The organism is Campylobacter sp. BCW_6466, assembly GCF_001762835.1.
Lineage (GTDB): Bacteria > Campylobacterota > Campylobacteria > Campylobacterales > Campylobacteraceae > Campylobacter_D > Campylobacter_D jejuni.
Map to the genome: position 1 here is coordinate 57,056 of NZ_MJXO01000026.1, position 52,227 is coordinate 109,282.

51 protein-coding genes, 3 tRNA genes and 3 pseudogenes (1 of these 57 running past the window's edge) are annotated in these 52,227 nt (G+C 29.9%); 22 read left to right on the forward strand and 35 right to left on the reverse strand.

Annotation, left to right across the window (positions count from 1 at the left end):
* Together AJ887_RS01970 and flgL are read right to left on the reverse strand one after the other, a co-directional pair.
* Positions 1–1,040, reverse strand: partial view of an FtsK/SpoIIIE family DNA translocase gene (locus AJ887_RS01970; protein WP_070284751.1) — the 5' end (the start) only. Its footprint begins 1,801 nt before the window's first position; 1,040 of the gene's 2,841 nt are visible here — the first part of the coding sequence; its start codon is at positions 1,038–1,040; its stop codon lies beyond the left edge, outside the window.
* A 107-nt stretch (positions 1,041–1,147) separates the two neighbouring features.
* Positions 1,148–3,397, reverse strand: a complete 2,250-nt coding sequence (gene flgL / locus AJ887_RS01975; protein WP_044779240.1) for a flagellar hook-associated protein FlgL — start codon at positions 3,395–3,397, stop codon at positions 1,148–1,150.
* A gap of 180 nt (positions 3,398–3,577) precedes the next feature.
* On the opposite strand from flgL, the gene AJ887_RS01980 reads away from it, so the two are divergent.
* Together AJ887_RS01980 and AJ887_RS01985 are read left to right on the forward strand one after the other, a co-directional pair.
* Positions 3,578–3,664 (forward strand) — tRNA-Leu (locus AJ887_RS01980).
* 10 nt (positions 3,665–3,674) lie between these two features.
* Positions 3,675–3,749 (forward strand) — tRNA-Gly (locus tag AJ887_RS01985).
* A gap of 30 nt (positions 3,750–3,779) precedes the next feature.
* On the opposite strand, the gene abc-f is transcribed toward AJ887_RS01985, so the two are convergent.
* The 10 genes from abc-f to pheS all read right to left on the reverse strand — a co-directional run bounded on the left by abc-f (position 3,780) and on the right by pheS (position 16,934).
* Entirely contained in the window at positions 3,780–5,711 is a 1,932-nt protein-coding gene (gene abc-f / locus AJ887_RS01990; protein ID WP_070239653.1) for a ribosomal protection-like ABC-F family protein, read from the reverse strand.
* 3 nt (positions 5,712–5,714) lie between these two features.
* The gene (locus AJ887_RS01995; protein ID WP_012006695.1) at positions 5,715–7,004 is read right to left on the reverse strand and encodes a sensor histidine kinase; all 1,290 of its coding nucleotides are present in this window, start codon (positions 7,002–7,004) and stop codon (positions 5,715–5,717) included.
* Complete coding sequence (locus tag AJ887_RS02000) at positions 6,998–7,660, reverse strand: response regulator transcription factor (RefSeq protein ID WP_004305935.1); 663 nt, start codon at positions 7,658–7,660, stop codon at positions 6,998–7,000. Before AJ887_RS02000 ends, AJ887_RS01995 begins: the two co-directional genes overlap by 7 nt.
* Positions 7,647–9,230: a phosphoglycerate dehydrogenase gene (gene serA, locus AJ887_RS02005; protein ID WP_070239655.1), complete on the reverse strand. Its 1,584-nt coding sequence runs from the start codon at positions 9,228–9,230 to the stop codon at positions 7,647–7,649. The genes AJ887_RS02000 and serA overlap by 14 nt, the downstream gene beginning before the upstream one ends.
* Positions 9,227–9,715, reverse strand: coding sequence for a hypothetical protein (locus AJ887_RS02010; RefSeq protein ID WP_044779236.1), 489 nt, complete (start codon positions 9,713–9,715; stop codon positions 9,227–9,229). The genes serA and AJ887_RS02010 overlap by 4 nt, the downstream gene beginning before the upstream one ends.
* Positions 9,715–11,385 (reverse strand): 30S ribosomal protein S1, encoded by a 1,671-nt coding sequence (locus tag AJ887_RS02015; protein WP_052858649.1) that lies wholly within the window; start codon positions 11,383–11,385, stop codon positions 9,715–9,717. The genes AJ887_RS02010 and AJ887_RS02015 overlap by 1 nt, the downstream gene beginning before the upstream one ends.
* Positions 11,386–11,517: 132 nt before the next feature.
* Complete coding sequence (locus tag AJ887_RS02020) at positions 11,518–12,351, reverse strand: 4-hydroxy-3-methylbut-2-enyl diphosphate reductase (protein ID WP_002861592.1); 834 nt, start codon at positions 12,349–12,351, stop codon at positions 11,518–11,520.
* On the reverse strand, positions 12,341–13,627 hold the full coding sequence (gene aroA, locus AJ887_RS02025) for a 3-phosphoshikimate 1-carboxyvinyltransferase (protein WP_070284753.1): 1,287 nt from the start codon (positions 13,625–13,627) through the stop codon (positions 12,341–12,343). Before aroA ends, AJ887_RS02020 begins: the two co-directional genes overlap by 11 nt.
* Positions 13,624–15,945 (reverse strand): phenylalanine--tRNA ligase subunit beta, encoded by a 2,322-nt coding sequence (gene pheT, locus AJ887_RS02030; RefSeq protein WP_044779233.1) that lies wholly within the window; start codon positions 15,943–15,945, stop codon positions 13,624–13,626. Before pheT ends, aroA begins: the two co-directional genes overlap by 4 nt.
* A complete protein-coding gene (gene pheS / locus AJ887_RS02035; RefSeq protein WP_070239661.1) occupies positions 15,942–16,934 on the reverse strand; it encodes a phenylalanine--tRNA ligase subunit alpha in 993 nt (330 codons plus the stop codon). The genes pheT and pheS overlap by 4 nt, the downstream gene beginning before the upstream one ends.
* Positions 16,935–17,057: 123 nt before the next feature.
* Between pheS and AJ887_RS02040 the strand changes: the two genes are divergently transcribed.
* Positions 17,058–17,423 (forward strand): histidine triad nucleotide-binding protein, encoded by a 366-nt coding sequence (locus AJ887_RS02040; protein WP_002857192.1) that lies wholly within the window; start codon positions 17,058–17,060, stop codon positions 17,421–17,423.
* Positions 17,424–17,452: 29 nt separating this feature from the next.
* Here AJ887_RS02040 and AJ887_RS02045 read toward each other — a convergent pair whose 3' ends face one another.
* Both AJ887_RS02045 and AJ887_RS02050 read right to left on the reverse strand, forming a co-directional pair.
* Entirely contained in the window at positions 17,453–18,022 is a 570-nt protein-coding gene (locus tag AJ887_RS02045) for a DJ-1 family glyoxalase III (RefSeq protein ID WP_004305949.1), read from the reverse strand.
* A complete protein-coding gene (locus AJ887_RS02050) occupies positions 18,015–18,194 on the reverse strand; it encodes a hypothetical protein (RefSeq protein ID WP_010891894.1) in 180 nt (59 codons plus the stop codon). Before AJ887_RS02050 ends, AJ887_RS02045 begins: the two co-directional genes overlap by 8 nt.
* An 82-nt stretch (positions 18,195–18,276) precedes the next feature.
* Here AJ887_RS02050 and AJ887_RS02055 point away from each other — a divergent pair, with 82 nt between their 5' ends.
* Positions 18,277–19,020, forward strand: a complete 744-nt coding sequence (locus tag AJ887_RS02055; protein WP_002861598.1) for an amino acid ABC transporter permease — start codon at positions 18,277–18,279, stop codon at positions 19,018–19,020.
* On the forward strand, positions 19,013–19,741 hold the full coding sequence (locus tag AJ887_RS02060) for an amino acid ABC transporter ATP-binding protein (protein WP_070239663.1): 729 nt from the start codon (positions 19,013–19,015) through the stop codon (positions 19,739–19,741). The genes AJ887_RS02055 and AJ887_RS02060 overlap by 8 nt, the downstream gene beginning before the upstream one ends.
* 27 nt (positions 19,742–19,768) lie before the next feature.
* Here the strand turns inward: AJ887_RS02060 and AJ887_RS02065 are convergent, their stop codons facing one another.
* The 4 genes from AJ887_RS02065 to AJ887_RS02080 all read right to left on the reverse strand — a co-directional run bounded on the left by AJ887_RS02065 (position 19,769) and on the right by AJ887_RS02080 (position 23,773).
* On the reverse strand, positions 19,769–21,235 hold the full coding sequence (locus AJ887_RS02065; protein ID WP_070239665.1) for an alanine/glycine:cation symporter family protein: 1,467 nt from the start codon (positions 21,233–21,235) through the stop codon (positions 19,769–19,771).
* 103 nt (positions 21,236–21,338) lie between these two features.
* On the reverse strand, positions 21,339–21,806 hold the full coding sequence (locus tag AJ887_RS02070) for a tRNA (cytidine(34)-2'-O)-methyltransferase (RefSeq protein WP_002883252.1): 468 nt from the start codon (positions 21,804–21,806) through the stop codon (positions 21,339–21,341).
* A gap of 2 nt (positions 21,807–21,808) precedes the next feature.
* Positions 21,809–22,795 carry an alanine racemase gene (locus AJ887_RS02075; protein WP_002861602.1) on the reverse strand — a complete coding sequence of 329 codons (987 nt, stop codon included), beginning with the start codon at positions 22,793–22,795 and terminating at the stop codon, positions 21,809–21,811.
* Entirely contained in the window at positions 22,796–23,773 is a 978-nt protein-coding gene (locus AJ887_RS02080) for a murein L,D-transpeptidase family protein (protein ID WP_004305957.1), read from the reverse strand.
* Positions 23,774–23,929: 156 nt separating this feature from the next.
* Between AJ887_RS02080 and AJ887_RS02085 the strand changes: the two are divergent.
* The 4 genes and pseudogenes from AJ887_RS02085 (at position 23,930) to AJ887_RS02100 (ending at position 25,914) form a co-directional block, all read left to right on the forward strand.
* Positions 23,930–24,396 (forward strand): annotated as a pseudogene (locus AJ887_RS02085) (hypothetical protein).
* 85 nt (positions 24,397–24,481) lie between these two features.
* Positions 24,482–24,901, forward strand: a complete 420-nt coding sequence (locus AJ887_RS02090; RefSeq protein ID WP_070239667.1) for a copper chaperone PCu(A)C — start codon at positions 24,482–24,484, stop codon at positions 24,899–24,901.
* A 3-nt stretch (positions 24,902–24,904) separates the two neighbouring features.
* Positions 24,905–25,357 (forward strand): hypothetical protein, encoded by a 453-nt coding sequence (locus AJ887_RS02095; RefSeq protein ID WP_070239669.1) that lies wholly within the window; start codon positions 24,905–24,907, stop codon positions 25,355–25,357.
* A complete protein-coding gene (locus AJ887_RS02100; RefSeq protein WP_070239670.1) occupies positions 25,354–25,914 on the forward strand; it encodes an SCO family protein in 561 nt (186 codons plus the stop codon). The genes AJ887_RS02095 and AJ887_RS02100 overlap by 4 nt, the downstream gene beginning before the upstream one ends.
* Positions 25,915–25,920: 6 nt before the next feature.
* Here the strand turns inward: AJ887_RS02100 and cysM are convergent, their stop codons facing one another.
* The 3 genes from cysM to ciaB form a co-directional block, all read right to left on the reverse strand.
* Positions 25,921–26,820 carry a cysteine synthase B gene (gene cysM, locus AJ887_RS02105; protein ID WP_070239672.1) on the reverse strand — a complete coding sequence of 300 codons (900 nt, stop codon included), beginning with the start codon at positions 26,818–26,820 and terminating at the stop codon, positions 25,921–25,923.
* A gap of 126 nt (positions 26,821–26,946) precedes the next feature.
* Entirely contained in the window at positions 26,947–27,243 is a 297-nt protein-coding gene (locus tag AJ887_RS02110; protein WP_002861608.1) for an HU family DNA-binding protein, read from the reverse strand.
* A 101-nt stretch (positions 27,244–27,344) separates the two neighbouring features.
* A complete protein-coding gene (ciaB, locus tag AJ887_RS02115; protein ID WP_070239673.1) occupies positions 27,345–29,177 on the reverse strand; it encodes an invasion protein CiaB in 1,833 nt (610 codons plus the stop codon).
* A gap of 61 nt (positions 29,178–29,238) precedes the next feature.
* Between ciaB and AJ887_RS02120 the strand changes: the two genes are divergently transcribed.
* Positions 29,239–29,652 carry an acyl-CoA thioesterase gene (locus tag AJ887_RS02120; RefSeq protein ID WP_002853544.1) on the forward strand — a complete coding sequence of 138 codons (414 nt, stop codon included), beginning with the start codon at positions 29,239–29,241 and terminating at the stop codon, positions 29,650–29,652.
* Between the two features lie 40 nt (positions 29,653–29,692).
* On the opposite strand, the gene kcuS is transcribed toward AJ887_RS02120, so the two are convergent.
* From kcuS to AJ887_RS02165, 9 genes and pseudogenes are all read right to left on the reverse strand, one after another.
* Positions 29,693–29,890, reverse strand: coding sequence for a KCU-star family selenoprotein (kcuS, locus tag AJ887_RS02125; protein ID WP_002867452.1), 198 nt, complete (start codon positions 29,888–29,890; stop codon positions 29,693–29,695).
* Positions 29,871–31,980 (reverse strand): annotated as a pseudogene (locus AJ887_RS02130) (carbon starvation CstA family protein). Before AJ887_RS02130 ends, kcuS begins: the two are co-directional and overlap by 20 nt.
* A 167-nt stretch (positions 31,981–32,147) precedes the next feature.
* Positions 32,148–33,077, reverse strand: a complete 930-nt coding sequence (locus tag AJ887_RS02135) for a ribose-phosphate pyrophosphokinase (RefSeq protein ID WP_002861611.1) — start codon at positions 33,075–33,077, stop codon at positions 32,148–32,150.
* A gap of 107 nt (positions 33,078–33,184) precedes the next feature.
* The gene (locus tag AJ887_RS02140) at positions 33,185–33,844 is read right to left on the reverse strand and encodes an amino acid ABC transporter permease (RefSeq protein ID WP_070239675.1); all 660 of its coding nucleotides are present in this window, start codon (positions 33,842–33,844) and stop codon (positions 33,185–33,187) included.
* 10 nt (positions 33,845–33,854) lie between these two features.
* Positions 33,855–34,607, reverse strand: a complete 753-nt coding sequence (locus AJ887_RS02145) for an amino acid ABC transporter permease (RefSeq protein ID WP_070239676.1) — start codon at positions 34,605–34,607, stop codon at positions 33,855–33,857.
* 1 nt (position 34,608) lies between these two features.
* Positions 34,609–35,388, reverse strand: a complete 780-nt coding sequence (peb1A, locus tag AJ887_RS02150) for a bifunctional adhesin/ABC transporter aspartate/glutamate-binding protein PEB1a (RefSeq protein ID WP_044780510.1) — start codon at positions 35,386–35,388, stop codon at positions 34,609–34,611.
* Positions 35,389–35,409: 21 nt separating this feature from the next.
* The gene (locus tag AJ887_RS02155) at positions 35,410–36,138 is read right to left on the reverse strand and encodes an amino acid ABC transporter ATP-binding protein (RefSeq protein WP_070239678.1); all 729 of its coding nucleotides are present in this window, start codon (positions 36,136–36,138) and stop codon (positions 35,410–35,412) included.
* A gap of 135 nt (positions 36,139–36,273) precedes the next feature.
* Positions 36,274–37,062, reverse strand: a complete 789-nt coding sequence (locus AJ887_RS02160; RefSeq protein ID WP_070284755.1) for a CheR family methyltransferase — start codon at positions 37,060–37,062, stop codon at positions 36,274–36,276.
* Positions 37,063–37,077: 15 nt separating this feature from the next.
* Positions 37,078–37,632, reverse strand: a complete 555-nt coding sequence (locus AJ887_RS02165) for a CheB methylesterase domain-containing protein (protein ID WP_002861616.1) — start codon at positions 37,630–37,632, stop codon at positions 37,078–37,080.
* Between the two features lie 163 nt (positions 37,633–37,795).
* Here AJ887_RS02165 and rpiB point away from each other — a divergent pair, with 163 nt between their 5' ends.
* Genes rpiB through ychF form a run of 6 tightly spaced genes read left to right on the forward strand, consistent with a single transcriptional unit; the run spans position 37,796 to position 42,273 of the window.
* Positions 37,796–38,233 carry a ribose 5-phosphate isomerase B gene (rpiB, locus tag AJ887_RS02170; RefSeq protein ID WP_002861617.1) on the forward strand — a complete coding sequence of 146 codons (438 nt, stop codon included), beginning with the start codon at positions 37,796–37,798 and terminating at the stop codon, positions 38,231–38,233.
* Entirely contained in the window at positions 38,233–38,565 is a 333-nt protein-coding gene (locus tag AJ887_RS02175; RefSeq protein ID WP_002853247.1) for a membrane protein, read from the forward strand. Before rpiB ends, AJ887_RS02175 begins: the two co-directional genes overlap by 1 nt.
* Positions 38,562–39,110 (forward strand): adenine phosphoribosyltransferase, encoded by a 549-nt coding sequence (apt, locus tag AJ887_RS02180; RefSeq protein ID WP_002861618.1) that lies wholly within the window; start codon positions 38,562–38,564, stop codon positions 39,108–39,110. Before AJ887_RS02175 ends, apt begins: the two co-directional genes overlap by 4 nt.
* Before the next feature lie 18 nt (positions 39,111–39,128).
* Positions 39,129–39,725, forward strand: a complete 597-nt coding sequence (locus AJ887_RS02185) for a DedA family protein (RefSeq protein ID WP_070239681.1) — start codon at positions 39,129–39,131, stop codon at positions 39,723–39,725.
* Positions 39,722–41,173 carry a leucyl aminopeptidase gene (locus AJ887_RS02190; protein ID WP_070239683.1) on the forward strand — a complete coding sequence of 484 codons (1,452 nt, stop codon included), beginning with the start codon at positions 39,722–39,724 and terminating at the stop codon, positions 41,171–41,173. The genes AJ887_RS02185 and AJ887_RS02190 overlap by 4 nt, the downstream gene beginning before the upstream one ends.
* Positions 41,170–42,273, forward strand: a complete 1,104-nt coding sequence (gene ychF / locus AJ887_RS02195; RefSeq protein WP_004305979.1) for a redox-regulated ATPase YchF — start codon at positions 41,170–41,172, stop codon at positions 42,271–42,273. Before AJ887_RS02190 ends, ychF begins: the two co-directional genes overlap by 4 nt.
* A gap of 21 nt (positions 42,274–42,294) precedes the next feature.
* On the opposite strand, the gene argH is transcribed toward ychF, so the two are convergent.
* The 5 genes from argH to AJ887_RS02220 are packed head-to-tail and all read right to left on the reverse strand — an operon-like array spanning position 42,295 to position 49,791.
* Positions 42,295–43,677: an argininosuccinate lyase gene (gene argH / locus AJ887_RS02200; RefSeq protein ID WP_002861622.1), complete on the reverse strand. Its 1,383-nt coding sequence runs from the start codon at positions 43,675–43,677 to the stop codon at positions 42,295–42,297.
* Between the two features lie 9 nt (positions 43,678–43,686).
* The gene (gene pckA / locus AJ887_RS02205) at positions 43,687–45,261 is read right to left on the reverse strand and encodes a phosphoenolpyruvate carboxykinase (ATP) (protein WP_004305981.1); all 1,575 of its coding nucleotides are present in this window, start codon (positions 45,259–45,261) and stop codon (positions 43,687–43,689) included.
* Between the two features lie 12 nt (positions 45,262–45,273).
* Positions 45,274–47,073: a biotin/lipoyl-containing protein gene (locus tag AJ887_RS02210; RefSeq protein ID WP_002861624.1), complete on the reverse strand. Its 1,800-nt coding sequence runs from the start codon at positions 47,071–47,073 to the stop codon at positions 45,274–45,276.
* A 30-nt stretch (positions 47,074–47,103) separates the two neighbouring features.
* The gene (locus AJ887_RS02215; RefSeq protein ID WP_044779224.1) at positions 47,104–48,444 is read right to left on the reverse strand and encodes a sodium-dependent transporter; all 1,341 of its coding nucleotides are present in this window, start codon (positions 48,442–48,444) and stop codon (positions 47,104–47,106) included.
* Between the two features lie 12 nt (positions 48,445–48,456).
* Positions 48,457–49,791, reverse strand: coding sequence for a sodium-dependent transporter (locus AJ887_RS02220; protein ID WP_044779223.1), 1,335 nt, complete (start codon positions 49,789–49,791; stop codon positions 48,457–48,459).
* Between the two features lie 231 nt (positions 49,792–50,022).
* On the opposite strand from AJ887_RS02220, the gene AJ887_RS02225 reads away from it, so the two are divergent.
* The 6 genes and pseudogenes from AJ887_RS02225 to AJ887_RS10605 form a co-directional block, all read left to right on the forward strand.
* Entirely contained in the window at positions 50,023–50,361 is a 339-nt protein-coding gene (locus AJ887_RS02225; RefSeq protein WP_002861627.1) for a F0F1 ATP synthase subunit C, read from the forward strand.
* 33 nt (positions 50,362–50,394) lie between these two features.
* A tRNA-Leu gene (locus AJ887_RS02230) sits at positions 50,395–50,480 on the forward strand.
* A gap of 194 nt (positions 50,481–50,674) precedes the next feature.
* A complete protein-coding gene (locus AJ887_RS10150) occupies positions 50,675–51,160 on the forward strand; it encodes a tyrosine-type recombinase/integrase (protein ID WP_172399487.1) in 486 nt (161 codons plus the stop codon).
* Between the two features lie 117 nt (positions 51,161–51,277).
* Positions 51,278–51,574, forward strand: coding sequence for a tyrosine-type recombinase/integrase (locus AJ887_RS10155; protein WP_261659484.1), 297 nt, complete (start codon positions 51,278–51,280; stop codon positions 51,572–51,574).
* A gap of 8 nt (positions 51,575–51,582) precedes the next feature.
* Positions 51,583–51,882: a tyrosine-type recombinase/integrase gene (locus tag AJ887_RS10160; protein WP_002881695.1), complete on the forward strand. Its 300-nt coding sequence runs from the start codon at positions 51,583–51,585 to the stop codon at positions 51,880–51,882.
* Positions 51,883–51,893: 11 nt separating this feature from the next.
* A pseudogene (locus AJ887_RS10605) lies at positions 51,894–52,227 on the forward strand (hypothetical protein); the annotation flags it as partial.

A 52,227-nucleotide genomic window follows, 5' to 3' on the forward strand; every position in this document is an offset into this window, starting at 1 on the left:
TCTTGTTTTACTTTATTTTCTAAAATTTCATTTTGATAGGCTTTGTATTCTTGTTCTAGTTTTTCTTTTTTTATCAAATTCTCTCTAAGTTCAAGCTCTTTTGTGAAAATTTTTGGTTTAACTTCCTGTTTAGAAACTGGAATTTCAATATTTTTACGCTTATAACTTGGCTCATCTAAATTTTTATTTGTATCTATTTGCTTTATATCTTCAAGTTTTTTAGGTTTTAAAAAACGTTCAGGAATCATATCTACCCCTTCTTCTGAAATAAAATTAAAATCTTCATCAAGGCTAATGCTCATTTTGCTAGCCTTTTGTGCGAAATTTCGCACTTGTTGAGAATGCTCATAAACAAAACTTCTTGATTCTTTTAAGCTTTGTGTATCAATCTCTATGGTTTCATCTAAAATTTGATTTTTTAGTTTTTCAAAGTTTTCCTTAGCTGTGGTAATTGAATTTTTACTTGCATTGATATTGCAATCTTTGATTATCTGTTCTAAGTTATTGGTTTTTTCTTTTTTATTTATTTGCAAATTCTCATAAATACTATCTTGCAAAATATTTAATTTTGGAGCCATAGGTTCTGATTTACCTACATCTTCTTTCTCATTTTCTCCGCCAAATACACGCATAAGTAAAGATTTAAAAGCTTGCTCTACTTTTAATAAAAAAGTAAAATCTAATTCTATTTTTAAAATTTCTTTTGCAAATTTCGGAAACAATAAGATCAAAGAAAATAGCAAAAGCAAAAGAGCAAAAATTCCACTCCCTGTATGTCCTAAGATTATAGAAAAAAATCCATATACAATTTCTAAAATATACCCAAACTCTCTATAAAAGACAGAAAATAAAAGCAAAGTAGAAAAAAAGGCCAAAGAAAAACCAAAAAGCTCTCTACGCTTAAAATTTTCTATTTTATAATTTTTTCTATAGTAAAGATAATTTAACACAAGTAAAAAAAATGGATAATAATACCCAAATTCTCCAAATAAAAATAAATTAGCCTTGTAAACCCATTCTCCCATGCTAGGTGCTAGCATACAAAGACAAATATAAAAAATAACAAGTGTAGAGCTGGTAAAAATGGCTTCTTTTTTAATATTCTTTCCTTAAAAATAAAATCAAAGCCAAATTATACCATAAATTTTTACATATAATTTAATAAGCTAAGTTGAGAAATTGTTGTACTAGCCTTAAGAGAAGCTTGATATGCAAGTTGAACTTGCATTAAATTCATCATAGCTTCACCATAATCTACATCAATAACATTTGACTTAATGCTTTGCACATTTACGCTTAAGAAATTTACTCGAGTATTGACACCATCTATAGTATTATGATAAGCTCCCATGGTTGTATTAAGCTTGCTGATATGATCTGCTAAATGATCGAGTCTTTCTAAAGCTCCTTGCATTCCGGTATTTCTTGGATCGGCCGAATTTCCATCGGCTCTCATATTACCACTTAAAACCGCATCTATCATAGTATCTAAATCTTTTATAAGATCAACATTTGGTTCATCTATAACTAAAGCATTATTGGCACTAAAACTAAAATTTGGACCATTCTCTACTTGCGCAGTTGTAGTATAAGGTGGTTGCGGAAAATGTCCACTTTGAGAATCACTTAAAGAAATTCCTATGTTGGTTCCTGAGGATAGCTTATCGGTAACGCTAATGCGACCTTTATAATCCATGCTTACATCAACAGTAGCTTGAGAATCTTTCATGAGTTGTTGTAAACTATTATAACCATTTGCATCAACTTTTCCATTTGTAGCTGTTATGCTTTGGGTTGGAATTTTATCTGCGGCAAACATACCTATAATATCATTGATTTGACCATAAGTAATATCATTTGATCCTGTAACAACTCCACTATTTCCAGTTGCAGGATCAGTATGGGTTATAGGAAAACTTATGGTTTGACCTGGATTATTAGGATCAGGATAGCTTACAGTTGAAGTTTGTAAATTTATAGTAACATCGTAAGAATTTCCACCTTTGGAATTGACTTTTAAATTTAAAGTAGTACCATTTAGACTATTTCCTGCCATTACCTCGCTAAGTTTGGTTGAATCAGTTGCATAAGCATTACTTCCTTTAATAACTTGAGAAACATTACCATAAACAGTATTTCCATCTTTTTCAAAATAAACATTATCATAATCTGCACCATTGGCTTTGTTGCCAGCTGAATCAGTCATATTGCTTTTAATAAAATCAGTTTGAGCTAAACTAAAGGTAAACTCTTGCTCTTTTCCATCTTTTCCTGTTAATTTAATAGTAACTGGACTAGTTGGATTGGTAATATCACCATTTTTCATAGCCTCTTGCATAACAGCATTGGTAACATTATCCATGTTAAGATCATTATCCTTAACAAATTTTTCCATTGCTTTGAAACTTTCTGTTTTGTCCATTTGTGGAGTATAGGCTACGGCATGAAAGTCTAATTTATTATTGCCTTGTTTTAAATCTGTGATTTGAATTTGACCACTATTATTGATGCTTACTTCTACAACTTTATTATTAGCAGTGTTGCCATAAAGTGCGCCAATTTGCTCTAATACATCTTCTATTTTATCATCTGGTTTTACTAAAACTGCACTTTTAAAGCTTGTTCCATCTGGTTTTGTTCCTTGAACATAGAGTGTTGAAGGTGGAAAATTAAGTTTTCGGTCTTTATCTTCAAAATCTATATCCGGATCTAATTTTCCATCTTTTACATAATTTTGCCCGATAAGCTGTTTCCAAGCAGAATCCCCGTTTAAATATTCTTGTTTATCTTTATCTGTATAACGATTATCTGTAAAACTGATATTAGTAGTAATTTGTTTTTTATAGTCTCCATCTGCTTTGAAAAATAAATCCCATCCAGGTATATTATAAGGACTTTCAGTTCCAGCTCCAGTTACTACATTGATATTATTTTTATCTCCATAATAATTACCATTGGAATCAAAAGGTTTATTTGCAACTTGTGAGCCTGCAAAAAGATACTGACCATTAACGCTAGTATTTGCAAGCTGAACTATACTCTCTTTTATGCGTTCTAATTCTTTTGCTATAGCCTCCCTTGAAGTTTGAGAGTTCCCATCACTTGCAGCTTGAGTTACTTTAACTTTAAAATCTTCAAGAAGTTTTACCATATCTTGCAAAGCTTTCATGCTGTTTTGAGTCATTTCTTTTGCACTGTTTGTTGCTTGTTTTACTTGTTCTAATGTTTTAATTTCATATTCAAGACGCGTATTATCTATATAAATGCTTGCATCTTCATATGAATTTTGTATTTTTAAACCTGAAGCAAGTTGTTGAGATATCTGATATAAAGCACTTTGACCGCCCATAGAATTATTCACACTATTTGTGAAATTAAGTTTATTTGTAATTCTCATTTTTTTCCTCTAAAGTATTAAAGTTAAAATCTTTTCAAACATTGCTAATAAACAAAAGCAATAACTGTTCCAAAAATTTAAATTACATAATTTTATATAATCTTTTTGAAAATACTTTTTATTTTTAAAGTATTTTTTAGTCTAAAAAAGTATAATTTCAACTTTAAATCTTAAAAATGAGCCCGAGTGGTGAAACTGGTAGACGCGCCAGACTCAAAATCTGGTAAGGGCAACCTTGTGTCGGTTCGAGTCCGACCTCGGGCACCACTTATTTTTTGCGGGAATAGCTCAGGGGTAGAGCACAACCTTGCCAAGGTTGGGGTCGCGAGTTCGAATCTCGTTTCCCGCTCCATAGAGTAAAAAAATATAAAATCTTTATTAATTATAAATTCTCACTTTTCTCTAATACTAAAAAATACTCATTTTCTAGAATTTCAAGTTCTTTTTGCATTACTTCAAGCTCTTGATAAAGCTTGTTAATACCTATTTCTTGATATACATTTGGATCGGATAAATCTTGATTTAATTTAGCTATCTTTTGCTCTAAAAAATCTATTTTTTCAGGATGGTTTTTTAATATCTCATTTTCTTTGTAGCTTAATTTTTTAGAGCTTTTTTCTTTTTGGTTATTATTTTGCTCTTGGGTTTGAAGCTCTAAAGCAAAATTATCCAATTCTTCAATTTCTTTTTCATTTTCAAGATATTCAGTATAAAGAGTGTGTAAAATATTTATATATCCATTTCTCTCAAAAGCATAAAGTTTTGTTGCGATTTTATCAACAAAATATCTATCGTGTGATACTAGCAAAATAGCCCCTTCAAAACTAAGTAAGTATTCTTCTAGTATATTAATCGTAGCTATATCAAGATCATTAGTTGGCTCATCTAAAATCAAAACATCATATTCTTTAGTAAAAAGCAAGGCTAAAGCAACGCGATTTTTCTCTCCACCACTTAAAAGAGCCACACTTTTATCTAAAAATTCCTTAGGAAATAAAAAATTTTTCAAATATCCATAAACATGCATATTTTTACCACGAACTTCAACCCTATCTCCACCATTGGGACAAAAAATTTCAAGCAAGCTTTTATCAGAATTTACCAAGCTTCTAGCTTGATCAAAATATCCTATCTTAAGCTCTCCGCGTTTTATTTCACCGCTATCTTGTTTTATTTGCCCTAGAAGAATTTTTAACAATGTCGATTTTCCACAACCATTTCTTCCTATGATAGCTATGCGTTCACCTTGTAAAATACGCGTTGAAAAATCTTTAAAAAGATTTTTATTGTTTATATTTTTGCTTATATTTTTAAGCTCAAAAAGCATTTTTTTACGATTGATCGTTTTTTCTCCATTAAAATTTAAAGCCGCTCTTGAAATTTCAAGTTTTAAGCGTTTGATTGCTCCGGGATTTTTTTTCGCTTCTTCACGCATTTTAAAAATGCGTTCTTTTCGTCCTTCATTTCTTTTAAGTCTTGCCTTAACCCCTCTTCTAAGCCATTCTTCTTCGCTTTTTAATTGCTTTAAAAGAGTTTCATGGCTCTTAGCAAGGCTTTGCAAAATTTGTGTTTTTTTCTCTAAATAGTTTGCATATCCGCCTTTAAAAATACTAAGTTTACCCTGTTCCACTTCTATGCACTTGTGTGCTATAGCGTCAATAAAATATCTATCATGGGAAATAAAAATCACACACATCTTTGAATTTTTTAGCAATTCTTCTAAAAAGCTTGTCATATATACGTCTAAATGATTAGTTGGCTCATCAAGCAATAAAATATCAGGATTTTTTAGTAAAAGTATGCAAAGACCAACGCGGCGTATTTCTCCACCACTTAAAGTAGATATAATACGATTTTCATACTCAAGCAAACTAAATTCTTTTAAAACGCGTATTATTTTAGATTCTATATTCCAAGCATCTTTACTATCAATCAAAGTCATAAGCGTATCTATTTTTTTAAGATGATCTTTATTACTAGGATCTTCTTCTAATTTTTTATGCAGTATTTCATATTCTTCTAAGGCATTGTAAATTTCTGCAAGCTCTTGCTTGATGGCTTCTTTTACACTTAAATTTGCGTTAAAATCAACGGTTTGTGAAAGCATGGCTATGCTTTTTCCATTTTGTCTTATTACTCTACCGCTATCTAAAGGAAGTGTGCCTAAAAGCGTTTTTAAAAAAGTAGATTTTCCTTCTCCATTTTTGCCTATAATGGCAATCTTTTCTCCCTCATTTGCACTAAAATTTGCTTCATTTAAAACTATTTTGTCTCCAAATTTTTTTGAAGCTTCGATTAAATCTATAAGAGCCATTTTTTATCCTTGACTGAGTTTAAAGCTAAAACTAGAACCATAACCTAAAGTGCTAGAAATTTCAAGATAACTTTTATGTATATTTAAAATTTTCTTTACTAAAAAAAGTCCTAAACCAAAAGAATTATCACTTTTTACATCAATTTTATAAAATTTTTTTGTAATCAATTTTATTTTATCTTCTTCTATGCCTTTTCCAAAATCTTGCACTATTATTTTTTGATCTCTTGCTGTTAAAATGACTTCTTTTTGACTATATTTTAAAGCATTAGAAAGCAAATTTATAATCACTTGCTCGATTAAAAATTCATCAGCCTTAACTTTCGTGCTTTTACCTTGCAATACAACTCTTTCAAAGCCTGGGTTTTTAGTGATTTTTTCACATAGAAAAAAAAGATCAAATTCTTGCATTTGCAAGGCTTCACTATTAAGATTAAAAACAAAATTAAGCTTATGGGTCAAAGCATTAAGCTTAATGCTTTGACGCGAAATTTTTTCTAGTAATTCCTTTTTTAATTTTTTATCTTCCAATTTCTCGTCTTTTAGCATCTCTAAGCTAAGATCAATCACGCTTAATGGATTTTTAAGCTCATGAGAAATAGCAGAAATCACACTAGCAAGCTGAGTATTTTTTAAAGTAATTTTATCGCTTTGTTTTTTATTTTTTTGGGTATTCTTTAGAATTTTATCCTTAGTTTTTAAAAGTTTCTCATTTAGTAAATTAAATTCTTTAAACATTCCTTTTTCTAATATAACAACTTTATGATCCCCTATAGAATCTAAAAAATCCAAAATTTTATTAAAATTTTTCTCTATTCTTCTACCTAGCAACAACATTAAAATAAAAACAAACAGCAAGCACACTCCAAAACCGATTGCTATTTTTGTCCAAAAAAGTTCTAAATCTAAAAAACGAGGATAAACAATAATAATATATTTATATCCTTTGTAAATAAAGCTTTTAGTAAGAATTTTTTTTGAATTGAAATTTAAAATTTCTCCTTCTTTAAGATTAGAAAAAAAATCAGGATTTTTTACAGAACTTATTTTCATATCATTGTTTAGGATAATAAAATCAGCCCTAGTATCTTTAGCAAAATCCTTAATATTAGCATCATTTAAATGCTCTAAGAGAGAAAATTTTAAAACATCATCAAGGCTTTTGATTTTTTGTTCATATTGTTTTATAAGCAAGAAATTAAGATAAGAGTTAGTAAAAGTATAAAAAATAAACCCAAAAATTAAAGCCAATACAACAAAAAAAACTATAAAAATATTTTTAGTTTTTAGCATAATTTATAGCCAACACCCCTAACACTTATAATATGATCTTTTAGTTTTGGAAATTTATTTCTAAGTCTTGTTAGAGCTATATTGATTGTTTTATCACTTGTAGTATCATCTTTCCAAACGCTTTCGCTTAAAAATTGTCTAGTAAGTAAGGTATTTGGATTTTCAAAAAAATATTTTAAAAGCTCATAGTCAAGATTTGAGATTTCTAATTTTTGATTTTTGTAAAAGAATTCATAATTAGCCAAATCTAAAATAAAATCACCAAAAGATAGTTTTTCTTCTTCTTTTTTATGGCGTTTTAAAATTGCTTTAATGCGAAGCAAAAGCTCATTAAAATCAAAAGGTTTACAAACATAATCATCACAACCACTTTCAAAGCCTTCGAGCAAATCTTGATGCAAAGCCTTGGCTGTAAGAAAAATAACTGCTTCTTTATATCCTTGCTCTCTTAAATCTTGAATTTTTTCTAAAGAATCTCCACTGGGCAAATTTCTATCAACTATTAAAAGATCGATTTGCTCATTATCGAGCAAATCTTCAACTCCAAAAAAATCCACTAAAGATATAACTTCATAACCACTAGATTTTAACTTTAAAACAAGCAGTTCGTTTAAATCTATATCATCTTCTATAATTAAAATTTTAAATTTCAACATATTGGACAAATACACACGCCTCTAATTGTTTTAGTTCATCTAATACTTCTTTCTGAACTTTTTCATCAATCAAAACAACAGCCAAAGCATACCCAAAACCATCTCTACCAAGCCTAAAATCAGCTATATTGATATTTTTAGCTGCTAAAACGGAGCTGATTTTAGCTATAACTCCTGGTATGTCTTTGTTTTTAAAAATAATCATTTTCCCTTTTGGCTTAAAATCAGTTTTAAAGCCATTTAATCCAACTATGCGTTGTTCATTTTCATTAAACACTGTTCCTGAAACACTGATATTTGAATTTTCGGTGATAATTTTAACGCTAAGTTTATTATTATAACCACTATTTGGAAGAGTTTCGCAAGATAATTCAACTCCTTTTTCTTTGGCAACAAATTCTGCATTAACATAATTAATTTTCTCTCCTAAAATTCCACCCAAAGCACCAACAGCTGCAAAGGTTAGCATAGAATTTGCATACTCGCCAATAATTCCTTCAGCCTCTAATTTAATACTTTTTATAGGATTTTTATCAATTTGAACAGCTAAAAAAGCCATTTTAGAAACAAGTTCTATATAAGGAGCTACAAAAGGTGGTAAATCTTCGGTTTTAATTGGCAAATTTAAGGCATTAGGATAAGCCACGCCTCGTGCTGCACTTAGTGCTTGCTCACAAGCTTCTCTTGCGATATTGTCTTGACTTTCTAAAGTATTTGCTCCTAGGTGAGAAGTAACTGAAATATTTTCAAAGTCTAAAAGAGGATGATTAGTCGCGGGCTCCTTATCGAATACATCTATACCAAGCCATGCTATTTTACCACTTTTTAAACCTTCATATAAAGCTTCTTCTGTGTACAATCCTCCGCGAGCACAATTTATTAATCTTATTCCATCTTTCATTTTTGCAATTTCTTGCTTTCCTATCATACCATTGGTTTCTTTGGTTTTTGGTGTGTGAATGGTAATAAAATCACTTTTTTCTAAAATTTCATCCAAATTTTTTGCTTGCTCCATATCTAAATCTGTAATCTTAGAAGCAGAAATATACGGATCGTAGGCTAAAATTTTCATACCAAATGCTTTAGCACGGATAGCTACTCTTGAACCTATATTTCCAAAACCTATAACCCCTAGCGTTTTGTTCATCAGTTCAATGCCATACCATTTTTCTCTTTTCCATTTTCTTTCAATTTTTAAAAAATTATGAGCATTAACAAAGCTTCTAGCTGATGTTAAAAGATGTGCCATTGTTAGTTCAACTGCGGCAATAGTATTTGCAGTTGGGACATTCATCACAATCACTCCTCTTTTAGAACACTCTGGAATATCAACATTATCTACGCCCACCCCAGCACGCACAAGCACTTTTAATTTTTTGGCATGATTTAAGAAATTTATATCTACATCTGTAGAACTTCTAGTAATAGCAACTTCAACATCACCTAGCATTTGCATAAGTTCATCTTTTGGAACTTTTGCAGCTTCTATAAGCTCAATATCTTCAGCCTTTCTTAGGATATCGACACCTTTATCCAAAATAGCATCACATACTATAATCTTTTTTTTCATAGCCAAATTTCCTTTACTTCTGTATTTATTTTATATTTTTTTAATTCTTTGATAATATCATCTATAAGTTTTTCATTACCTGTATCCAAAAAGATTTCTGGACTATCGCCTGATTTAAGAAGAAAATACTTCACATTAAAAGAATTTAAAGTCTGTCTTAAGCAAAACATAGAGTAAATATCATATTTTCCAACTATAAGTTGATAATATTTATTTTTCTCCTTAAGCTCGCTAGTATCCACATTAAAATATAAGGTAAATTTTTCTGCTGCTGGGGTAAAATCTCTTGTAGGCCATTTTGCTAATTCTTCTTGCCATGAAAGATCTTGATTTTGAGCTTGAATGCTTGGCTGCGTATTTGTATCTTTAGCAAATTGTGGAATGAAATTTACATTAGCTTTAAATTGCCAAAGTAATGTAAAAACAACAGCAAGCAAAATGAGTAATAAAATACTCAAAATGCTTATTGTAAAGTATTTTTTCATTAAGTTAGTTGATCTTTAATGATATCACCTAAGGTTACTTTATCATCATTATTGATTTCATTAAGAACTTCTCTTTCTTTCATTCTAATAAGATTTTTAACACTTAGGCGAATTCTATTTTTCTTTTCATCAATAAAAACTATAGCAGCTTCAATATCGTTGCCAATTTTTAAATTTTCAAGCATAGAAGTGCTTATATCTTCTTTATGAATTAAAGCATCAACATTTTTACTTAGCTCTACAAAAACGCCAAAATCTTTAATATCACGGATAGTGCCTTTTACAATATCGCCGACTTTATGAATTTTGGCATATTCTTGAACTGGAGAGCTACTTAATTCTTTTGTGCTTAATGATATTTTTTGGTTTTCTTCATCTATTTTGATAATTTTTACTTTGATTTTATCCCCTTGAGAGAATTTGTCTTTGCATTTATCATTTCTATCCCAAGAAGCATCTTCATTATGCAACAAACCTTCAATACCGCCAAGTCTAACAAACGCACCAAAAGAAGTTACTGAGGTAATTTCTCCCTCAACCACATCTGCAATTTTGTAAGATTTCATAAATTCATCAAAAGGTCTAGAAAGTAAATTTCTTAAAGAAACTCTTAAGCGTCTTTCATTTGGATTGATTTCAATTACTTCAACATCAATTTCTTGGCCTTTGTTGATATAATCTTTTGGATTTTTAATATTTTTATCCCAAGAAATTTCACTGATATGTAAAAATCCTTCTATATCATTTCCTAAATCCACAAAAGCACCGTAAGGCTCTATATTTGATACTATTACTTTAATGGTATCACCTACATCAAGAGTATCTTTTATCTCACTCCATGGATCAGGTAAAGCCGCTTTTATAGATAAGGATAAATGCTTGCGTTCTTTATCATACTTTATAACTTTAACTGGAACTTTATCACCCTCTTTATAAAGTGTTCCAGGATTTACAGGTCCTTTGTAAGAAATTTCGCTGTAATGAACAAGGCCATCAACACCTCCTACATCTACAAACATACCATAGGTGGTAATTTTTTTCACAATACCTTCAATTAAATCTTCTTGTTGTGCTACATTATTGATCAATTCTTTGCGTTTTCTTCTCTCCTCATCTAAAGTTTTTTTACGAGAAACAATGATACTTTGCTCATCTTTGTCGATTTTAATAATTTTAACTTTAAACGTTTTGCCTATAATGTTATTTGTTTCTTTGAAGCCATATTGAGATTTTGGCAAGAAAAATTCAACATCATTTTCATCAACAACTATCAATCCGCCTTTATTTTTTCCAACTACTTTTACGGTAAAAATATCATCTTGATTTTCTTGATAGTTTTTAATAAATTCAATAACTTTTTCTTTTCTCAAAGCTTTTTTATGAGAAAGTAAAGATCTGCCACCACGAGAACCCATAACAGCAACTTTAATACTATCGCCTACATTAAATAATAGCTTAGAATTATCATCTTGTATTTCACTAAGAGCTAAAATACCTTCAGATTTTTTGCCTATATCTACATAAACTTCATCATTTTTAATCTCTACAATCACACCCTCTGTTGTAGTCTCTTCTCTTGATTTATCGAAAGCCTCTAAAAGCAGTCCAAAATCTTCTTCCTCAAGATAATCATCTACGCCGCCTTGAACTTTTTTGTTCACCTCGCTCATTATGGTCCTTTAAAATAATTTTTAGAAATTGATTGATTTTACCTTATTTTTCTTTAATTAGTGTTAAGTTTTTTTATTTTTATTAATTTTTTTTAAATTTTTGACTTTTTTATTCTATATTGAAAACATTTTTTAATTAATTTTAAAATTTTCTATTTTGGCGATAACTTTTTGTATGATCCAATCAGGAGTACTAGCGCCTGCGCTAATACCACAATGTTTTTTATCTAAAAACCATTCTTTTTTTAACTCTTCTTCGGTTTCAATTAGATAACTATCTTCACAATTAGTTTTTGCAATCAAAAAAAGTTGTTTTGTATTGGCTGAGTTTTTACCCCCTACAACAACCATAACATCACTTTTAAGCGAGAGTTCTTTAATAGCATCTTGATTTTTAAAAGTTGCATCACATATAGTATTAAAAACTCTTACTTCTTTGGTTTTAAGTATTAAAAAATTTACTATCTCCATAAAATGTTCAGGCTTCTTAGTTGTTTGGCTTACTACAGCTATTTTATTAGGAAGTTTTATATGTTGAAGCTCTTTTTTATCCAAAACTACATAAGCTTTTGTGCTTACATAACTTTTTACTCCTTTAACTTCGGGATGATTTTCATCTCCAAAAATAACAACTTCATAACCCTCCTTGCTCATTTGCTCGCAAATTTGTTGTGGCTTTGTAACAAAAGGACAAGTGGCATCAAAAATTTCTATATCTTTTTTTCTCAATTCTTCTAAATCTTGCTTTGTAATACCATGAGTTCTTATAATAGCCTTTTTTTCATTGCTTAAAGCTTTTATATTTTCCAAAGTTTTGACATTAAAATTTTTTTGTAAACGAGAAATTTCTTCGTTATTATGAATAAGAGGACCTATAGTTGCGGCATCTTTTATTTGTTCTGCTTTTTTAATAGCTCTTTTAACACCAAAACAAAAACCATAGTTTTTTGCTAATTCAATAATCAATCCTAGCTCCTAAATTTGATAAAATCTCTATAAAATTTGGAAAAGAAGTTTTTATACAATCACTATCATCAATTTCAACTCCACAAAGCAAACCTAAAATAGCAAAACTCATAGCAATACGGTGATCTCCATAGCTTTTAATTTTTGAAGATTTTAGTTCGCATCCACCTTCTATTTCAAAACCATCATCAAGTTCTCTAGCTTCAACACCACAAAGCTTTAGATTTTCAACCATCGCAGTAATTCTATCGCTTTCTTTAACGCGTAATTCTTTAGCATTTATTAAACTAGATTTACCCTTAGCCAAAGCAAAAGCTATAGCCAAAGCAGGCGCTTCATCTATCAACCAAGCGATATTATCTTTAACTTCTATGCCATTAAGCTTGCTAGACTCCACCCTGATCTCACCAATAGTTTCAAAATCATTTTGAGTTATTGTCATTTCAAGTTTGGCACCCATTTTTTGCAAAATTTTATACGCCTCTATACGAGTAGGATTAAGTAAAATATTTTTTAAAATAATTTGAGATTTAGGCAAAATAATAGCTGCTAAAACAAAATAAAAAGCCGAAGAAGGATCATTAGGAATGATTATATTTTGAGCTTTTAAAGGTTTTTTTAAAGGACTTATTTCAAGACTTAAGCCATCATTACTAACCCTTATTGGAGCTTTCATAGCCTTTAGTATGTTTTCACTATGATTTCGACTAAGAGAAATTTCACTAAAAGTGCATATATTATCAGCTCTAAAAGCAGATAAAATCATAGCTGTTTTAACTTGAGCCGAAGAAATTTCGCTTTTATAGTTAAAAGCTTTTAATTTTTGACCTTCTATACAAAGTGGAGCTAAATTTGCCTCATTTCTTCCATAAATTCTAGCGCCTATTTGAGTAAGTGGTTTGCTTATCCTTCTCATAGGACGATTGTTTAAATACTTATCTCCACTTAAAATAAAAAAACCAGAAATTCCTGCTAAAAATCCTATCATCAAACGCATAGCAGTTCCTGAATTTCCACAGTCTAAAATACAATTTGGAGATAAAATTTCTTTAGGGGGTATAATTTTGACGCAAGAATCTTTTTGTTCAATTTTAGCTCCAAGATTTTTTATAATTTCAAGAGTGTTTAAAGTATCTTGAGCTAAGAGATAATTTTGAGCCTTATTTTCTTCTTGTGTTAAAAGCGAAAATATAGCAAAACGATGAGATATGCTTTTATCTGCTGCTATATTTTCAAGTATAGCATTTATAGAGGTTTGCAATTTGTAAATTTTCATCTTAAATCAAGACCTAAATTTTTAAGAGTATTTAAAATTTTATCCATGCATTCATTTACTTGATTATCTTCTAGAGTTTTATTTATATCTCTAAAAGAAAAACTCATAGTAATGCTATAAAATTCTTTAAGGTTTTCATCACTATAAATATCAACTAAACGAAAATTTTCAAGTATTTCTAAATTCAATTCTTCGATACAATTTTTAATCTGATTGTATTCAAAACCTTTAGGTATTAACACGCTAAGATCTCTAGTGATAGCTGGGAATTTGGAGTAAGGCTTAGCTATTTTAAAATCTTGCTTAATTAAATCTAAATCAAGTTCGCAAATATATGTTTTTGGCAAATCCCTCTCATTTTCTATTTTTAAATGCAAACGGCCTATAAAACCTACTTTAATATCCGATAGATAAATATCTGCTTGTTCATAAGGGCTTAAAATATTATATTTTGATGATTTTAGTTTAAAATCGCCTATAATATTTTTAATGTCTAAAAGAAAATCATAAAATTGCACCGATTCAGGTTTTGCCTTATTAGAAATTTTAGCTTCTTCTTTTAAGCCAGAATGGATAAATGCGATACGATTTAATTCTTGATTATTGACATTGAAAACAACCCCTAGTTCAAAAAGTTTAATAATTTTTTTAGAATTTTTTGCATTTAAACTTGCTGCATTCAATAAATGATTTAAAAGGGTTGTTCTTAAAGTATTAAGTTCTGCTGTAATTGGATTGATTAGTTTTAATTTAACAGAGTCAAAACCCAATCTTTTAAGTTCTTCTTCATTGTCTAAAACATAATGTAAGCTTTCAAAATAACCACTAGCTACTGCTCTTTTCCTTAAATTTAAAAACTCAATATAATTTTTATATGCAGAATTTAAACGATTTTTTTCTACAAATTCTAAATCCTTGGAAGCAATATTATCAATACCTATAATTCTTACAACTTCCTCGCAAATATCTGATAAATTTTTAATATCAGGACGATGTAAAGGTGCTTTAACATTTATAAGCCCTTCGCCTGAAAGTATGAGTTCAAAACCTAATTTTTTCAATATTTTTAATACTTCATCTTTATCAACATTTTGCCCTATTATATCGCCAATACTTTCAATACTTATTGGTATGATTGGTAATTCTTTGTCGGTTAAAATTTGTTGAGAAGAACTATAAATAACAAGATTTGGAATCTGCTCAAAAATACTAAGTAAAAAATCCATTCCTAAATTTAATTTAGGCTCACTTCCCCTAAAACTTCTATAAAGCATTTTTTCATCTTGATCTTTATGATATATTTTAGCATCTGCAATTACCAATGGATCGGTATAATTAGCCTCAATAATAATTATTTTAGAATCATCTTTACATCTACTTTCATTATTTTGAAAAATTCCGCTAAAGCTTAAAAGTTTATCTTTATAAGATACTTTTGTTTCTCCATGCATTTGCTTGCTTAAATTGATGGTAAATTCTTCATCTTTTTCAGAAAAACTACTTAAATCATAAGCATTAAAAAGAACACCAGTTGAATGCGTTGCATAATTTAATAAATTTTCTATGGAATTTTTTCCCAAACCTTCAATTTGAGCAAGTCTTAAACTAAGCAATAAATTTGTTTGAATTTCTTCTTTTAGCTCTATAGCTCGATAATTATAAAGTCCATTAAGTTCTTTCTCAGCTGCTAAGCGCAAAATCCTACCGATACCTAAAACATTTTCACTTTCTTTGAATGGTTTTGGTTCTTTTAAATTTAAATTTAAAGCTGTAGCCAAATCACGAGCTATACCATAAATACTTAAACAATCACCCCTATTAGGAGTAAGTTCTACTTCTATTAGCTCATCATTAAAAATTTCATAAGTATTTAAAGTTCTCCCAAGTTCTAATTTCCCTATACTCTCATCTAAAAGCATAATTCCTTCATTGATTTTTTCAAAACCCAGTTCTAAACTAGAACAAAGCATACCACAAGAATCCACTCCTCGTAATTTTGCTTCTTTTATTTCCATACCGTTTGGCATGATAGCGCCTTTAGTTGCAACAGCTACAAATTGTCCTGCATCAACATTCGCAGCACCGCAGACAATTTGCAAGGTTTCACTTCCGATATCAACTTGACAAATGCTTAATTTATCTGAATTTTCATGTTTAATTTTTTCCTTAACATAGCCTACAACAACTTTATCTGGAGCCTTTAAAACGCCAACCCTATCAACTTCTATACCTATAGAATTTAAAGTTTTAGCTATTTTATCTGAACTTATTTCTTCAAGTTCTAACCAATCATTCAACCAACTTTTAGTAATTATCATCTAAACTGCTCCAATAATCTTAAATCACCTTCAAATAAAGATCTTAAATCTGGAATTTGATGCAAAAGCATTGCAAAACGCTCTACTCCTAATCCAAAAGCATAGCCACTTACATTTTCATAACCAACAAAATTATAAACATTAGGATCAACTATTCCACATCCTAAAACTTCGAGCCAACCTGTATGTTTGCAAACTCTACAACCCTTTCCTTTGCAAAATACACAAGAAATATCAACTTCAGCAGAAGGTTCTGTAAATGGGAAAAAACTTGGACGAAAACGAACTTTCACATCTCCAAACATATAACGCAAAAAATCTTCCAATACACTTTTTAAATTTGCAAAGCTAACCTTTTGCCCTTCTTCCACTACAAGGCCTTCAACTTGATGAAACATAGGAGTATGCGTAATATCAAAATCTCTTCTAAATACAGCACCAGGGGCTATCATCCTAATAGGAGGTTTTTGTGCAAGCATTGTCCGTATTTGCACTGGCGAAGTTTGTGTTCTTAAAAGCCTTTTATCATCAAAATAAAAGGTATCTTGCATATCTCTTGCAGGGTGAGATTTAGGTAAATTCAACGCTTCAAAATTATGAAAGTCATCTTCTATTAAAGGCCCTTTTTCTATGCTAAAATTCAAAGCTATAAAATACTCTATGATTTTATCCATGGTGCTCATAACAGGATGCAAGGCACCTGTTGTAATACTTTCATCAAAATAGTTAAAATTTAAAGCATCTTGTTTCATTCTTTCTTCTAAAGCAAGATTTTCCAAATCTTTAAATTTAGCTAAATAAACCTCATTAAATATTTCTTTTTGTGCATTTAGTTTAGCAGCAAATTCTTTTTTCGCCTCATCTTCTAACTCTTTAAGCTTTGTAAAGCCTTCTGTTAAAATACCTTTTTTTCCAAGAACGGAAATCCTAATGGCTTCCAAATCATTTAAATTCTCACATTTTTGAATCTGTTCTATAAAATTTTGCAATTTTCTTACCTTAAAATAAAATATTTCAAGTTCTAATTCTATTAAAAACTATTTTAAATTCAGCATAAAAACCAAACTTTAAAGATATAATTGTATCAAACCAACAATAAAAAAGGATAAATAATGCAAGAAAAAACAATTTTTGAACTCATAGTTGAAGGTAAACTTCCATGCAATAAAGTGCTTGAAAGTGACGATTTTCTAGCATTTCATGATATTGCACCCAAAGCACCCATACATATACTTATAATCCCTAAAAAACATTTTAAAGACTTTCAAGAATTTGATCCTGAACTTATGGCCAAAATGACAAGTTTCATACAAGAACTAGCTGTTCTTTTAGGCGTAGATAAAAGTGGATATCGCTTGGTAACAAACTGTGGAAAAAATAGCGGACAAGAAGTTTTTCATTTGCATTTTCATATGCTTGGAGGTTTTGAACTGCCTAAGGAAAAAACAAAAAAAGAAAATCCTCAAGCTTTATTTTAATTTAAATGGTAGAAAAACTACCATTTAAATTATTTTGTCAGAGGTAGCAACATTCCCTCGTATAATTTTTGATAAATTTCATCACCGCATAACTTTTTAGCTAGTTCTAAACCAAAAAGAATTGCCGTAGCTGGACCTGCTGAAGTTATAACATTTTTATTTACAACTACAGCCTTATTAACACGATTTCCATTAAGTCCAACTTCACAACTAGGATAGCAAGCAAACTCGCCCTCTAAAACACCTGCTTCATTTAAGACTATAGGAGAAGCACAGATTGCGGCAACAATTTTATTGTTGCTATGAAGTTGTTTAATGATATTTAAAATAATATTTGAATTCTTAAGATTCATCATACCTTCAAAGCCACCCGCCAAAGCAATGGCATCTAAATTTTCTATATCAACATCCTCTATAGAACAATCTGCTTTTATACTAATGCCATTAGCACCCTTTACTAATAACTCACTATTTAGCGAAGCTATAACAACTTCCAAATCCGGATTTAATTCTCTTGCTCGTTTTAAAACATCTGCAATTCCTATAAATTCAGCTTCTTCAAAACCTTGAGCCAATGGAATTAATACTTTTTTACTCATTTTGTTCTCCTTTTTTATATTTTTTAAATCTTTCTTCTCTTTCTTTGTTTTTTTGCATCATTTGATGATTGAATCCTATGACCAAAACAATCATTAAAAACACAAAAATAACTATTAGAATGAAATCTAAAATTTCCATAAATACAACCTTATTTTTGGGAAATTCTAACACATTTTTTTAAATCTTTAGAGAAAATTCAAAGATATTTCTATAAAATCTTTTTTTAAATAATTTCTCTGAAAAGGTTTACAAATTGAATCAGAAAAATATAAGAATTTTTGTTTTTTTTGTTATTATTATTTTATGGGGCTATTTTTCTTTCCCGATAGAAATATTAAAAATTCAAGATCCTAGTGGAGTTGTAAGCTATGGCTATACAGAAAATGCAAAAGCTTATTTAAAAAGTTATCTTATTACGCTTTTATTAACTGCTTGTGCTGTTATTATCGGAGTGATTATTGGTTTTAGCTTAGCTATTTTACGCTTCTCTAAATTTAAAACACTTAATTTTATTATAGATGAATATATAGACATTATACGAGGAACACCAGTAATTTTACAATTGATGATTTTTGCTTTTGTAATTTTTACTTTTATAGATAACCTTTATGCAGCCATTCTTGCACTAGGACTTAATAGCTCGGCTTATATAGCAGAAATTGTAAGAAGTGGCATTAATAGTGTGGATAAAGGACAAATGGAAGCTGCAAGAGCAATGGGACTTGATTACAAAACTTCAATGAAAGAAATTATTCTTCCTCAGGCTACTAAAAACATTCTACCTGCATTAGCCAATGAATTTATTTCTTTATTTAAGGAAACTTCTGTTGTAGGATTTATTAGTGTTGTTGATATTACCATGCAAAGTCAAAGCTTGCAAGCCGTACTTTACAATCCAAAACCTATTATTTTCACTGGACTTGTTTATTACGTAAGTGTAAAAATTTTTAGTTATTTTGCAAAAAAACTTGAACTTAGGATGAATAAAAATGATTGAAATTAAAAATTTACAAAAAAAATATGGAGAATTAGAAGTTTTAAAAAATATTAAGACTACAATCTCAAAAGGCGATGTAATAGCTATCATAGGTCCAAGTGGAGGCGGAAAAAGTACATTTTTACGCTGCATCAATCGCTTAGAATTAGCTGATAGTGGGGAAATTTTAATCAATAAGCAAAACATACTTGATAAAGAAATTGATATTAATAAGATCAGGCAAAAAGTTAGCATGGTATTTCAGCATTTTAATCTTTTTGCTAATAAAAATGTTATGGAAAATTTATGTTTAACACCCATTAAAACAGGAATTTTAAGTCAAGAAGAAGCCATAAAAAAAGCAAAAATACTTCTTACTAAGGTGGGTTTAGCAGACAAAGAAAATATAATGCCCCATAAGCTCTCTGGTGGACAAAAACAACGCATAGCTATTGCTAGAAGCTTGATGATGAATCCTGATGTTATTTTATTTGATGAACCTACTTCAGCTCTAGATCCTGAAATGATAGGCGAGGTTCTAAGCATTATGAAAGATGTTGCAAAAGAAGGTTTAACTATGCTTGTGGTAACCCATGAAATGGGTTTTGCTAGAAATGTTGCCAATCGTATATTTTTTATGGATAAAGGAAAAATTGCTGTTGATTCAAGCCCTAAAGAAGTATTTGAAAATCCTAACAATGAAAGATTGAGAGAATTTTTAAACAAAGTTTTAAATCATTAATTCATAAGCCACTAAGGCTTATGAATTTTAATCCCAACATTCAGCGTTTTTAATTCCAAGTTTGCTAGCGTTAAATTTAGGATCTATACCAGATTTTTGTTGTGTATTAAAATCTTTTAAAACTTTATTTACTATACCACCTAAAAGCAATAAAGATATAATATTTGTCGTTGCCATGAAGGCCATAGTCAAATCAGCCAAATTCCAAGCAAGTTTTAAATTCATTTGAGAACCTATAAAAATCATAGCCACAGCTGTAATTCTAAACAAATTCATTGCAAATTTGGAATTTGTTAAATATTTAACATTAGCTTGAGCATAATAATAATTTCCTATTAAAGAAGTTATTGCAAAAAGAACAATAGCTATAGTAATAAAATGAATTCCAAAGCTACCATAATACTCACGCATAGCTTCTTGAACTAAAGGCATTCCACCATCAATTTTACTTTCTCCAAGCCCTAAATATGCCATAGAAAAAAGAACTAAAAATCCAGAACTTGTACAAACAACAACATCAATTAGAACCGAAAAGGCTTGTATAACACCTTGTTTGGCTGGATGACTTGTCAAAGCTGCTGCAGCTGCATTAGGTGCTGAGCCCATACCCGCTTCATTTGAAAAAAGTCCTCTTTTAATCCCTATAACTAAAGCAGAACCAGCAAAACCACCAAAAATCGCTTTAAAATCAAAAGCACTTTGTAAAATCATATGAACCACAGAAGGAATTTTATCAAAATTCATTAAAACAGCAATCACAGCAAGTAAAACATAAGCTAAAGCCATAAAAGGAACAATTAAAGAACTAATTTTGCCTATTTTAGTATGGTGAGAAAAAAACATCCATGCACCAAAAATAGTTAAAACAATACCAATAATCACTGGCCAAGAACTTGATGCAAAATCTACAGCAGCATTTGGATTAAACATATCATAATAAACTTTAAAAGACGAAGTCATTGTTTGACTTTGAAGTCCGTTAAATCCATAAGCATAAGTAATAATAAGAATAAAAGCAAAAAAAGCTCCAAAAAAATGTGAGCCTAAGGCTTTTTTTATATAATAAGCTGGACCACCTTTAAAACCACCTGTATCATCTTTTGATTTGTAAACTTGAGCTAAGGTACTTTCAGCAAATGCTGAGGCACCACCAAAAAATGCCATAACCCACATCCAAAATAAAGCACCAGCTCCACCTGTGGCCAATGCCAAAGAAATCCCAGCAATATTTCCTATACCAACTCTAGAAGCAGTTGAGATCATCAATGCTTGAAAAGGTGAAATATGTTCTTTAGTGTGTCCTTCGTTTTTTTCTGTAAGAATTTTAAATACAGAACTCAACATACGAAACTGAACAAAGCGAGTTAAAAAACTATAATAAAGCCCACAAACAATAAGTAAAACTACCATAATAATGTCTGTATTTGGGACAATCTTATTAGCTATAATATCAGACGCTTTATTGGCAAAATCTAGCATAATATCTAAATTCATCCAAACTCCTCAAAAAATAATCTAAATTTTACTTTAACATAATTTTTATAAAAAGGACTTTATGATTTTATTTGTTTTAAGTTATTGTGTAAATTTGAAACTTTTAAGAAACAAAATTGCTAAAATTTTGTCTTAAAGCTTCATAAGAGATTATACCAACGCTTGTAGCTAAATTTAAACTTCTTCCATAAGATTTCATAGGTATAGTTATAGCATTTTCCCAATTTAATTGCATTAATTCCATAGGTAAGCCATAACTCTCACTTCCAAAGAATAAGAAATCATTTTTTTGAAATTCTGCATCAAAATAAGCTTTTTGACTCTTAGTTGTTGCGAAAAAAAAGCGATTTTTATAAATAATATTTTCATTTAAAAATTCTTCAAGATTCTCCCAAATAATAGGCTCTAATTTATCCCAATAATCAAGCCCTGCTCTTCTAACAGCCTTTTGAGAAATATCAAAAACAGTTGGTTTAACAATATGAAGTTTAAAACCAGCATTAAAACACATTCTACCTATACTACCTGTATTTTGCGGTATTCTAGGGTGAACTAAAACTATATTAAACATGTTTATACTAGAACTCTTTGAATGTTAGGGTTTAATTTTACTAAAATTTCATAGTTAATAGTATGAAAAAAATCAGCCCAAATATCAGCATCTTTAAACACGCAAATTTCCTCACCAGAATTTTCACAAGAAAAACTATCCATTGACATCTTTCCAAGTATTACTTTTCCATTTCCAAGCACTAACTCCCCTTTTCCATTGTAACGGAAAAGACCATCAGCATAACCCAAATCATAAGTTGCTACTTCCATATCCTTTGCAGCAGTAAAAATGCCTCCATATCCTATACTCTGTCCTTTTTGTAAAATCCTTTGACTTAATCTATGAGCATACAAACTTAAAACTCTTTTTAAATTTGATTCCCCATATCCAAATTGAACAAGCCCAACTCTACAATATTCATCTTCAGGAATTTTCCCTCTAAATAATGCTGCAGAATTATGCGAATGAAATAATAAATTTGAAAAATATTTTTTTACTATCTTTTTAGCTTTTTGAAAATTTTCTTTTTGAACAAAAAAACTTCCATCCATTTCATCTGCACTAGCAAAATGTGTAAACATTCCAGTAAGTTTTAAATCACTACTTCGAATAAGATTTATAGCATGCTCTAAATTTTCTACACAAATTCCGTTGCGATGCATGCCTGTATCTATTTTTAGATGTATTTTTATATCTTGCTTGTATTTTTTTACTTGGGAAATATCATTTAAAGCATAAATAAATCGAGAATTTTCATTACCATGAGGACGATGTGATAGTATTAATATATTCTCAAAAAATTCTTCGATTTCTTGAGCTTCTTCTTCACTCTTAACAGCAACAAAAGAAACTCCTAAATTTTTGGCTAATGGAGCTAAAAGCTTAGCTCCATGTCCATATGCATTATCTTTAAAAACGCAAATTAATCTTTGAAAACTCCCTATTTTTTTAGCAATATGTCTTAAATTATATTCATAAGCTTTTTGATCAATTTTTATTAAAGACATTTATTGCTCTGCTAAAATTTTCATTTTACCTTTACTATCTATCTTAACGTATAAAATTTTATCGCCTCTAAACTGATAGTTTTTAGTGTAATAATCCTCATAAAATGAAATTCTATACATAGTTTCATTTTCTAAATTCGGATAAGGGCTGATATTAATATCTGAAAATTTAATCTTTTTATCTTCTTTACGAGAAAAAATAGATTTTTTCATGGAAGCAAACTGTTCAAATTTCATTTTATCAAAACGTTTAAATTCTTGCTCATCATAAAAACTTAAATAGGTATTAGTATCACTATTTGTCCAAGCTAGTTTCCATGTAAAAAGATCAGCCAATAAACTAGCTATTTGATCCTTTTTAGCTCTAATTTTTTCTTTTTCTTCTGTCATAACAAAAACTTTTTTGTCTTGCACAACTTGTGCAAATTTCTCCAAATTGTTATTAAATAAAGCAATACACCCTCTTGTTTTAAATTCATCAAGTCTAGAACCATCTAAAGGATAGCCATGGATCCAAATACCACCACCTGTTTTTCCTTGTACTTTATCAAGTAAATTTGGATAAGTTGTAGCAAAAGCAAAGGGACCATAATAAGGATCACCTGGATTAAACTTACGACCTAGCTCATAAAAACCTACTGGCGTTTTCAAATCTCCTTCTATTTTTTTATCGCCCATTAATCCAGTTATTATTTCTTTTTGTTCAAAATCTTTTCTTATTTTTCCATCCTCGTAAGAATAAACACGGAGAATTTTATCTGTTTTATTTGCAAGCACGATAGCAACATTATCATCATAATATCCGAGTGAAATATTTTTATCTCCTATTTCACTTAACCAAAAATCCTTTTGAGTTAATTCTTTTTCAATCGCTACGCCAACAGCATCTAACCCTTGATTAAGATAAATTTTAACAAGATCTGAGGCATGCAACATCAATGAAGAAAGTGTAATTAATAAAGTAAGTCGTTTTAACAATGTTTTTCCTTAGGTATTTCAAAATTTTTTAAGTCAAAAATGTTTGTGATTATAATATTTTTTTTCTTAAAAAATATTAATTATATTAATAATGCGACCTTATTTATGATATAATTTTTATAAATCATAAAGGCTTGTTTTAAAAGGTTGTCTATAGTGATAAGAAATTTTTTTATAGAAATGTCTTTTTTAGGCATTTTGTTTTTGGCTTTTTATGCATTATATGATAAAAAGAAAGTATATTTAGCTTAAATACATGCCAAGATCTAGCTTGTGACTTAAATTCACAAGATTGTGTTTTTTCTTTTAATAAAAAAATATTGAAGTTTCAGCCTACCCAAAACCTATAAAAATTTTCAATAAAACTACTATAAAAATTAAAAATTCTCCTCATTATTCTAATTTAAAGATTAAAATTTATAGTTTAAATTCCTAAATATAGGCGATATCATTCCTAAATTTATATAGTTAATGGTGATATTCTTATAAATTTTTATAGATAAAAGTATTACCGATGATTCTAGATTTAGGGTTGAATTTTTAGACAATAATACTCCAACTGGTTTTTTCTTTGATTGTGATGTTACTATGCAAAAAATTTTCAAACAGGTAACACACATTGAAAGATTTTAAAAAATTTATATTCAAATACAAATATTTTTTGATATAATGAACAAATGTTTAATGTTATAAAAATAAGGATGCAATATGAAAAAAATTCTTCTCTTAGGCGCTCTTTTTGCTGTAAATCTTTGGGCTGTTAATGATATAGAGGTAAAAAATGCCTTTGTAAAACAAACTCCACCTCATGCGCAAAATAGTGCTATTTTTCTTACCATTTTTAATAATACTGATAAAGATATTGCTTTAATAGGTGTCAAAAGCGATATCAGTGAAGCAAGTGAACTGCATACACATATATATAAAGATGGAAAAATGATGATGCAAAAAATTCCTGAAATTATTATAAAAGCTCATTCAAGCACAGAGCTTAAATCAGGAAGTTACCATATAATGCTTTTAAAACTAAAAAAACCTATTATTAAAGATACGAAGGTAAATTTAGATTTAAAATTTAATAATCACAAAACCATAGAGTTAAAAAATATTGATTCTAAAGAATTTTAATTAATGAGAAAAATTATTTTTATCCTAGCTTTTGCTTTTGTTATTGCTACTTTATATATTATTTTTGATTTTTATATAATAAAAGATTCTCAAAAAATAACAAAAGCTGATTTTTCCACCCCATTAGCTTGCGATCTTAATGTTAAAGACTGCACATATAGTTTTAATAATAAAGAAGTCTTAATTTCCCTAAATCCCAAACCCTTACAATCTTTAGATGTTACAAATCTAAAGATTGTAAATCTAGGAAATTATAACAACTTAGGAATTAAAATTTATGGATTAAATATGTATATGGGTGAAATTAAGCCTAAAATACATCGATTAAATTTAACAGACTATGAAAGCAAAATAGTTCTTGCTACTTGTGTTTTAGATACTATGCGTTTTAGGGTAGAATTTATGGATAATAATAAACCCATAGGGTTTTATTTTGATTTTGAGCTAAAAAAATGAAAAAAAATATTATTTTGTTTATAGTTATAGTTGCCATTATTTTAGGTGTAATATTTTTTATTAAAAATCATCAAAATTCTTATGATTTTATCTTGAAATCAGATTTAAAAGAGGAAACCACCCTAAAAGATTTTAAAGGAGATAAGCTTATTATCTATTTTGGATACACTTATTGCCCTGATGTTTGTCCGGCAACTCTTAGTTTAGTAAGCAAAGCCTTAAAGCAAATCAATAATCCTAGAACTCACCTTCTTTTTATTTCTTTAGATCTAAATAGAGATAATAACTTAAGTAATGCAAACGAATGGTTACGATACTTTTACCCAAAAGCAGATGCTTTAATTGCAAAAGATGAAAAAACTCTTCAAAAAATAACAAAACAATATAATGTTCAATATCAAAAAATAGATCTAAATGATTCTTTTATGGGTTATTCTATAGCACATAGCAATATGCTTTATCTTATTGATGAAAAAGGTCATTTTTATAAAGAAATTAGCGATTTAAATCCACAAGAAATTTTAAGAGAACTTAGAATTTTTCTAAATTCTCAATAATTATACTTAAGCAAAAAGATCAGTTGAGAGGTATCTTTCAGCCGTATCGTTTAGCATAGTTAAAATTCTTTTATTTGGAAATTTCTTTGCTAGCATACTTGCGACAAATACATTTGCTCCACTTGATATACCTACCATTAAACCACTTTTGGCAAGTTCTTTGGCTGTATTTATAGCATCTTCATTACTTACCGTGATCACTTCATCTATAACTTCTTTATTTAAAATAGCAGGTATAAAATTCGCCCCTATTCCTTGTATTTTATGGCTTCCTGCTTCACCTTTGCTAAGCAATGGAGAATTTAGAGGCTCGACTCCAACAATATGCACTTTTTCTAATTTTTCTTTTAGTATTTCCCCAACTCCACTAATAGTACCGCCAGTTCCAAAACCAGCTACAAAAATATCAAGTTTATTATCCAAATCTCTTAAAATTTCTAAAGCCGTATTCTTACGATGCGCATTTTTATTTGAAATATTTTCAAATTGAGAAATCATAAAAGAATTTGGAGTATTTAACAATATTTCATTTGCTTTATCAACCGCTCCTTTCATTCCTAAATTTGCAGGAGTTAATTCTAACCTAGCGCCAAAGAGTGTTATCATTTTTCTTCTTTCTAAACTCATAGATTCAGGCATTACAGCAATAAATTTAAGTCCCAAATCTGCACAAATCATAGCCAAAGAAATTCCAGTATTTCCACTAGTTGCTTCAACTATTGTAGTATCTTGATTAATTTTTTTACTATCTAAAGCATCTTTAATCATTTCAAAAGCTGCTCTATCTTTTATAGAATGACTAGGATTTAAAAATTCACATTTAGCAAAAACATTGATACCAAATTTTTTTAAATGCATAATGGGAGTATTTCCTATAAGCTCACTTACTTTTTCATGTACTTTCATAATTTTAATATCCTTTTTTATTTAATAATGATAGTTTTATAAAAGTTTAAAAAAATAAAGTAAATAAAAGATGCAAAATATCCGAATCAATCAAGAAAGAAGGCTAGAATTTATCTAGCCGAAGTTTTATTTTTTCTTTTTGTTGCTTGCTTTTGCAACAGCTTCTTTAAGGTTTTTACCTACCTTAAATTTTGCAACTCTTGTAGCAGGAACTTTAATTGTTTTTCCTGTGCTTGGTACTCTAGCTTCTCTAGCAGCTCTTTCTTGAGTTGAAAAAGTACCAAAACCAATAAAACTGATGCTATCACCTTTAGCTAAAACATCAGTAATAGTAGAAATAACTGCATCAGTAGCAGTAGTAGCGTCTTTTTTTGTTAGCCCAGCTGTTTGAGCAACTAATGAAATGAAATCTGCTTTAGTCATAAAAGCTCCTTTGTTTTAATTGAAACGCCTAATTTTAGCATATTTAAAAAACAATATCAAGTAAAAAACAGCTTTTTTTAAGTTTTTTTCAAAAAACTTTATTATTTTTTCTTATATCTTTCAAATTCTCCGCTATTATCAATTTCATTACCAATTTTCTCGTATAAATCATAATAAAATTTAACAAATTCTTTACACTTAGGCATAATGGGAAGAAAAATATCATCTTCAATTTCACAAAATCTACTTAAAAACTCTTTTGCATCAAGTCTTAAAGCATAGTGTTTTGCCAATTCATGATAATTTTTTAAAGTTAGTTCTTTAAATTTTTCATAATGCCCTAAATCAAAATTTATCTTCAAATTATTATTTTCAAAAATCAATACTTCACTTTCAAAAAGCAAACTAAGATGAATAAGTCCTTCTGTATAATAAGGTCTAACTTCATCAACCCTTTGCCAAGAAATAAGTCCAATAGCCCTTTTTATAAGTTCATGAAAAACAGGCATTATCAAGTCATCTTGTTCGTGATAAAAGAAATTTATAAGTCCACCTGTAGTAGCTTTATATTCTTCTATATTTTTAAAAAAACCACTCTGATTCATTGTTTTTTCAGTATCATTAGCAATAAAAAATATATGACCAAATTCATGGCCTATAGTTGATACTTCATAAACCCTTTTCCAAATTTTTTCCTGATAAAATAAAATATTTCTTCCAAAATCCAAAAATTCTTTATCAAAAATCTCGCTAGAAATTTTCATAAAAGGCTTTGTTTTAGCATTTTCATATACAAAATTTATAAAGGCAAATATTTTTTTGCCCGCCTTAGAACTTACAAACTCATCATTTGGAACGACTTGAGCTGAGAATAAACCTTTAAGTTCAGCACCATAAAATATCATCGGAGTGCAAATATAAAGTTGAGTTTTTTCTATATTAGATAAAACTTCTTTTTCTAATTCACAATCTTCAAGTCCTATATTTTTATAAACATGTTCAAAACTTTCCTTAATTTCACTACCAAATTTCCAAACATCAAAATCATTCTCATCTTCTATTCTTATATCCCATTCTAATGCCACCGCATGAGTATAATTATCTTCATAATATTCTAAAGGATGTCCCACTTGTAAAGGTGATTTTACTTTCATCCAAGCAAATTCAGCTTCTTGCCAAGCTTTTATAACTCTATCTTCATCTTTTTCGCAAAACGCTAATTTTAATTTTTCAAAATATTCTATATAAGCTTTTTCCTCTTCGTTGCTAGCAAATATTTTTAGCTGATCAATCATATTTTCAAAAGCAAATTCTAATTTTAAAATTTCATTCTCGAAAAATCTCGCATAAGGAACAAATTTCCATAAATTTCCTATTCTAACTAAAACACCATAGCTTCGCTCACAAATTTCTCCTTCTGAAGTTTTTTGATATAAACGATTTTTACGCAAAAATTCCATTGCATCATCTAAATTTGGAAATTGAGTAGATAAAATTTTATTATTTTTTTCTATAATTTCTTTAGTCCAAGAAATTTCAAAAATATTCATAATTAAACCTATATTATGCACTCCTTGTATTAAGGACTGATAAAAATTATTTAAAAGCTTTTTCTCTTTTATTTCATTAATTAAATTTTGATGTTCTTTTTCATAAAACTTTCTAATCTCTTCATAGAACTTATGTTTTAACTCTATAATCTTATCTTCCTTAAAGTTGTTTTTTTTCCATTCTTGAACTAAATTTTCTTCTTTTAAATCAACCAAACGCCTAAGTATGGCTAGCATAGTTGTTTTATCTTGTTTTAATTCGCTTAAAGAAATCAAAGATCTAAAATACTCGCCCACATCTTCTTTGTCTAAAAACTCATATAACGCATTATTTCTTTCTTTGTATTTTCTAACCAATTTAGCTATTTCTTTAAAATTATTCATACTTTTATTCTCCTTTTTAACTTTTTTAATTATAATTCATTTTTTAAAATAAGGAGTAAAAATGAGAGATATGGGAGAACCAAAATTAAAAATTGTAGCCATGCCAAGTGACACAAATCCAGCGGGAAATATTTTTGGCGGATGGATACTTTCACAAATCGATTTAGCAGGAGCTATCGCAGCAAGAGAACTTTCTCCTGAACGCGTTGTAACCATCTCTATGGATAAAGTAGTTTTTAAAGAACCTGTTTTTATAGGCGATATAATTTCTTGTTACTCTAAAGTTGTAAATGTGGGCAACACTTCAATCAGCGTTGAAGTAGAAGTCACAGCTCAAAGAGTGGATTCTCAAGGTTGTACTTCTTGTATTAATGTAACTTCGGCTTTAGTAACTTATGTAAGTGTTACAAGAGATGGAAAGAAAAAGCCTATTAGTGAAGAACTTAAAAGAATTCATGGCTTTTTAAATGCTTAAAGCTTATTTTGTATGATAAAAACTTTATCCTTTAAGCTTATCAGCATTTATTTAAACCGCCACTATTATATTTTTTATCTAGACATTCTTTGAAAAATTCCCCTCTGGTTTTTGGAATTTTTCCTGGATGTTTTTGTTTCATGTGTTCTAAATACTTATCATAACTAGAAAGTCCCACCAAGGGATGAAAAAACCTTTCGGCTTTTTCATAATAATACTTAAATTTTTTGAAATTCATCAATCTTAATATACTTAGTTTCTTTAAGAGGAATTTTAATTTTACCTAAACAAATTCCTATACAAGAAATTATAACAAGCAAGGTGGCTATCATAAAGAACACACAAAGAATTGCATTAAGTAAATTTCCAACTTTACTTTGAGTGGCTATTAAAATTTCTTTTTTAATTGTAGAAATTTCTTTTTCATCTTTAGTATTATTTAATTTAAATTCTAAATCTTTAATTTTTTGACTTTGTATGCTAACGGCGGCTACATGACTTACCGCATTTGCTACTTTATTGCCTTCTTTATAAGGCATAATTTTTTGAATTCCTCCATACAGAGTTGCCACTAAGACAAATACCGCAGGTATTAAAGTAACCCAAGTATATCTTGCCTTGCCCATTTTTACAAGTATAGTTGTAGCAAGAAGCAAAGCCATACCCGCAAGCATTTGATTGCTCACGCCAAAAAGAGGCCAAAGCGTATAAATTCCCCCCTTAGGATCAATGGCGCCTTGATAAAGAAAATATCCCCAACCTGCAACACTTAAAGCCGTAGCCAAAAGTCCAGCTAGATAATTATGAATATCTCCTAAAGGTTTATAAACATTACCCAGTATATCTTGCACCATAAAACGACAAGCCCTTGTTCCAGCATCTACCGCTGTTAAAATAAATAAAGCTTCAAACAATATAGCAAAATGATACCAAAAAGCCATCAAATCCAAGCCGCCAAAAAGTTCATGCAAGATCAAAGCTACACCTATAGCAAAAGTTGGAGCTCCACCTGTTCTTGAAAGTATAGTATGCTCTCCTATATTTGTAGTCAAAGCAGTAATTTCTTCAGGAGTAATGCTAAATCCCCAACTTAAAATAGTTTGTGCTACATTTACAACATCTGTTCCTATCAAAGCAGAGCTTGAATTTATAGCAAAATAAAGACCTGGATGTAAAATACAAGCACAAATTAAAGCCATAATCGCCACAGCACTTTCAGCAAGCATAGAGCCATATCCAACAGCTAAAGCATGAGTTTCGTTTTCAAGCATTTTAGGAGTAGTTCCACTAGAAATCAAAGCATGAAAACCACTAATGGCACCACAAGCAATAGTAATAAATAAAAATGGAAACACTCCACCTGCAAATACTGGACCTGTTCCATCAAAATACTGAGTATTTGCTTTTGGCATTTGCAAATCAGGAGCAACCAAAACAATAGCTACAGCCATTACCACAATAACACCGATTTTCAAAAAAGTTGAAAGATAATCTCTTGAAGCAAGTAAAAACCACACAGGTAAAACAGAAGCAATAAAACCATAAGCCATCATAACAATTGCTAAAGTTGGAGCTTCTAAAGTAAATATTTTAGCCCAATAAAGATCAGCAGCTATAACGCTACCATAATGAATAGCCAAAATTAAAAGCACAAAACCTATTATAGAAGCCTCCCCTACTCTACCTTGACGGATAAAACGCATATAAATTCCCATAAATATTGCTATAGGAATAGTCATTGCGATAGTAAATAAACCCCATGGAGATTCTGCTAAAGCTTTTACAACCACCATAGCTAAAATGGCAATAATAATAAGCATAATACCAAAAATCGCCACCATAGCAACTCCACCTGTAAATTTACCCATCTCATCCTTAATCATCTCGCCCAGACTTCTACCTTTTCTACGAGTAGATATAAAAAGAACAACAAAATCATGCACAGCACCCGCTAAAACTCCTCCTACTAAAATCCAAAGCATAGAAGGCAAATATCCCATTTGAGCAGCCAAGATAGGTCCTACTAATGGACCTGCTCTGCAATAGCAGCAAAATGATGTCCAAATAATACAGCCTTATTTGTAGGCACAAAATCACGCCCATCATTTTCTACAAGTGCTGGTGTTGCGCGATTTTTATCAAGTTCTAAAACCTTATAAGCTACAAAACGCCCATAAAATCTATATCCTATCATATAAACACATACAGCAGCAGCCACCAAATAAATTGCTGATACACTTTCGCCATTTTGTAAAGCTAAATAACCAAAACAAATAGCGCCTAAAGTTACAACAAGCAACCATAAAATTTAGTACTCAACTGAGTCATATTTCTCCTAAGAAAATAAAATATTTTCAAAGAATAGCAGATTTATAGATTAAATTGTATAGAAAGATGTTTAGTTTTTTCACATTTTAAAAAAAAATATATGTTTTTTGTTTCTTTAAGTAGCATAAAAATGAAAAGCTTAAAAACAATCTTTAAGCTTTTTTAATCTAAATAAAGAGAGAATTTACACTTTCGTTATGATAAACACGACGTATTACTTCAGCAAAAACAGATGTAACACTTAATACTTTAATATTTGGTAATTGCTCTTTTAAAGGTATGGTATCTGTTACTACAAGCTCATCTAAAGCTCCACTTGCTATTCTCTCATAGGCTTTTCCACTTAAAACTGCATGAGTACAGCAAGCCATAACAGATTTTGCACCTTTTTCTTTTAAAGCTTCTGCAGCTTTAACTATAGTGCCAGCAGTATCAATAATATCATCTACTAGGATAACTTCTTTATCTTTTACATCTCCAATGATGTTCATTACTTCACTTTCATTGGCTTTTTCGCGACGCTTATCAACTATAACTATATCAAGTCCTAAATGCTTTGCAACACTCCTAGCTCTTGCAACACCGCCTATATCTGGACTTCCTATAATAGCATTTTTAAAATGTTTGGCTTTAATATAATCATTAAAAACTATACTTCCATAAAGATTATCTACTGGAATATCAAAAAAACCCTGAATTTGTCCTGCATGCAAATCTATCGTAGCTACGCGATCAATCCCAGCTGCCTGAATCAAATTAGCCACAAGTTTAGCAGTAATTGGCACTCTAGGATTTGCTTTTCTATCTTGTCTCGCATAGCCAAAATATGGGATAATAGCCGTAATCGAATTTGCACTTGAGCGACGCAAAGCATCTGTAAGAATTAAAAGTTCCATTAAATTATCGTTTGTAGGAGCACAAGTACTTTGAATAATAAAAACATCCTTTCCGCGTACGCTCTCATCAATTTGAACACTAATCTCCCCATCACTAAACCGTTTTACTCCAGCATCGCTTAAAGGCAGGGAAAGATATTTAGAAACTTGTCTTGCAAATTCCACATTAGCTGAGCCTGAAAAAATTTTATAACCTCGCATAAAAAACCTTAATCAATAAAATTATGAATTAATACAAAGGATTTTAATAAAAAAAATGTTAAAAACTGCTGTAAATTTAAAAAGCTTATATAAAAATATAAGCTTTTTTAAGAAATGTAAGCTGTCTTTTTGGCATAATATCTTACCAACATAGAAAGTGAAAAACATATTATAAAATAGATTCCCGCAACAACACCTATCATCACTAAAATTTCTTCAAAACTTGTTAGTTTTGCCAATATGGTTTTTGAGTTATAAGTAAGCTCAGCTATACCTAAACCCGCTAAATAAGCTGTATCCTTTACAGTGGTTACAATTTGAGATAATAAAGCAGGTACTATTTTTCTAAAAGTTTGTGGTAAAATAATATAAAAAAGAGTAAAAAATTTACCAAAACCTTGAGAATAAGCTGCTTCAAACTGACCTTTTGGTATAGAATTTAATCCACCTCTAATAATTTCAGCCATAACCGAACTCGTATAAAGTGAAAATCCTATAGTACCCCAAAAAGCTTGAGGAAATTGTCCAAAAAATACAGGTAGAACAAAACAAGCTGCAAGCATCCATAATAATAAAGGAGTATTTCTAAAAATATCTATATAGCAAGCTGCTAAAAATTTACTTAATCTATCCCCATAATTTTTAGTTATAGCTAAAAAAGTTCCAAAAACAATCGAAATAATACAAGTTGCTAAGGCTATTTTTAATGTCAGAAATAAACCTTGCATTAAAAATTCAATATTTTGTGCATTAAAAACATTTTCCATTAACAACCCTTTATCTCGTTAAATGTGCTTTTTTTAATTTATTTTCATAAGCCTTTGCAAAATAAGCCAAAGGATAACAAATTATAAAATATAAAACCGCTGCAAATATATAAGCTGGCGCATAATTTCCATAATCAGCTGCATAACTATCAGCAGAATGCATTAACTCAGCTCCACCTACAATAAGCAATACAGAGGTATTTTTGATTAAATTTACCATTTGATTTGTCATCGGTGGTAAAATAATTCTAATGGTTTGAGGTACTATGATATAACGCATTTGCTGAATATAAGTAAACCCTTGAGAAGCAGAAGCTTCAAACTGACCTCTTGGCACAGCCAAAATTCCACTTCTAACCACCTCGCTTACATAAGCTCCGTGATAAGCCCCAACACCCAATACACCAATAGTAAATATATCAAGTCTTATACCTAAAACAGGCAAGGCATAAAACAAAAAGAAAATTTGTATTACCAAAGGAACATTTTGAAAAAGCTCTACGTAAATTCTAGTGTAGGCTCTGATAATTTTAAATCTACTTATAGCCATAACTCCGCCTATAGTTCCAAAAATTGTAGCTATAAGCAAAGCAAGAATGCTTACTTCTAAAGTATAAATAAAACCATTAATAAAAGCATCTTTATTATCCAAAGCATCTAAAAATTTCCATACCGCAAAAGGGCTTATACTATTTTCATCATATAAACCCCAAGAAGTAAGAATTTGTCTTAAATGTTCAACAAAACCTACACTTTCATTCATATTATAAACCCCATTTTTTCGCTAAAGCATCAATTTCACTTTTATGTTCTTTTACAAAATCATCAACATATTTTGCAAAAGCTGGATCATCTTTTTTGGTTACAATACCATAACTTTGTGGTTCAAAACTATCTGGTAAAATTTCACTTTTATCATCCACATAACCTAACAATATTGATTTGTCTACAGAAAACGCATCAACTCTTTTAGCATCTAAAGCAGCTTTTATACTTGGATAATCAGGAAATTCACTAAATTTAACATCGACACCAATTTTTTTAGCAGCTTCACCTATAGCTTTTTTTGTAGTTGCAGCTTGAGCTACTCCAATATTTGCACCTTTCATATCAGCTAAAGATTTATAATTTTTTTCTTTTAAAACTAAAAGCCCTATAGCATCTTGATAATAAGGCTCTGAGAAATTATAAATTCTTTTTCTCTCTGGAGTAATAGTAAAAGTTGCTATCACTGCATCTACACTACCATTATCAAGCAAAGGGCCTCTTGTTTTAGCATTAACTGCGACTAGTTTTATTTTTTTATCATCACCTAATATACTTTTAGCTAGCAATTTGGCAACATCTACTTCAAAACCTTTAATTTCACCTGTTGCTTGATCAAGTAAAGCATAATGTGGAACATCATTTTTAACACCAACTATTAATTGTCCCTTAGATTTAATAGACTCAAGTTTACCTTCTGCTGCATTAGCATTACTGAATGCAACACAAGCACCTAGAGCAAAAACTGCCAACTTTAATAAAGATTTTCTAAAAACCATTTTTTCTCCTTTCAATTTTGGTTAATTTTTAAGAATTTTCCCTAAAAAGAGTCGCGCTCTTTCGGTTTTTGGATTTGAGAAAAATTCACTAGGAATATTTTCTTCCACAATAGCGCCATCTTCCATAAAAACAATCCTATCTGCTACTTCTTTTGCAAAACCCATTTCATGTGTAACAACCACCATAGTAGTATTGCTTTGGTGTGAAATTTCTTTCATTACATCTAAAACCTCTTGTATGGTTTCTGGATCAAGGGCTGAAGTAGGTTCATCAAATAAAATATAGGGTTTTTTAGTACAAAGTGATCTTGCTATAGCAACGCGTTGTTGTTGTCCGCCTGAAAGGGTTGCTGGATAAACATTTGCTTTATCCACTAAACCTACGACTTTTAAATACTTAAAAGCTGTTTCTTCAGCTTCTTTTTTAGATTTTTTTTGAAGTTTCATTGGAGCTAAGGTTAAATTTTGCAAAACCGTCATATGTGGATATAAATTAAAATGCTGAAAAACCATTGCGCAATATTTTCGACAAATTTCAATTTTATTTTTATGATTTAAAACAAGATTGTTAACTACTACCTCGCCTGAACTAACTTCTTCAAGCCCATTCATGCAACGGATAGTTGTACTTTTTCCACTTCCACTTGGACCTATAATAACAAGCTTCTCACCTTCTTTAACAGAAAGATTAATATTCTTTAGAACATGATGAGTTCCGTAGTATTTGTTTACATTTTTTAATTCAATCAAGTTTTTTCCTTTATTTTTAACTAAATATAAAATTAATTAAAATTATTTTATCATTAAATAAAGAAAACTACTTCAAAATGTAACTTATTTTTACTAATAAATTTCTAAAGTGTAACTTTTAGTAATTTTTAGAATTTATACTTTTTCATAGTAAACACCTCTTGGAGAGAAAATCTTTTTAAAATAAATAGTCTCTGGAATTAAATCAGCATTGCCAACATAAAGCCTTCCTTTATCATTTAAAATTCTATGAAATTTCTCCATAAGTTTTAGTTTTGATTCATGATCAAAATAAATAATCATATTTCTAGAAGCTATAATATCAAATTTTCCCAATCTTGAAAATTTTTCTTCAAAAACATTGCAAAGTTCAAATTTACAAGTACAAAGCTCATTTTTATTAATAGTATAAAATTTATCTTCGCTTTCTAAAAAAAACCTTCTTTTTTCACTCTCGCTCAATCGCTGTAAAGTTCTTCCTTGATATTTTCCAAGTTTTGCTTTTTCGATCACGCTTGAATTGATATCAATGCCTAAAATATACATATCTTTAATAAAATTCTGTGTAGCCAATAATGCCAAAGAATATACTTCTTCTCCACTTGAACAAGGGGCGCTTAGGATATTTACTCTCTTTTCTAAGCTTTTGGCATAATAAATTATTTCTTTCAATTGAGCCAATTCTCTTAAAAAATAAGTTTCACCTATGGTTACAAAATCTAAAGTTTCTTGTTTAAGTTGTCTATTACTTTTTAATTTTCCCAAAAATTCGGAAAAATTTTTAGTATTAGTTCCTTCAAGAAATTTATTCAACTTTAAAGCTAATATATTTTTTTTATCGGTTAAATCAATACCGCTTATTTCGTTGATAATTTTTATAAATTCATTAAGTTCTAATTCGCTAGGAGTTATTTTTTTTTCCATGTAATTTTCCTTTTATTAATCCTGATCAATAAAATTTATAATTTCTTTTTTAATTTCTTTTAAGCTCATAGGTTTTAAATGTGGATTCATATCTTTTGCTCTTTTTGGCATACCATAAACGACGCTATCTGCCTCATTCTCACATAAACATCTAACCCCTGTTTTATAAAGCTCAAATAAACCTTTTGCGCCATCATCTCCCATACCCGTTAAAATAATAGCAAGTATTTTATTTGTTTTTGCCAAAGAAACAGCGGAATGAAAAAGCAAATCTACACTTGGCTTAAAACTTGATACCACATCTTGCCAAGAGGCTACAATATTTAAATTTCCAGATAAAATAGTATTTTTAGGGCAAATATAAATTTTATTGCTTAATATCTCTTTATCGTTCAATAAGCACACTTCACTAAAAGCCTCCTTATTAAATTGCCCCACAAAAGATGGAATAAAACTAACACTCATGTGTTGAGCTATAACTACGCAAGTATTTTTTATATCAATATCCTTTAAAAGAAATTTAAGCTGATTAGGACCACCTGTTGAAGATCCTATGAGTATGAGCTTCATTTTCTTCTCCCCTTAATTTATTGAAATTTTATTTTTCTTGTCGCAAATTCTAACATATATAAAGAAAAATAAAGCTTATTTTTAAAAAAAGAAAAGCTGTTTTTATGATTTAATATGATAAGATTAGATTTTTATCTTATTTTATATAGTAATTAGGAAACCAATGCTTAGGGAAAAAATTTATATTGCTAGTGATCATGCTGGTTTTGAATTAAAAGAAAAAATTTGCGTATTTTTAAAAGAAAAAAATATAATTTTTAACGATTTAGGAACAAACACTTGCGCAAGCTGTGATTATCCTGATTATGCACATTTACTTGCCGAAAAAATAGACAAACGAAGCTTTGGCATTCTTATTTGTGGAAGTGGAATTGGAATTTCTATTGCAGCAAATCGTCATAAAAACATTCGCTGCGCATTATGCCATGAAAGCTTAAGTGCAGAACTTGCAAGAAGACATAATGATGCCAATGTTTTGGCATTAGGTGGAAGATTAATCGGGATTGAATTAGCTACAGATATTATAGAAAAATTCATTCAAACTCCTTTTGAAGAAGGGAGACATATGCAAAGAATTCAAAAAATTGAGGTAAAAATATAATGTTTACAAACTGGCTTGTTTTAACTATATTGATTTGTGCAACTATCTATCTGATTGTAATGTTGTTTTACTATAAAACTCTACTTAATAAAGAAAAAACATCAAAAGATTTTATCAAAAACAATCTTGATGATACTGAGATTGTTATTAGAAAACTACAAATCCAACTTCAAAGAAGTCTTGGAAATATAGATATACTCACAGAAGAGCTTAATAAAATCAAAGCAGACCTTACATCTTTAAGAACTAGAAATTCTCAATATCGTTTAGAAAATGACAAACTAAGACAAAGAATTAAAGAATTAGAAGCAAAAATCGAGGCATTATTATGATAAAACTAACACAAGAAGAACAAAAATACCTGCTTGATAGCATTAGAATTATTCCTGATTTTCCAAAAAAAGGAATTATTTTTAGAGATATTACCACTCTACTAAATAACAAAGAGGCTCTAAATTTTCTACTTAAACATTTAAAAGAACGCTACAAAGATTACAATCTAGATTTCATAGCAGGAACAGAAAGCAGAGGATTTATCTTTGCATCTATGATTTGTGCAAAACTTAATCTTCCTTTTGTGCCTATTAGAAAACCTGGAAAACTCCCTTTTGAAACCTTTAGCTGTGAATATGATCTTGAATATGGCAGCGATAAAGTAGAACTTCATAAAGATGCATTTAAAAATATTCAAAATGCAAAGGTTTTACTTGTAGATGATTTAATAGCAACTGGCGGAACAGCTATAGCTTCGTATGAACTCATTCAAAAAGCTGGAGCAAAATGCGTTGAAGCTTGTTTTTTAATGAATCTTAAAGATTTAAATGGAGCAAATAAACTTGAAAAGCTTACTTCAGTTTATAGTGTTTTAGAAATTTAAAACTATAGAAAGGCACAAATGGAAGAATTTTTAAAAAATTTACTTTACCAATACAAAGATCTAGCATATATTATTATTTTTTTATGGTGTATTTTAGAAGGGGAGTTGGCTTTAATTTTGGCAGGTATTTTTGCCCATCAAGGACATGTAAATTTAGGCTTTATTATATTTATAGCAGGACTTGGTGGTTTTGTAGGCGACCAAATTTATTTCTATATAGGAAGATATAATAAACGCTACATACAAAAAAAATTAAAAACCCAAAGGCGTAAATTTGCAGTAGCGCACTTACTTTTACAACGTTTTGGTTGGCCTATTATTTTTATACAACGTTATATGTATGGCTTTAGAACCATTATACCTATGAGTATAGGAGTCACGCGTTATAGTGCAAAAAAATTTGCTATTATCAATCTTTTTAGTGCTTGGGTTTGGGCATCAATCACTATACTTTTAGCTTGGTATTTTGGAGAACAAATTTGGAAGATGGTGACTTGGGCTGAAGAACATTGGTATTATGCAGCCATTATTATTATAGCTTTTTTATCCCTTTTATTATTTGGTTTTAAACAAATGGAAAAAGCTATACTTAAAGATAAAAGGAAAAAATCATGAAATTTGAATTAAACGATAAAAAACTAGATGCTATAAAAGCAGACTTTGAACTTATTTTTATACAGGATAAAAATTTAAAAAATTTTAACAAAGAAAAAGATTTTTTTAAACTTAATAATTACAAAGGCGAAGGTGTATTACTAGACTTAAACAATAAAAAGCTTTATTTAGAGCTTAAAAGCCTTGCTTATGAGGATATAAGATTAAGTCTTTGCACAGCATATAAAACTCTTGAAAAGCTTAATATAAAAAGCGTAAAACTTCCTAGCATAATAGGAGATTGTGTAGTTAGAAGTTTTACATCTTTAGTTGAAGGCGTACTTTTTGGAGCTTATAAATTTGATAAATATAAAAGCGAGAAAAAAACAAGCACTTTGGAAAAATTTATTATTTCAAGCGAAGAATTAAATGGTAAGAAATTTAATAAAGATGAAGCTAAGATAGGCTTGGAGCGTGGAGAAATTTTAGCTAATGCCACAAATTTTACTAAAAATATAGTCAATGAAATTCCTGAAATTTACACCCCTTTAAAAATGGCAGAAGATGCGCAAAATTTAGCTAAAGAAAATAAAAACATTATTTGTAAAATTTATGATGAAAAATTTTTGGCCAAAGAAAAAATGAATGCTTTTTTGGCAGTCAATCGTGCCTCGGTACATCCACCACGCCTCATTCATCTAAGCTATAAAGCCAAAAATGCAAAAAAACGTGTTGTATTTGTTGGAAAAGGCTTAACTTACGATAGCGGTGGATTAAGCTTAAAACCAGCTGATTTTATGCTTACAATGAAAGCTGATAAAAGCGGTGCAGCAGCAGCAATGGGGATCATAAAAGCCGTAGCCGAGCTTGCTTTAGATTTAGAAGTGCATTGTATTTTAGGTGCAACTGAAAATATGATAGGCGGCAATGCTTATAAGCCTGATGATGTGTTAATCAGTCGCGAAGGCGTAAGTATAGAAGTAAGAAATACAGATGCAGAAGGACGCTTGGTTTTAGCTGATTGTCTTTCTTTTGCACAAGATTTAAAACCTGATTTACTTATCGATATGGCAACACTTACTGGAGCTTGTGTTGTAGGACTTGGAGAATTTACAAGTGCTATTATGGGAAACAATGAAGAATTGCAAAATGATTTTTATCTAAGCTCTAAAAAAAGTGGAGAATATACTACAATCTTACACTTTAACCCCCACTTAAGAGAACTTATAAAATCAAATATTGCCGATATTAGCAACACTGCCTCTAGTCGCTATGGAGGCGCAATTACTGCGGGGTTATTTTTAGATAAATTTATTCGTAAAGAATATAAAGACAAATGGTTACATCTTGACATAGCAGGACCTGCTTATACGGAAAAATCTTGGGGATATTCTAGTTTTGGTGCAGGTGGAGCTGGAGTTAGAATGTGTGTTAATTATCTAATTCAAATTTTAAGGAAATCGAAATGAGTTTAAGCGTAGGTATAGTAGGACTTCCAAATGTTGGCAAATCAACGACTTTTAATGCTTTAACTAAAGCACAAAATGCCCAAAGTGCAAACTATCCTTTTTGCACTATAGAGCCTAACAAAGCCATGGTTGAAGTTCCTGACTTAAGACTTAATGAACTTGCTAAAATCGTAAAACCTGAAAGAATTATGCATTCTTTAATAGAATTTGTAGATATCGCTGGACTTGTTAAAGGTGCAAGTAAGGGTGAAGGCTTAGGAAATAAATTTCTTTCAAATATACGCGAAACTGAGGTTATTTTACACATAGTGCGTTGTTTTGATGAAGAAAATATCACCCATGTTGAAGGTGGAGTTAATCCTTTGCGTGATGTAGAAATTATCAATACAGAACTTATTTTAGCAGATATTGAACAACTTAGTAAAAAAATAGAAAAACTCACCAAAGAAACCAAAGCCAACCAAAAGGGTGCTAAAGAAAGCCTCGAACTTGCAAATTCTTTACTTGATCATTTAAACAAAGGCTTAGCTGCAAGTTCTTATCCTGAAAAAGAAAGCGAAATTTATCAAGCCTTAATCAAAGAATTAAGACTGCTTTCTGCTAAAGAAGTGATTTATGGTGCAAATGTTGATGAAAATGGTATTAGTGAAGATAATGATTATGTAAAAGCTTTAAAAGAATATGCTAAAAAAAATGATCATGAAGTTATCAAGCTTTGTGCAAAAATCGAAGAAGAATTAGTAGGATTAAGTGATGAAGAAAGTCGTGAATTTTTAAGTTCTCTAGGAGTTAACGAAAGCGGTCTTGATCAAATCATACGCACTGCTTTTACTAAGCTTGGACTGATCAGTTATTTTACCGCTGGTGTAGTTGAAGTGCGTTCTTGGACAATCAAAAAAGGCTGGAAAGCACCAAAAGCAGCGAGCGTGATTCATAATGACTTTGAAAAAGGCTTTATAAAAGCTGAAGTTATTTCCTATGAAGACTATATCCAATACAAAGGCGAAAATGGCGCCAAAGAAGCAGGAAAGCTACGCCTTGAAGGAAAAGACTATATCGTTTTAGATGGCGATGTAATGCATTTTAGATTCAATGTTTAGGCAAAATAGCCTAAACAATATTTATATTTTTTTAATAAATTCTTGTAAAATTTGAATTTGCTTTTCTACGCTTGTAGTAGAACTTGAGCCTTCACTTTGTTTAGAATTTAAAGAAATTTCAAAATTTAAAAGCTCTATAGCTTTTTCATCAAATATAGGATCTATTTTTGAAAGATCTTTAATTTCGCTTATATCAATGCCTTGTATTTCAGCTTGTGCAACAACATTTCCTACTATAAAATGTGCCTTTCTAAAAGGAATATTTTTTTCACGCACTAAATAATCCGCCAAATCAGTAGCCAATAAATGACCTTTTTTGCAAGCATTAAGCATATTTTCTTTATTAATTCGTATTTCTTTTAACATTGCATTTAAGATGATTAAACTATCTTTAGCGGTTTTTACACTATCAAAAAGCCCTTCTTTATCTTCTTGCATATCTTTATTGTAAGCTAAAGGTAGAGCTTTCATTATAGTTAAAAGAGAAATCAGATTTCCATAGACACGCCCTGTTTTTCCGCGTATAAGTTCACAAACATCGGGATTTTTTTTCTGAGGCATGATAGAACTTCCTGTTGAAAAACTATCACTTATGGATATAAAAGAAAATTCCGAACTTGAAAATAAAATCATTTCCTCGCAAAGTCTTGAAGTGTGTGTAAAAATAACTGCTATATCATAAAGTAAATCAAGAGCAAAATCTCTATCACTCACTCCATCCATAGCATTTGGCATAATATCTTTAAATCCTAAAATTTTAGCGTTCAACTCACGATTGGTGGCATAGCTTGTTCCTGCACACGCACAAGACCCAAGTGGCGAAAAATCAGCGAGTTCTAGACTATTTTGCAAACGCTTAATATCTCGCATTAGCATAAAAGCATAAGCTAAAATATAAAAAGAAAAACTCACAGGCTGAGCGTGTTGTAAATGTGTAAAACTTGGCATAATAGTTTTTTTATGCACTTTGGCATGTTCGAGCATGGTTTGAATCAATTCTTTTAAAAGCTTTATAAGTTCAATATGAGATTTTTTGACAAAAAGTTTAAAATCAGTAGCCACTTGATCATTTCTACTTCTTGCAGTATGAAGTCTTCCACCAATTTCACTACCTATAAGCTCGCTTAAACGCTTTTCTATAGCCATATGAATATCTTCATCTTTAATATCAAAAATAAATTTGCCTTGCTCTATTTCACTTCTAACCTGCTCTAAACCTTTTATAATAGCATCTAATTCTTCTTTTTTTAAAATACCACAACTTTCAAGCATTGTAGCGTGTGCTATAGAACCTTGTATATCTTCATTGAACAAAGTTTTATCTACATTTAAACTTGCATTAAATTCTTTTAAAAGCTCATCACTTGCACTACTAAAGCGTCCTGACCACATTTCATTTTTCATTTAAATGCCTTAAATTTTTGGTCCAAATTTGCTAAATTCAATGCCTTCTTTGACATCTTCGTAACGTTTAAAATTTTGTATAAACATATGTGCTAATTTATCTCTTGTTGCAATATAATTATTTTTATCTGACCAAGTATTTATAGGATTTAAAAGCGTGCTTTCTACACCTTCTAAAGCTTTTGGAATAGCTAAATCAAACACTTCAAAATTTTCAAATTCGCATTTTGCAATACTTCCATCTAGAATAGCATTAATGCAAGCCCTAGTAGCCTTAATACTCATTCTTTTACCCACACCGTAGCTTCCACCGCTCCAGCCTGTATTAACAAGATAAACATTAGCTTCATGCTTTTCAATCTTTTCACCAAGTAATCTCGCATAAACCGTTGGATGCAAAGGCATAAAAGGTTCTCCAAAACAAGCTGAAAAAGTTGCTTGAGGTTCTAAAATACCACGCTCAGTTCCAGCTACTTTTGCTGTATAACCACTTAAAAAATAATACATAGCCTGCTCTTTGCTTAGTTTACTTACTGGAGGTAAAATTCCAAAAGCATCTGCACTTAAAAATATAATATTTTTTGGATGCCCTGCTTTTAGACTAGGCTCATGATTTTCAATATGCTCTATAGGATAAGAAACTCTTGTATTTTCTGTTTTTGAAGCATCAGCATAATCAACACTCTTATCGGCTCTTAAAACTACATTTTCTAAAAGTGCATTTCTTTTAATGGCACCATAAATTTCAGGCTCATGTTCAGGATCGAGATTGATTGTTTTTGCGTAACAACCACCCTCAAAATTAAATACACCTTCATCATCCCAACCATGTTCGTCATCACCTATAAGTTTTCTTTTTGGATCGGTTGAGAGTGTAGTTTTTCCAGTGCCACTAAGTCCAAAGAAAAGTGCTACATCACCTTTTTCTCCGACATTTGCACTACAATGCATAGAAAGTTTATTTTCTAGTGGCAACCAATAATTCATCATAGAAAAAATACCTTTTTTCATTTCTCCGCCATACCAAGTTCCACCAATAACTGCTATATTTTCTTCAACATTAAAGATTACAAAAACCTCTGAATTTAAACCATCTTGTTTGTAATCTTCATTGATACATTTGCAAGCATTATAAACAATAAAATCTGCTTTAAAATTCTCAAGTTCTTCTTGACTTGGGCGAATAAACATATTTTTAACAAAATGCGCTTGCCATGCAATTTCAGTAACAAATCTTACTGCTTTGCGACTTTGCAAAGAAGCGCCACAAAAAGCATCTTGAACATAAATTTTCTTTCCACTTAATTCTTGTTTTGCTTTGGTCAAAAGCTTATCAAATAATTCTTTTGTAATGGGCTGATTTACCTTTCCCCAAGCAATATACTTACTAGATGGATCTTGTTTTACAAAATATTTATCTTTAGGACTTCTACCTGTAAAAATCCCTGTATCTACACAAAAAGTATCATTATCCGTACTTAAACCTTCATTATTTGCTTTTTCATGAGCATTTAATTCATCATAACTTAAATTATGAAAAATTTCTTTTATATTATCCAAACCTAAATTATCAAATTTTTTCATCTTTCCCTCACTTTAATTCTTATAGATAGCTAATACTTCGCCTTCGTTAACAGTATCGCCTATTTTAATACAAAGCTCTGAAATAATTCCATCTTTTGGAGCATTAACCTCAATCTCCATTTTCATTGCTTCTAAAACCATGATGGCTTGACCTGATTTTACTTCTTCACCTTCGTTAACATAAATTTTAAAGACATTACCTGAAATACCTGCTAAAACTTCATTTTCAGCATCTACAGAACTTGTTGAATTTGAAGAAACAATATTTTTATTTTCTTCTACTTTTTTTACACTTTTAACATTAACATCTTTATCAAAACCATAGCTTACCTCTACATGATATTTATTACCATTTACAGCTACGGTAAATTTGTTTTCATCTACACTCATAGGCTTTGGCATACTAGCTAATTTGCGTACATTTACCTTTGCCTCTCCTTTTAAAAATGCTATACCTTTTTCTTTACAAGCTGCTGCAATAAATATATTTTCTTCACTCGTTTCTATACTCTCTTTTTCAAGCAAGGTTTTGGTATAAACTATACTTTTACTCTCATCTTTATCAGCTATATTAATAGCAAGCTCTGTAGTAGGTTCTAAATTAAGTTGTTTTGAAGCAAGTTCAACAATATTTGCATCGGGTGTAACAGGAGTTTTTCCAAAATAACCAAGCACCATTTTTCCATAACCTTCTGCTATTTTTTTCCAAGGTCCAAACATCACATTATTAAAAGCTTGTTGAAAATAAAATTGAGAAACTGGAGTAACCGAAGTACCAAATCCACCTTTTTCTACAACTTCTCTCATAGCATGAATGACTTGTGGAAATTTATCTAAGATATTATTATCTCTCATCATTTGTGTATTTGCTGTTAAAGCTCCTCCTGGCATAGGAGAAAAAGGAATAAGTGGATTTACCATAGTAGCTTCAGGTGGTAAAAAATATTCTTTTAAACAATCTTTTAAAACTTCTTCGTATTTTAGAATTTTTTCTTCCTCAAGTCCGCCTAAATCATAATCTTTGCCTTTTAAAGCATGCATCATGGTTAAAATATCAGGCTGAGAGGTTCCGCCACTTACTGGAGCCGCAGCCAAATCGATACCATCAACCCCTGCTTCAAGTGCTGCAAGATAGCAGGCTATACTCACTCCTGCAGTTTCATGCGTATGAAGTCTAATGTGTGTATCTTGAGGTAAAATTTTTCTAGCCATTTTAATGGTTTCATAAATTTTATTTGGATTAGAAGTCCCACTTGCATCTTTGAAACAAATACTATGAAAAGGAATTTCTGCTGCTAAAATTTCTTTTAAAATTTTTTCATAAAAAGGCACATCATGGGCACCTTTACAATTTGGCGGTAAATCCATTAAAGTGATAGTAATTTCATGCTTTAACCCATGTTTTACTATACATTCACCACTAAATTTTAAATTATTTACATCATTAAGGGCATCAAAATTTCTTATCGTTGTAGTACCGTGTTTTGCAAAAAGTTTTGCATGCAAATCAATAAGTTCACTACTTCCAGTATCTAAAGTAACGGTATTGACCCCTCTTGCTAAAGTTTGAAGATTGGTATCTTTTCCTACAATAGCCCTAAATTTATCCATCATGGTAAAAGCATCTTCATTAAGATAAAAATACAAGCTTTGAAATCTAGCACCACCGCCAAATTCAAAATGTGTAATGCCTGCTTCTTTTGCTGCTTCTACTGCAGGAAAAAAATCATCCATTAAAACCCTAGCTCCATAAACAGACTGAAAACCATCCCTAAAGCTTGTATCCATTACATCGATGAATTTTTTAGCCATTATTTTTCCTTAAAAAATATTTTTTCATTATTATACAAAAATTTGATAACACATTACCAAAATTATTGCTATAGGCGATATAAAACGAATAAAAAACAACCAAATTAAGAAAATTTTTCGACTTATAAATTTAGAAAAAATTTTATAAATTTGCTTTTTATTCATAAAAAAACCTACAAATATAGAGCATGCTATAGCACCAAGTGGAAGTAAAAAATTTGAAGTTAATTTATCTAATAAAGTAAAAAAATCTTTGCCAAAAAAACTAAACATAGAAAAAAAATTTAAATTTAACGACAAGATACAACAAATTCCAAAAACAAAAACAAATAAACCTATTAAAAATAGAGCTTTAGCACGAGAAATTTGATAGTTATTAATCATATAAAAAGTTAAAGGCTCTATCATTGAAACAGCTGAAGTAATACCAGCAAAAAAAAGTGCTAAGAAAAAACAAAATGCAAAAATATAGCCTAAAATCCCAAGCTGATTAAACAAACTCATCAAGGATACAAAAACAATCCCCGCTCCTTGAGTATGTGGATCGGCTCCAAATTCAAAGATAAAAGTAAAAACAATAAGCCCCATAATAAAAGAAATCAATAAGTTAATCAAAACAATATACACTGAACTTTTTATAAAATTTGTTTTTTTATCCAAGGCTGATGAATATGTAACTATACAACCTATTCCCAAGCATAAGGTAAAAAATGCAAGCCCTAAGGCTTCGGCAATAGAGCTAAATTTAAAGTGTGAAAAATCAGGATAAAATAAATAAGAAAAAGCATTTGCAAAACCTTGCTTAAATCCCATGCAATAAAACAACATAAAAACAAGCATTAAAAATAAGCTAGGCATTATAACAACGTTTAATTTTTCAATCCCTTTGATTAAACCTTTAGATACTATCAATAAAGTAAGAAAAAAAGATAAAGTGAAGAAAAAAACAGAACTTGTCAAATTTGTAGTGATTAAATTCTGAAAATTACTTGCTGCTTCATCTAAAGTTTTAGGAAGATAATAAAGACTCACTACAGTATATTTTAAAACCCATCCCATGATAACTAGATAAAAAGAGAGGACAAAAATACCACCTAACATAAAAACGCCGCCATATCGCCATCTATTGCCATATTTTATAGCAAGATTTGAATAAGCATTTGCAAGATCACTTTTACTTAAACGTCCCATAGCCACTTCAGCCAAAAAAATACTAAATCCTATGGTTAAAGTAAAAAACAAATATAAAAGCACAAAAACAAAACCACCATTTTCTGCACTTAAAGTTGGAAATTTCCAAGCATTACCTAAACCAACGGCTCCACCAGCAACAGCCAATACAAAACCGATTTTTGAAAAATATGTTCTCATTATTTTTCAAACTCACTTTAAAAAAGCGGCTATCATAACTATAACAACAGCCAAAGGGGAAATAAATCTCAAAAACACATACCAAAGTTCAAAAAATATACCGCTCATATAAGGTTCAAATAAAATTTTTAAAGCATCTTTTTTCATCACAAATCCCACAAAAATAGCTGCCAAAATTCCACCTAAAGGCATAATAACCTTGCTTGAAACACTATCAAGCAAATCAAAAAAACTCATTCCAAAAAATCCAAACTGAGTACTTTTTAAAGAAGATAAAATACACAACATTCCTAAAATATAAACAACAATTCCTATTAAAATCAAAGCTTTTTTACGGCTCATGCCAAAAGTATTAATAAGATAAAAAGCAAAAGGCTCTATCATTGAAACAGCTGAAGTAATACCAGCAAAGATTAAAGAAATAAAAAATGCTGCTCCAAAAATACAACCAATCACCCCAATTTTTTCAAATAAAGTAGCTAAGGAAATAAAAACAAGTCCTGGTCCTTGCTGATTAGGATTGTAGCCAAATTCAAAGATAAAAGTAAAAACAACCAAACCCATTAATAAACCAACTAAAAGATTGATAAAAATAATATTTAAAGTACTGGTAATAAAATTGGTTTTATCAGGCAGACTAGCAGAATAAGTAATAATCGTTCCAACGCCCAAAGAAAGACTAAAAAAAGCAAGTCCTAAGGCTTCAAGAACATTTGAAGTGTTGATTTTGGAAAAATCAGGTACAAAAAGAAATTTAACCGCCATCATAAAACCATCTTTACTAATAGCATAAACAAGCATCAAAATAAGTAAAATAAACAATGAAGGCATCATCCAAACATTTAACTTTTCAATCCCATTCTTAACACCTTTAGAAACAATATAAAAAACACATAAAAAAACCAAAGTAAAACAAATAAACTGACTTAAAAAATCCTCACTTGTAAAAAATCCAAACTGTGCTTTACTTACTTCTAGATCCATAGGCAAATTTCCAGTGATACTTAAAAACACATATTTAACTATCCAGCCAATCACCAAGGTATAAAAAGAAACTATTAAAATCGCCCCCACCATAGTAAAACCAACATAAGACCAAGCTTTTTTATTTGAAGGTGCTAACTTTTCATAGGCATTAACCGGATCTTTTTCACTAATTTTTCCTATGCTAAGCTCAGCTAAAAATATCACAAAACCTACACCTAAAGTAAGAATTATATAAAGCAAGATAAAAGCAGATCCACCACTTTGACCTACTAATGTTGGAAATTTCCAAGCATTACCCAAGCCCACCGCTGAACCTGCTACCGCTAAAATGAAACCTATTTTTGAAAATTTAGAACTCAATGTTACAACCTTAACTTAAAAATTATTTTAAAATATTATTAAAGCAAAAAAACTTTTAAGCTTTATTGAAAACAATCAAATTTAAATCAAAAATGTGAATTTTTGTAAATTTCAATAAAAATAAAGATACTTTTGGTTATAATTCGGCTTTATTTTTAAGTCTTAAGTAGGGATACGCAAGCCGAACTGATTTAAAAATTGAAAAAATTTTTTTATAGAAAGGTTAAGATAATGAAAAAAGTTCTTTTTTTATTATTAGCATGTTCAGCAGTAGCTTTTGCAGCTGAAACTAATGCTCCAGTAGAGCAAGAAGCTATTAATGTATGGATTAAAGCATTTTCAGTTCTTGCAGCAGGTTTAGGTCTTGGTGTTGCAGCACTTGGTGGTGCTATCGGTATGGGTAATACTGCAGCGGCAACAATTGCAGGAACAGCTAGAAACCCTGGCCTTGGGCCAAAATTAATGACAACTATGTTTATCGCTTTAGCAATGATTGAAGCACAAGTTATCTATGCTCTTGTTATCGCGCTAATAGCACTTTATGCAAATCCTTTTATAGTTTTACAATAAAACTTATCAAAGCCCTTTTTGGGCTTTTTTTATGCGGTTATGGTGGAATTGGTAGACACGCCATCTTGAGGGGGTGGTACGCTCTGCGTGTGCGAGTTCAAATCTCGCTAACCGCACCATCGATACTATAAACTACTATAAATATCATACTTATAAAATATCGATAAAATAGGCATTTATAGCTATATAAAGCCTAAATTAAAGTTTTTTCCGTTAAAATTCATTTCGAAACTTTTTTCCTAACTTTTCTCCTAACTTTTTATTTTTTATTCTAAAAAGTTAGGAGAAATTACCACAAGGAGTCTATTTTTAAATGCTTACACAGAAAGATATAGTAAATATTAGTCCAAAAGATAAAAAATTTTTAATTAGCGATAGTGATAATTTATTTGTATTAGTTTATCCTAGCGGCAAAAAGTCTTTTGTATTTGATTGTAAAGATCCAAAAACAAGAAAATTAAAAAGAATAACTTTGGGGCAATTTCCGCAAATATCAATTAAAGAAGCTCGAGATAAAAAAAATGAGATAAAAACTTTACTAAAAACTAATGAAAGTATAAGAAAAAAAGAAGGATGTGATACAAGTTTTAGAAAAATTGCTGAACAGTATTTTCTTCAAAAAAACGACATAACAAAACGCACTCTCAATGAGTCTATTAAGCGAATGGAAAATCATTGCTATCCTATTATAGGAGATATTCCCATTAGTAATCTTAAAAGAAGCGACATTTTAAATGTTCTTGAAAAAATAAAACTACAAAAAAATCCGAAGTCGGTAAAAAAATATTTACAACATTAACTTATACAGTTAACAAAGAGATGATTGAAAATAATATTATGCTTGGTATAAAAAGAAAGGATTTGGTCTATAACAAAAAAAACAAGACATTTTGCGACTATTACGGAAGTTTCAAAAATTAAAGAATTAATTGAAAATATTATTTATATACAATGTGATACAAATACAAAAATGGCAATCTTATTGTCGCTTCTTACTGCGCAAAGAAGTTTTAGCATAAGAAATGCTGCTTGGGAAGATATTGATTTAGAAAATGGCTTGTGGAACATACCTGCTTCAAAAATGAAAATGAAAAAAGCGCATTGTATACATCTAAGTGATATTGCAGTGCAATTATTAAAAGAATACAAACAAATAAGTCATCATGATCTTTTATTTAAATCCATTAAACAAAAAAGAAAGGCGATGGACTAAATGAGATCTTGAGTGATAATACAGTAAGAATGGTATTTAGAAGAATGGGATATTCAAATGAAGATTTTACTCCACATGGTTTTAGATCTATGTTTAGTACTCTAGCTCACGAAAATATTCAAAAACATCAGTTTAGTAGCAATATTATAGAAATGTGTTTGGCACATACGGAAAAAAATAAGGTTAAAGCTTCATATAATTTTGCACAAAATTTAAAAGAGAGAAGGGAGTTGATGCAATGGTATAGTGATTATTTGTGCGAAATATGCCCAAAATTAAAAGATTTTATTTTACTTGATTTTATATAAAAAGGAATAATATGAAAAACAAATATTTAAAAGAAGCATTCACTCGGGCGGGGGGGGTGAATTTCTTGAAAATAAAGAAAATAAAGAAAATAGAGAAAATAAAGAAAATAGAGAAAATAGAGAAAAACTCATAAAAACCCTAATAATACACTTAAATTCTTATTTAGAGGCTGAAAGTAATCTACAAAAAATCAAGATTTTAGTCAAAATATATCAAAATTTACAAAAATGTAGCCGAACTCCTGATCTTATTGACATAGAAGAACTTGAATTTAACAAAGAAGACATTTTCGAAGAATTATTTTATGCTTTAGGCGGTTTAGGAGGTATGTATTCCGTAGAAAT

Bases quoted from the DNA above. Each gene is read 5' to 3' on its own strand.
- flgL (WP_044779240.1), bottom strand. From the start codon at position 3,397: ATGAGAATTACAAATAAACTTAATTTCACAAATAGTGTGAATAATTCT.
- abc-f (WP_070239653.1), bottom strand. From the start codon at position 5,711: ATGGCTCTTATAGATTTAATCGAAGCTTCAAAAAAATTTGGAGACAAA.
- AJ887_RS01995 (WP_012006695.1), bottom strand. From the start codon at position 7,004: ATGCTAAAAACTAAAAATATTTTTATAGTTTTTTTTGTTGTATTGGCT.
- AJ887_RS02000 (WP_004305935.1), bottom strand. From the start codon at position 7,660: ATGTTGAAATTTAAAATTTTAATTATAGAAGATGATATAGATTTAAAC.
- serA (WP_070239655.1), bottom strand. From the start codon at position 9,230: ATGAAAAAAAAGATTATAGTATGTGATGCTATTTTGGATAAAGGTGTC.
- AJ887_RS02010 (WP_044779236.1), bottom strand. From the start codon at position 9,715: ATGAAAAAATACTTTACAATAAGCATTTTGAGTATTTTATTACTCATT.
- AJ887_RS02015 (WP_052858649.1), bottom strand. From the start codon at position 11,385: ATGAGCGAGGTGAACAAAAAAGTTCAAGGCGGCGTAGATGATTATCTT.
- aroA (WP_070284753.1), bottom strand. From the start codon at position 13,627: ATGAAAATTTACAAATTGCAAACCTCTATAAATGCTATACTTGAAAAT.
- pheT (WP_044779233.1), bottom strand. From the start codon at position 15,945: ATGATAATTACTAAAAGTTGGTTGAATGATTGGTTAGAACTTGAAGAA.
- AJ887_RS02040 (WP_002857192.1), top strand. From the start codon at position 17,058: ATGCAAGAAAAAACAATTTTTGAACTCATAGTTGAAGGTAAACTTCCA.
- AJ887_RS02045 (WP_004305949.1), bottom strand. From the start codon at position 18,022: ATGAGTAAAAAAGTATTAATTCCATTGGCTCAAGGTTTTGAAGAAGCT.
- AJ887_RS02060 (WP_070239663.1), top strand. From the start codon at position 19,013: ATGATTGAAATTAAAAATTTACAAAAAAAATATGGAGAATTAGAAGTT.
- AJ887_RS02065 (WP_070239665.1), bottom strand. From the start codon at position 21,235: ATGAATTTAGATATTATGCTAGATTTTGCCAATAAAGCGTCTGATATT.
- AJ887_RS02070 (WP_002883252.1), bottom strand. From the start codon at position 21,806: ATGTTTAATATAGTTTTAGTTCACCCTAGAATACCGCAAAATACAGGT.
- AJ887_RS02075 (WP_002861602.1), bottom strand. From the start codon at position 22,795: ATGTCTTTAATAAAAATTGATCAAAAAGCTTATGAATATAATTTAAGA.
- AJ887_RS02090 (WP_070239667.1), top strand. From the start codon at position 24,482: ATGAAAAAAATTCTTCTCTTAGGCGCTCTTTTTGCTGTAAATCTTTGG.
- AJ887_RS02095 (WP_070239669.1), top strand. From the start codon at position 24,905: ATGAGAAAAATTATTTTTATCCTAGCTTTTGCTTTTGTTATTGCTACT.
- AJ887_RS02100 (WP_070239670.1), top strand. From the start codon at position 25,354: ATGAAAAAAAATATTATTTTGTTTATAGTTATAGTTGCCATTATTTTA.
- cysM (WP_070239672.1), bottom strand. From the start codon at position 26,820: ATGAAAGTACATGAAAAAGTAAGTGAGCTTATAGGAAATACTCCCATT.
- AJ887_RS02110 (WP_002861608.1), bottom strand. From the start codon at position 27,243: ATGACTAAAGCAGATTTCATTTCATTAGTTGCTCAAACAGCTGGGCTA.
- ciaB (WP_070239673.1), bottom strand. From the start codon at position 29,177: ATGAATAATTTTAAAGAAATAGCTAAATTGGTTAGAAAATACAAAGAA.
- AJ887_RS02120 (WP_002853544.1), top strand. From the start codon at position 29,239: ATGAGAGATATGGGAGAACCAAAATTAAAAATTGTAGCCATGCCAAGT.
- kcuS (WP_002867452.1), bottom strand. From the start codon at position 29,890: ATGAATTTCAAAAAATTTAAGTATTATTATGAAAAAGCCGAAAGGTTT.
- AJ887_RS02135 (WP_002861611.1), bottom strand. From the start codon at position 33,077: ATGCGAGGTTATAAAATTTTTTCAGGCTCAGCTAATGTGGAATTTGCA.
- AJ887_RS02140 (WP_070239675.1), bottom strand. From the start codon at position 33,844: ATGGAAAATGTTTTTAATGCACAAAATATTGAATTTTTAATGCAAGGT.
- AJ887_RS02145 (WP_070239676.1), bottom strand. From the start codon at position 34,607: ATGAATGAAAGTGTAGGTTTTGTTGAACATTTAAGACAAATTCTTACT.
- peb1A (WP_044780510.1), bottom strand. From the start codon at position 35,388: ATGGTTTTTAGAAAATCTTTATTAAAGTTGGCAGTTTTTGCTCTAGGT.
- AJ887_RS02160 (WP_070284755.1), bottom strand. From the start codon at position 37,062: ATGGAAAAAAAAATAACTCCTAGCGAATTAGAACTTAATGAATTTATA.
- AJ887_RS02165 (WP_002861616.1), bottom strand. From the start codon at position 37,632: ATGAAGCTCATACTCATAGGATCTTCAACAGGTGGTCCTAATCAGCTT.
- rpiB (WP_002861617.1), top strand. From the start codon at position 37,796: ATGCTTAGGGAAAAAATTTATATTGCTAGTGATCATGCTGGTTTTGAA.
- AJ887_RS02175 (WP_002853247.1), top strand. From the start codon at position 38,233: ATGTTTACAAACTGGCTTGTTTTAACTATATTGATTTGTGCAACTATC.
- apt (WP_002861618.1), top strand. From the start codon at position 38,562: ATGATAAAACTAACACAAGAAGAACAAAAATACCTGCTTGATAGCATT.
- AJ887_RS02185 (WP_070239681.1), top strand. From the start codon at position 39,129: ATGGAAGAATTTTTAAAAAATTTACTTTACCAATACAAAGATCTAGCA.
- AJ887_RS02190 (WP_070239683.1), top strand. From the start codon at position 39,722: ATGAAATTTGAATTAAACGATAAAAAACTAGATGCTATAAAAGCAGAC.
- ychF (WP_004305979.1), top strand. From the start codon at position 41,170: ATGAGTTTAAGCGTAGGTATAGTAGGACTTCCAAATGTTGGCAAATCA.
- argH (WP_002861622.1), bottom strand. From the start codon at position 43,677: ATGAAAAATGAAATGTGGTCAGGACGCTTTAGTAGTGCAAGTGATGAG.
- pckA (WP_004305981.1), bottom strand. From the start codon at position 45,261: ATGAAAAAATTTGATAATTTAGGTTTGGATAATATAAAAGAAATTTTT.
- AJ887_RS02210 (WP_002861624.1), bottom strand. From the start codon at position 47,073: ATGGCTAAAAAATTCATCGATGTAATGGATACAAGCTTTAGGGATGGT.
- AJ887_RS02215 (WP_044779224.1), bottom strand. From the start codon at position 48,444: ATGAGAACATATTTTTCAAAAATCGGTTTTGTATTGGCTGTTGCTGGT.
- AJ887_RS02225 (WP_002861627.1), top strand. From the start codon at position 50,023: ATGAAAAAAGTTCTTTTTTTATTATTAGCATGTTCAGCAGTAGCTTTT.
- AJ887_RS10150 (WP_172399487.1), top strand. From the start codon at position 50,675: ATGCTTACACAGAAAGATATAGTAAATATTAGTCCAAAAGATAAAAAA.